This is a genomic window from Streptomyces sp. NPDC058289 (assembly GCF_042880975.1).
Lineage (GTDB): Bacteria > Actinomycetota > Actinomycetes > Streptomycetales > Streptomycetaceae > Streptomyces > Streptomyces stoeckheimensis.
Map to the genome: position 1 here is coordinate 1 of NZ_JBHVYI010000037.1, position 55,616 is coordinate 55,616.

General features: G+C 71.6%; 48 protein-coding genes and 5 pseudogenes (1 of these 53 running past the window's edge). 24 read left to right on the forward strand and 29 right to left on the reverse strand.

The window, feature by feature from the left end:
* Nucleotides 1-56: 56 nt before the first annotated feature.
* On the reverse strand, nt 57-2,969 hold the full coding sequence (locus ACFVX6_RS20280) for a collagenase (RefSeq protein ID WP_389693275.1): 2,913 nt from the start codon (nt 2,967-2,969) through the stop codon (nt 57-59).
* A gap of 362 nt (nt 2,970-3,331) precedes the next feature.
* On the opposite strand from ACFVX6_RS20280, the gene ACFVX6_RS20285 reads away from it, so the two are divergent.
* Both ACFVX6_RS20285 and ACFVX6_RS20290 read left to right on the forward strand, forming a co-directional pair.
* Nucleotides 3,332-4,543: a serine hydrolase domain-containing protein gene (locus ACFVX6_RS20285; RefSeq protein WP_389693277.1), complete on the forward strand. Its 1,212-nt coding sequence runs from the start codon at nt 3,332-3,334 to the stop codon at nt 4,541-4,543.
* Nucleotides 4,544-4,596: 53 nt separating this feature from the next.
* Entirely contained in the window at nt 4,597-5,466 is an 870-nt protein-coding gene (locus ACFVX6_RS20290; RefSeq protein ID WP_389693279.1) for an alpha/beta hydrolase family protein, read from the forward strand.
* Nucleotides 5,467-5,489: 23 nt separating this feature from the next.
* On the opposite strand, the gene ACFVX6_RS20295 is transcribed toward ACFVX6_RS20290, so the two are convergent.
* Nucleotides 5,490-6,143 carry a TOPRIM nucleotidyl transferase/hydrolase domain-containing protein gene (locus tag ACFVX6_RS20295; protein WP_389693281.1) on the reverse strand — a complete coding sequence of 218 codons (654 nt, stop codon included), beginning with the start codon at nt 6,141-6,143 and terminating at the stop codon, nt 5,490-5,492.
* 199 nt (nt 6,144-6,342) lie between these two features.
* Between ACFVX6_RS20295 and ACFVX6_RS20300 the strand changes: the two genes are divergently transcribed.
* The 3 genes from ACFVX6_RS20300 to ACFVX6_RS20310 are packed head-to-tail and all read left to right on the forward strand — an operon-like array spanning nt 6,343 to nt 9,859.
* Complete coding sequence (locus tag ACFVX6_RS20300) at nt 6,343-8,019, forward strand: FAD-dependent oxidoreductase (protein ID WP_389693283.1); 1,677 nt, start codon at nt 6,343-6,345, stop codon at nt 8,017-8,019.
* Entirely contained in the window at nt 8,016-9,509 is a 1,494-nt protein-coding gene (locus ACFVX6_RS20305; RefSeq protein ID WP_389693285.1) for an ATP-binding protein, read from the forward strand. Before ACFVX6_RS20300 ends, ACFVX6_RS20305 begins: the two co-directional genes overlap by 4 nt.
* The gene (locus ACFVX6_RS20310) at nt 9,506-9,859 is read left to right on the forward strand and encodes a UBP-type zinc finger domain-containing protein (protein WP_389693287.1); all 354 of its coding nucleotides are present in this window, start codon (nt 9,506-9,508) and stop codon (nt 9,857-9,859) included. Before ACFVX6_RS20305 ends, ACFVX6_RS20310 begins: the two co-directional genes overlap by 4 nt.
* 50 nt (nt 9,860-9,909) lie before the next feature.
* Here ACFVX6_RS20310 and cynS read toward each other — a convergent pair whose 3' ends face one another.
* Complete coding sequence (cynS, locus tag ACFVX6_RS20315) at nt 9,910-10,380, reverse strand: cyanase (RefSeq protein WP_389693289.1); 471 nt, start codon at nt 10,378-10,380, stop codon at nt 9,910-9,912.
* Nucleotides 10,381-10,483: 103 nt separating this feature from the next.
* Nucleotides 10,484-11,083: a carbonic anhydrase gene (locus ACFVX6_RS20320; RefSeq protein ID WP_389693291.1), complete on the reverse strand. Its 600-nt coding sequence runs from the start codon at nt 11,081-11,083 to the stop codon at nt 10,484-10,486.
* A gap of 123 nt (nt 11,084-11,206) precedes the next feature.
* On the opposite strand from ACFVX6_RS20320, the gene cynR reads away from it, so the two are divergent.
* Nucleotides 11,207-12,118: a transcriptional regulator CynR gene (gene cynR / locus ACFVX6_RS20325; RefSeq protein ID WP_389693293.1), complete on the forward strand. Its 912-nt coding sequence runs from the start codon at nt 11,207-11,209 to the stop codon at nt 12,116-12,118.
* Here the strand turns inward: cynR and ACFVX6_RS20330 are convergent.
* The gene (locus ACFVX6_RS20330) at nt 12,103-13,158 is read right to left on the reverse strand and encodes a helix-turn-helix domain-containing protein (RefSeq protein WP_389693295.1); all 1,056 of its coding nucleotides are present in this window, start codon (nt 13,156-13,158) and stop codon (nt 12,103-12,105) included. The two genes, cynR and ACFVX6_RS20330, sit on opposite strands and share 16 nt — an antisense overlap.
* 88 nt (nt 13,159-13,246) lie before the next feature.
* On the opposite strand from ACFVX6_RS20330, the gene ACFVX6_RS20335 reads away from it, so the two are divergent.
* Nucleotides 13,247-13,522 carry a hypothetical protein gene (locus tag ACFVX6_RS20335; RefSeq protein ID WP_389693297.1) on the forward strand — a complete coding sequence of 92 codons (276 nt, stop codon included), beginning with the start codon at nt 13,247-13,249 and terminating at the stop codon, nt 13,520-13,522.
* Between the two features lie 238 nt (nt 13,523-13,760).
* On the opposite strand, the gene ACFVX6_RS20340 is transcribed toward ACFVX6_RS20335, so the two are convergent.
* From ACFVX6_RS20340 to ACFVX6_RS20360, 5 genes are read right to left on the reverse strand one after another with little or no spacing between them, the layout of a single operon-like run.
* Nucleotides 13,761-14,747, reverse strand: a complete 987-nt coding sequence (locus ACFVX6_RS20340) for an ABC transporter substrate-binding protein (RefSeq protein WP_389693299.1) — start codon at nt 14,745-14,747, stop codon at nt 13,761-13,763.
* 1 nt (nt 14,748) lies between these two features.
* Nucleotides 14,749-16,809 carry an ABC transporter permease subunit gene (locus tag ACFVX6_RS20345; protein ID WP_389693301.1) on the reverse strand — a complete coding sequence of 687 codons (2,061 nt, stop codon included), beginning with the start codon at nt 16,807-16,809 and terminating at the stop codon, nt 14,749-14,751.
* 52 nt (nt 16,810-16,861) lie between these two features.
* Nucleotides 16,862-17,941 carry a glycine betaine/L-proline ABC transporter ATP-binding protein gene (locus ACFVX6_RS20350; RefSeq protein WP_389693303.1) on the reverse strand — a complete coding sequence of 360 codons (1,080 nt, stop codon included), beginning with the start codon at nt 17,939-17,941 and terminating at the stop codon, nt 16,862-16,864.
* Nucleotides 17,938-19,497 (reverse strand): GMC family oxidoreductase, encoded by a 1,560-nt coding sequence (locus ACFVX6_RS20355; protein WP_389693305.1) that lies wholly within the window; start codon nt 19,495-19,497, stop codon nt 17,938-17,940. The genes ACFVX6_RS20350 and ACFVX6_RS20355 overlap by 4 nt, the downstream gene beginning before the upstream one ends.
* Before the next feature lie 14 nt (nt 19,498-19,511).
* Complete coding sequence (locus ACFVX6_RS20360) at nt 19,512-20,996, reverse strand: aldehyde dehydrogenase family protein (RefSeq protein ID WP_389693307.1); 1,485 nt, start codon at nt 20,994-20,996, stop codon at nt 19,512-19,514.
* Nucleotides 20,997-21,220: 224 nt separating this feature from the next.
* Here ACFVX6_RS20360 and ACFVX6_RS20365 point away from each other — a divergent pair.
* Nucleotides 21,221-21,516: pseudogene (locus tag ACFVX6_RS20365) on the forward strand (alpha/beta hydrolase); the annotation flags it as partial.
* On the opposite strand, the gene ACFVX6_RS20370 reads toward ACFVX6_RS20365, so the two are convergent.
* From ACFVX6_RS20370 to rhaI, 3 genes are read right to left on the reverse strand one after another with little or no spacing between them, the layout of a single operon-like run.
* Nucleotides 21,473-22,951, reverse strand: a complete 1,479-nt coding sequence (locus ACFVX6_RS20370; RefSeq protein WP_389693309.1) for a rhamnulokinase family protein — start codon at nt 22,949-22,951, stop codon at nt 21,473-21,475. The pseudogene ACFVX6_RS20365 and the gene ACFVX6_RS20370 sit on opposite strands and share 44 nt — an antisense overlap.
* The gene (locus tag ACFVX6_RS20375; RefSeq protein ID WP_389693311.1) at nt 22,948-24,987 is read right to left on the reverse strand and encodes a bifunctional aldolase/short-chain dehydrogenase; all 2,040 of its coding nucleotides are present in this window, start codon (nt 24,985-24,987) and stop codon (nt 22,948-22,950) included. Before ACFVX6_RS20375 ends, ACFVX6_RS20370 begins: the two co-directional genes overlap by 4 nt.
* Nucleotides 24,988-25,045: 58 nt before the next feature.
* Nucleotides 25,046-26,206 carry an L-rhamnose isomerase gene (rhaI, locus tag ACFVX6_RS20380; RefSeq protein WP_389693313.1) on the reverse strand — a complete coding sequence of 387 codons (1,161 nt, stop codon included), beginning with the start codon at nt 26,204-26,206 and terminating at the stop codon, nt 25,046-25,048.
* A 203-nt stretch (nt 26,207-26,409) separates the two neighbouring features.
* Here rhaI and ACFVX6_RS20385 point away from each other — a divergent pair, with 203 nt between their 5' ends.
* Nucleotides 26,410-27,429 (forward strand): LacI family DNA-binding transcriptional regulator, encoded by a 1,020-nt coding sequence (locus tag ACFVX6_RS20385; protein ID WP_389693315.1) that lies wholly within the window; start codon nt 26,410-26,412, stop codon nt 27,427-27,429.
* Nucleotides 27,430-27,671: 242 nt separating this feature from the next.
* On the forward strand, nt 27,672-27,866 hold the full coding sequence (locus ACFVX6_RS20390) for a hypothetical protein (RefSeq protein WP_389693317.1): 195 nt from the start codon (nt 27,672-27,674) through the stop codon (nt 27,864-27,866).
* Nucleotides 27,867-28,008: 142 nt separating this feature from the next.
* Here the strand turns inward: ACFVX6_RS20390 and ACFVX6_RS20395 are convergent.
* The 5 genes and pseudogenes from ACFVX6_RS20395 to ACFVX6_RS20415 all read right to left on the reverse strand — a co-directional run.
* A pseudogene (locus ACFVX6_RS20395) lies at nt 28,009-28,248 on the reverse strand (TetR/AcrR family transcriptional regulator); the annotation flags it as partial.
* A gap of 102 nt (nt 28,249-28,350) precedes the next feature.
* Entirely contained in the window at nt 28,351-28,863 is a 513-nt protein-coding gene (locus ACFVX6_RS20400; protein ID WP_389693319.1) for a hypothetical protein, read from the reverse strand.
* Between the two features lie 67 nt (nt 28,864-28,930).
* Nucleotides 28,931-29,440, reverse strand: a complete 510-nt coding sequence (locus ACFVX6_RS20405; protein WP_389693321.1) for a hypothetical protein — start codon at nt 29,438-29,440, stop codon at nt 28,931-28,933.
* A 37-nt stretch (nt 29,441-29,477) separates the two neighbouring features.
* Nucleotides 29,478-30,821: a hypothetical protein gene (locus ACFVX6_RS20410; RefSeq protein ID WP_389693323.1), complete on the reverse strand. Its 1,344-nt coding sequence runs from the start codon at nt 30,819-30,821 to the stop codon at nt 29,478-29,480.
* A 30-nt stretch (nt 30,822-30,851) separates the two neighbouring features.
* A complete protein-coding gene (locus tag ACFVX6_RS20415; RefSeq protein WP_389693325.1) occupies nt 30,852-31,283 on the reverse strand; it encodes a hypothetical protein in 432 nt (143 codons plus the stop codon).
* A 347-nt stretch (nt 31,284-31,630) separates the two neighbouring features.
* Here ACFVX6_RS20415 and ACFVX6_RS20420 point away from each other — a divergent pair, with 347 nt between their 5' ends.
* The gene (locus ACFVX6_RS20420; protein WP_389693327.1) at nt 31,631-32,347 is read left to right on the forward strand and encodes a DUF4232 domain-containing protein; all 717 of its coding nucleotides are present in this window, start codon (nt 31,631-31,633) and stop codon (nt 32,345-32,347) included.
* A 98-nt stretch (nt 32,348-32,445) separates the two neighbouring features.
* Nucleotides 32,446-33,999 (forward strand): serine/threonine-protein kinase, encoded by a 1,554-nt coding sequence (locus tag ACFVX6_RS20425; protein WP_389693329.1) that lies wholly within the window; start codon nt 32,446-32,448, stop codon nt 33,997-33,999.
* 65 nt (nt 34,000-34,064) lie between these two features.
* Here the strand turns inward: ACFVX6_RS20425 and ACFVX6_RS20430 are convergent.
* Nucleotides 34,065-34,503 (reverse strand): annotated as a pseudogene (locus ACFVX6_RS20430) (transposase family protein); the annotation flags it as partial.
* An 8-nt stretch (nt 34,504-34,511) separates the two neighbouring features.
* On the opposite strand from ACFVX6_RS20430, the pseudogene ACFVX6_RS20435 reads away from it, so the two are divergent.
* Nucleotides 34,512-34,678: pseudogene (locus ACFVX6_RS20435) on the forward strand (transposase family protein); the annotation flags it as partial.
* Between the two features lie 333 nt (nt 34,679-35,011).
* On the opposite strand, the gene ACFVX6_RS20440 reads toward ACFVX6_RS20435, so the two are convergent.
* Nucleotides 35,012-35,545, reverse strand: a complete 534-nt coding sequence (locus ACFVX6_RS20440; RefSeq protein ID WP_389693331.1) for a DUF2809 domain-containing protein — start codon at nt 35,543-35,545, stop codon at nt 35,012-35,014.
* Between the two features lie 199 nt (nt 35,546-35,744).
* Between ACFVX6_RS20440 and ACFVX6_RS20445 the strand changes: the two genes are divergently transcribed.
* Nucleotides 35,745-36,401 (forward strand): lysophospholipid acyltransferase family protein, encoded by a 657-nt coding sequence (locus ACFVX6_RS20445; RefSeq protein ID WP_389693333.1) that lies wholly within the window; start codon nt 35,745-35,747, stop codon nt 36,399-36,401.
* Between the two features lie 32 nt (nt 36,402-36,433).
* On the opposite strand, the gene ACFVX6_RS20450 is transcribed toward ACFVX6_RS20445, so the two are convergent.
* Nucleotides 36,434-37,249, reverse strand: coding sequence for an NAD(P)-dependent oxidoreductase (locus ACFVX6_RS20450; protein ID WP_389693335.1), 816 nt, complete (start codon nt 37,247-37,249; stop codon nt 36,434-36,436).
* A gap of 58 nt (nt 37,250-37,307) precedes the next feature.
* On the opposite strand from ACFVX6_RS20450, the gene ACFVX6_RS20455 reads away from it, so the two are divergent.
* The 5 genes from ACFVX6_RS20455 (at nt 37,308) to ACFVX6_RS20475 (ending at nt 42,293) form a co-directional block, all read left to right on the forward strand.
* Entirely contained in the window at nt 37,308-38,207 is a 900-nt protein-coding gene (locus ACFVX6_RS20455) for a LysR family transcriptional regulator (protein WP_389693337.1), read from the forward strand.
* A 77-nt stretch (nt 38,208-38,284) separates the two neighbouring features.
* A complete protein-coding gene (locus tag ACFVX6_RS20460; protein ID WP_389693339.1) occupies nt 38,285-39,676 on the forward strand; it encodes a M1 family metallopeptidase in 1,392 nt (463 codons plus the stop codon).
* Nucleotides 39,677-39,735: 59 nt separating this feature from the next.
* Nucleotides 39,736-40,302: a 2'-5' RNA ligase family protein gene (locus tag ACFVX6_RS20465; RefSeq protein WP_389693341.1), complete on the forward strand. Its 567-nt coding sequence runs from the start codon at nt 39,736-39,738 to the stop codon at nt 40,300-40,302.
* An 81-nt stretch (nt 40,303-40,383) separates the two neighbouring features.
* Nucleotides 40,384-42,009 carry a multicopper oxidase family protein gene (locus tag ACFVX6_RS20470; protein WP_389693343.1) on the forward strand — a complete coding sequence of 542 codons (1,626 nt, stop codon included), beginning with the start codon at nt 40,384-40,386 and terminating at the stop codon, nt 42,007-42,009.
* Entirely contained in the window at nt 42,006-42,293 is a 288-nt protein-coding gene (locus tag ACFVX6_RS20475) for a hypothetical protein (protein WP_389693345.1), read from the forward strand. Before ACFVX6_RS20470 ends, ACFVX6_RS20475 begins: the two co-directional genes overlap by 4 nt.
* Nucleotides 42,294-42,376: 83 nt before the next feature.
* On the opposite strand, the gene ACFVX6_RS20480 is transcribed toward ACFVX6_RS20475, so the two are convergent.
* Both ACFVX6_RS20480 and ACFVX6_RS20485 read right to left on the reverse strand, forming a co-directional pair.
* The gene (locus ACFVX6_RS20480) at nt 42,377-43,510 is read right to left on the reverse strand and encodes an FAD-dependent oxidoreductase (RefSeq protein ID WP_389693347.1); all 1,134 of its coding nucleotides are present in this window, start codon (nt 43,508-43,510) and stop codon (nt 42,377-42,379) included.
* Nucleotides 43,511-43,547: 37 nt separating this feature from the next.
* Nucleotides 43,548-45,115, reverse strand: a pseudogene (locus tag ACFVX6_RS20485) (MDR family MFS transporter).
* 439 nt (nt 45,116-45,554) lie between these two features.
* Between ACFVX6_RS20485 and ACFVX6_RS20490 the strand changes: the two are divergent.
* Both ACFVX6_RS20490 and ACFVX6_RS20495 read left to right on the forward strand, forming a co-directional pair.
* The gene (locus ACFVX6_RS20490; protein ID WP_389693349.1) at nt 45,555-46,091 is read left to right on the forward strand and encodes a hypothetical protein; all 537 of its coding nucleotides are present in this window, start codon (nt 45,555-45,557) and stop codon (nt 46,089-46,091) included.
* 154 nt (nt 46,092-46,245) lie between these two features.
* Nucleotides 46,246-46,638 (forward strand): YciI family protein, encoded by a 393-nt coding sequence (locus ACFVX6_RS20495; RefSeq protein ID WP_389693351.1) that lies wholly within the window; start codon nt 46,246-46,248, stop codon nt 46,636-46,638.
* Between the two features lie 43 nt (nt 46,639-46,681).
* On the opposite strand, the gene ACFVX6_RS20500 is transcribed toward ACFVX6_RS20495, so the two are convergent.
* The gene (locus tag ACFVX6_RS20500) at nt 46,682-47,620 is read right to left on the reverse strand and encodes an alpha/beta fold hydrolase (protein ID WP_389693353.1); all 939 of its coding nucleotides are present in this window, start codon (nt 47,618-47,620) and stop codon (nt 46,682-46,684) included.
* Between the two features lie 107 nt (nt 47,621-47,727).
* The gene (locus tag ACFVX6_RS20505; RefSeq protein WP_389693355.1) at nt 47,728-48,768 is read right to left on the reverse strand and encodes a vWA domain-containing protein; all 1,041 of its coding nucleotides are present in this window, start codon (nt 48,766-48,768) and stop codon (nt 47,728-47,730) included.
* Nucleotides 48,769-49,026: 258 nt separating this feature from the next.
* Here ACFVX6_RS20505 and ACFVX6_RS20510 point away from each other — a divergent pair, with 258 nt between their 5' ends.
* The gene (locus ACFVX6_RS20510; RefSeq protein WP_389693357.1) at nt 49,027-49,269 is read left to right on the forward strand and encodes a hypothetical protein; all 243 of its coding nucleotides are present in this window, start codon (nt 49,027-49,029) and stop codon (nt 49,267-49,269) included.
* Nucleotides 49,270-49,337: 68 nt separating this feature from the next.
* On the opposite strand, the gene ACFVX6_RS20515 is transcribed toward ACFVX6_RS20510, so the two are convergent.
* Both ACFVX6_RS20515 and ACFVX6_RS20520 read right to left on the reverse strand, forming a co-directional pair.
* A complete protein-coding gene (locus ACFVX6_RS20515) occupies nt 49,338-50,720 on the reverse strand; it encodes an MFS transporter (RefSeq protein ID WP_389693359.1) in 1,383 nt (460 codons plus the stop codon).
* 63 nt (nt 50,721-50,783) lie between these two features.
* The gene (locus tag ACFVX6_RS20520) at nt 50,784-51,725 is read right to left on the reverse strand and encodes a hypothetical protein (RefSeq protein ID WP_389693361.1); all 942 of its coding nucleotides are present in this window, start codon (nt 51,723-51,725) and stop codon (nt 50,784-50,786) included.
* 445 nt (nt 51,726-52,170) lie between these two features.
* Here ACFVX6_RS20520 and ACFVX6_RS20525 point away from each other — a divergent pair, with 445 nt between their 5' ends.
* The gene (locus ACFVX6_RS20525; protein WP_389693363.1) at nt 52,171-53,154 is read left to right on the forward strand and encodes a hypothetical protein; all 984 of its coding nucleotides are present in this window, start codon (nt 52,171-52,173) and stop codon (nt 53,152-53,154) included.
* 70 nt (nt 53,155-53,224) lie between these two features.
* Here ACFVX6_RS20525 and ACFVX6_RS20530 read toward each other — a convergent pair whose 3' ends face one another.
* Together ACFVX6_RS20530 and ACFVX6_RS20535 are read right to left on the reverse strand one after the other, a co-directional pair.
* Entirely contained in the window at nt 53,225-53,836 is a 612-nt protein-coding gene (locus ACFVX6_RS20530; RefSeq protein ID WP_389693365.1) for a GPP34 family phosphoprotein, read from the reverse strand.
* Between the two features lie 39 nt (nt 53,837-53,875).
* A complete protein-coding gene (locus ACFVX6_RS20535; protein WP_389693367.1) occupies nt 53,876-54,904 on the reverse strand; it encodes a saccharopine dehydrogenase NADP-binding domain-containing protein in 1,029 nt (342 codons plus the stop codon).
* A 143-nt stretch (nt 54,905-55,047) separates the two neighbouring features.
* On the opposite strand from ACFVX6_RS20535, the gene ACFVX6_RS20540 reads away from it, so the two are divergent.
* Nucleotides 55,048-55,616, forward strand: partial view of a helix-turn-helix domain-containing protein gene (locus ACFVX6_RS20540; protein WP_389693369.1) — the 5' portion only. It continues 394 nt past the right edge of the window; the window shows 569 of its 963 coding nt (coding positions 1-569); the start codon lies at nt 55,048-55,050; its stop codon lies beyond the right edge, outside the window.

The window sequence follows — 55,616 nt, forward strand, 5'->3', positions numbered from 1 at the left end:
GCCCTTCGACAAGGGGTGGGGGCCGGCTCCGTGTGCCGTGCCGTTCGGGCTCGGGATCAGAAGCGGCTGGTGACGGTGGCTCCGGCGAAGGCCTTGGCGGCGTGGAGGCTGATGTAGACGTAGCCGGCCGGGGGGTTCTTGATGGTGAGGGTTTCGGTGTTGGCGGCCTTGACGGAGCGGGCCGTGTAGTTGCTGGTGGTGGCCCAGGAGTCGGGGCTGTAGTAGAGGTCGGCGTTGCCGGTGCCGCCCGAGACGGAGATCTTGAGCGAGGTCGTGCCGGCCGGGACGTCCACGTAGAAGTGGCGGTAGTCGCCCGCGGCGGCGGACACGGCGGAGCGCAGGCAGTTCTCGCCCAGCACCCGGGTGTCGGCGGCGACGCACTCGACCGGCGGCGGCAGGAGCCGGGCGGAGACCGTGGCTCCGGCGAAGGCCTTGGCGGCGTGGAGGCTGATGTAGACGTAGCCGGCCGGGGGGTTGTCGATGGTGAGGGTCTCGGCGTTGCCGGTCTTGACGGAGCGGGCGGTGTAGTTGGTCGTGGTGGCCCAGGTGGTCGGGCTGTAGTAGAGGTTGGCGTTGCCGGTCCCGCCCGAGACGGAGATCTTGAGCGAGGTCGTGCCGGCCGGGACGTTCAGGTAGAAGTAGCGGTAGTCGCCCACAGCGGCCGAGACGTTCGAGCGCAGGCAGTTGTCGCCCAGCACCCGGACGTCCGCGTCGGTGCACTCGGCGGGCCCGGCGGCGCCCACGGCGACGGCCTTGCTGGTGGTGGCGGTGGCGCCCTTGTCGTCGGTGACGGTGAGGGTCACGGTGTAGGTGCCGGCCGCGGTGTAGGTCTTGGCGGGGTTGGCGGCGGTGGAACCGGCGCCGCCGTCACCGAAGTTCCAGGCGCGGGAGGCGATGGTGCCGTCCGCGTCGGTCGAGGTGTCGGTGAAGTTGACCGCGAGGGCGTTCACCGCGGCGGTGAACCCGGCCACCGGGGCCTGGTTGACCGGCGGGGTGGTGCCGCCGCCGCAGTCTCCGGCCGCGCACCGGACCAGCCAGGCGGCGAAGTCCGCGTCGTAGCGGGTGCCGATGGTGGAGGTGAGCAGGGTGCGGGCGGCCGCCCAGTTGCCGGCGCGGTAGTGGCCGAGGAGCGTGGCCACGTCCTGCGGGTGCGACTGGATCAGGTAGCGCACCGCCAGGTAGCCCCACTGGTAGACGCGGGTGGAATCGGAGTTGTCGTAGGTGGTGTCGAACAGCGTGCTGAGCTTGTAGGTGTTCTTGCCGGCCTCGGTGACGGCGCGGTCGTAGGTGACGCCCCGGTACGAGTAGGAGATGTACTCGGCGAAGCCCTCGACCCACATCACGGTCGGGGTGGTCATGCCGGCGTCGAAGTCGCCGTACATGTCGAAACGGCCGTCGAGGTAGTGGGTGTACTCGTGGTTGAGGTTCCAGATCTGGAACTCCGGCCGGACCCACTCCGCCTCGTAGGCGATGAAACGCGGCTGGTTCCCGGTGGCCGAGGGGTCACCCTCCAGGTACATGCCGCCGTTGTTGGTGCTGATCCCGAAGATGACACCGGCGTAGGTCTGGTAGTCGGCGCTGGAGTCGAAGGCCACCACCTCGAGCGCGGTGTTCTTGTCGTTGGCGACCGGGCCGCCGTCCTTGGCCACGTTGTGGAAGAAGGCGTCCTGGTTGGCCAGGCTGGTGCAGCTCGCGCCGAGCTCGGCGGCGGTCATCTGCTGCGCGACGATCCGCAGGCTCGGGCTGCAGGTGTGGTTGACCGTCAGGACGGCGGCACGTACCCGGGCCGACAGGTCACAGGTCCCGTAGGAGGAGCAGGTGGCCGCGTCGTACTCGGAGGTCATCTCGGCGAGCGGCACCCAGAGGGAGGCGGTCCGTCCGGTGATCGAGGTGCGGTCCAGCAGCTGCTTGACGAGCGGCCGCACGGTCGACTGGAGCGCCGAGTGCTGGAGGAAACGGCCCAGCTCCCGGCCGGCGTTGGCCGTCAGGTAGCTCTTGTCCGTGCCCAGGAGGGCGTCGTGGGTCACGGCGAAGTCGCGCAGCACCGTGAGGATGCTGGGGTCGGCCTGTACGGCGGGCAGGAACTCGGCGGTCTGGTGGCCGCGGAACAGCACGGTGTAGGCGTTGTTGACCGCCGCGACCATCGAGTAGGAGCTGTTGTACGAGGAGTTGTATCCGGTCAGCAGCCGCTTGGCCACGCCGAGGTAGCGGGCGTTCTCCTGGGCGCTGTCGATCAGGATGACCGACTCGGCCAGGGTCGCGCCGTTGGCTTCGGTCACGTCGGCCGCGCGCGGAGCGGCGAAGAACGTGTCCAGGGCGCCCCGGATCGAGCTCTTCAGGGCCGGCCCGTAGGTGCCGACGGTGGACTCGTTGTACCACTGCACGTAGTAACCGGCGCGCAGGAAGAGCACGAGCTGCCCGGTCTTGGTGCTGTTGTCACCGGGGTAGCTCGCGGAGGCGGTGCGCAGGGCGTCGGCCACCGAGACCATCTGCGCCTCGCGGAAGGCGGCCTTCGCGTCGTTGCCCTTGAGCAGGAACAGCGAGTTCACGCAGTCCATCTCGGAGGCCTTGATCTGCTGGACCAGCGCGGCCCCGGTCTTCGAGGTGAAGTCCGCGACGTTGCAGGCCGCGGCGAGGGCCTCGGCCGCGGCGGCGGCGCCGGGCGCCAACTTCGCCTTGGAGGACTGCTGTTCGGTGCGAGCCGCTTCCTTGGTGGCGCGGAGCGGGGCGCGCTCGGACAGGTTCGCGTCCGGGCGTGCGGCGTGCTCGGCCCTGAGTGAGGCGGCCGCGGCGGCCGGGGTCGAGGGCTGCGGGGCCGCGCCGGACTTCAGGGCCGGAGCGGGCGTGGCGGGCTTCGGTTCGCGCGCGAAGGCCTGGCCGGCGGGGGCGAGCATCGTCAGGCCCAGACAACAGGCCAGAGCGGCTATCAGGGGCCGGGCACGGCCCTTCGTGGTGGGGGAACTGCGCATGAGGGGTGGGCCTCCGAGCCGGTCTGCGGCCGCGCTGGCAACGCGGCGGACGAGGGGTGCGGACCGTGACGTCGACGGGAGTTGGTGGGGATTTCAACTCTGTCGTGTACACGGCTATGCAGTGTGCGATGTAACATGGCACACATCACATGGCTCTGGAAGTCCCCGCGGGGCAGTTCTCGGCATTTGAATGAGCGTCAGATCGGGATTCGGCGGAAGACCTGTCCGGTTCGCCCGGTGTCGTCCCGAATTCCCGCCAGGTCGTCTCGGATTCCCGTCAGAGGGAGCACGCGGGGACACCACAAGAGGGAGCCGCGGGGACACCACATGCGCCCCGTGCCGGGCCCGCCCATACTGGGTGCGTGAGGCGTACTCGTACGGTCTTGCTGTGCATCGCCGGTCTGATGGGCGCGGCCCTACCGGCGGGGACGGCCGCGGGCCTGGAGCCGGCCGTCGTGGCCCCCGGGGCATGCGTGACCTCTCCCGGCCCCGCCCAGGGCGACGCGCTCGAGGTCCTCACCATCGCTCAGCAGGCCCAGAAGGAGTTCGGCCTGAACGCGGTGGTCCTGCGGGTGTCCTCCGCAGACGGCGAGGTGCTCACCACGGCCCTCGGGGAATCGATGACGGGCGTCCCGGCCGAGGCGTCCATGCAATTCCGTACGGGGTCCGTGGCCATCGTCTACATGGGTGCCGTACTGCTCCAACTGGTGGAGGAGGGCAAGGCCTCGCTCGACGACCCCGTGTCCCGCTGGCTGCCGGACGTGCCGCACGGTTCCGAGATCACCCTGCGCATGCTGGGCAGTTCCACGTCCGGCCTGCACGACTACGTCACCGACCCGGCGTTCCTCGCCGAGTTGGAGGCCAAGCCGTTCCGCGCGTGGACGTCGGCCGAGGTCATCGGCATCGCGACGGACAAGCCGCTCCTCTACGAGCCGGGCACCAACTGGAGCTACTCGCACGCCAACTTCAACCTGCTCGGTGAGGCGCTGGAGAAGATCAGCGGCGTCCCGCTGGACCGGCTGCTGAAGGAGCGCGTGTACGGACCGCTCGGGCTGAGCGGGACCACCAACCAGGACACCCCGCAGATCCCGGAACCGGTCCTGCACGCCTTCACCTCCGAGCGCGGCACCTACGAGGAGTCCACCTTCTGGAACCCGTCGTGGACCACCACGCCCGGTGCGGTCCTCGTCCAGAACATCTGCGACCTGGACCGGTCCGCGCGCGGCATCGGGACCGGCGAGCTGCTGTCCGCGAAGTCCTTCAAGACCCAGCTCGACCCGGGCACCATCGGCCTCGGGCACCCGACGGACTCTTGCCCGGACAGCGTCTGCCTCCTGACCAATACGGCGGCCCACCACTTCGGCCTGGGCGTGATCGTCGTCAACGACTGGATCCTCACGAACCCGTCCTTCTCCGGGTACGCGGCCATCCAGGCCTACTTGCCGGCGGAGAAGCTCGCCATCTCCGTCACCGTGACCCAGGGCCCCAAGAGCCCCGCCGGAAACTCGGCCCAGACCATAGCCGAACGCATCTCCGCCGCCCTCGCCCCCGGACACGAGCTCAAGATGCGCTGAGCTGCCGGGACTTGGGCGGCGTCCGCCCGGCACGCGGTCGCTACGATGCCGCCATGATCCTCTCCGCGCCAGAGCCGCTGATACGTGTCCTGTACGACGAGTCCCGCCCGGACCTGAGCGATGCCTCCCGTCACCGGCCGGTCCGCCTGTACGTGTGGGAGCCGAGCCGTACGGATCGGGACGCTCCCACCCCGCTCGTCATCGTCACGCACGGAACGGGAGGCTCGGGCAGCGAGATGGAGTGGCTGGTTCACCCGCTGCACGCCGCGGGCTTCCGTGTGGTGGCCCTCGACCACCACGGCAACAACTTCGTCGACGGCTACGAGCCGGAGGGCTTCCTGCACGTCTGGGAACGCCCCCGGGACATCTCCTTCGCCCTCGACGTGCTCGCCAAGGAACAGCCCCTCGGCCCGGTCGGCGTGGCGGGCTTCTCCATCGGCGGCTACACGGCCGCGGCGCTGGCCGGAGCACGCGTCGATCCGGGGATCCTGCGGGCCGTGTTCACGGGCGCGGCGCCCCTGCCGGAGATTCCCGAGTTCCCGGGCGTACTGGAGGCGCTGCGTGCGAAGTACGCGCATGACGAGGATCCGGAGCGCACGCTGGACCCCGCCGGGGGCGACCTCTCCGATCCCCGGGTGCGGGCGGTCTTCCTGGTGGCGCCGGGAGTCGGCGGGCTCGTGACCCGGGAGAGCCTGGAGGCCGTACGGCTACCGGTCGCCATCCGCTGGGGCGGAGCGGACACGATCGCCCCGTACGACATCGACACGAGGCCCTACCTGGACCACATCCCCACCGCGACCGGCCGCTCGATCGGCCCCGCCGTCCGGCACGACGACTTCTTCGCCCCGGAGCCCGCCGACCCGACCGCCCGGGTCCGGGCCGGCGAGGACGCGGCCGCCTTCTTCCTGGAGCAGCTGGGCTGACCCCGCGTGCGGGCGGTGCCGGGTCACAGGCTCGCGAGCAGGCCTTCGAGGGGCGCCGGTACGCGGTCCTCGTCGAGGGCCTCGACGAGGACGCGGCCGTAGCGGATCTTGCGCCCCTTCTTCGTGCCGAGGAAGCGCCGCACCTGCTGCTGCGCCGGGCGGCCCCGCTGCGCGGGCTGGCGCAGGAAGGTCTGCAGCGCGCGGTGGTCCCCCTCCTCCCGGACGAGCTCCTCCACCCGCGGCACGCCCAGTGCGCGGATGAGCTCGTCCTCCAGATCCGCCGCGCAGACGAAGAACCCCTGCGGCTCGGCACCGGCCCGCTCCCAGCCGCGCTCGTAGAAGCCGCGCTCCGCCTCGTCGCACAGGCCGGTGAGGCGCAGGCCCAGACCCTGCGGTCCGAGGAACCGGGCGAAGCGCGCAACGCTCATTGCGCCGCCCATCGGCAGGACGCAGACCCCTTCGGCGGCCAGGTTCCGGCCTCGTCGCGCGGCCAGCGCGTCGACCGCTTCGGCGTCGCTCGCCCCTTCGAGCAGCACGACGGTCCGTACGGGCAGCCGCGCGGCAAGCTCGCGCGCCGCGTCGGCCGCTTCCCCTGCGTCCCCCACGTCACCGAGACCACCGGCGTCACCGGCCGCCCACGCGGTCACCGCATCCCCGAACGCCACCATGTCAGCCATGGGGCGAGTCTGATCCACTTCCCGCCGCCGCGGTACGGAATTTCCGCCGGTGAGGGCGCCCGCCCGCAGGGCCCGCCCGCCCCGGGCCGCCTCCGCCCGTCCGCGCGGACCCGGACGATCGACCCTAGGATGGACGGGAACCGGGTGCGGGCGGCTCGCCGCGACGCCGCCAGTCCAGGCCGCTCGGGGTGGGAGAGCCATGACAGAGGCCGCCGACACGGCACGGACCGTGATCCTGACCGTGGACGACGATCCGGGAGTGTCCCGGGCCATCGCCCGCGACCTGCGGCGACGCTACGGTTCCGGGTACCGGATCGTGCGCGCCGAGTCCGGCGAGTCCGCGCTGGAGGCGCTGCGCGAGCTGAAGCTCCGCGGCGACCTGGTGGCCGTGATCCTCGCCGACTACCGCATGCCGCAGATGAACGGCATCGCGTTCCTCGAAGAGGCCCTCACCGTGTACCCGGGCGCGCGCCGCGTCCTGCTGACCGCCTACGCCGACACCAACGCGGCGATCGACGCGATCAACATCGTCGACCTCGACCACTACCTCCTCAAACCGTGGGACCCGCCCGAGGAGAAGCTCTACCCGGTCGTCGACGACCTCCTCACCGCCTGGCGCACCGGCGACCACCGGCCCGTGCCCGCCACCAAAGTGGTCGGACACCGCTGGTCGGCCCCCTCCTCGGCCGTGCGGGAGTTCCTGGCCCGCAACCAGGTGCCGTACCGCTGGTACTCCAGCGAGGAGCCGGAGGGACAGCGACTGCTGCGGGCGGCCGGCGCCGACGGACAGCGACTGCCCGTGGTGATCACCCCCGGGGGCACCGTGCTGATCGAACCGGCGGCACCCGACCTGGCCGCCCACGTGGGGCTCGCGACCACGCCGACCGCCGACTTCTACGACCTCGTCGTGATCGGCGGAGGCCCGGCCGGGCTCGGCTCCGCGCTGTACGGGGCCTCAGAGGGGCTGCGCACCGTACTGGTCGAGCGGTCGGCGACCGGCGGACAGGCCGGGCAGAGCTCCCGCATCGAGAACTACCTCGGCTTCCCGGACGGAGTGTCGGGCGCCCAGCTCACGGAACGCGCCCGCCGCCAGGCCGGCCGGTTCGGCGCCGAGATCCTCACCGCACGCGAGGTCACCGGACTGGAGGTCAACGGCGCGGCCCGCGTCGTCCGCTTCTCCGACGGCTCGGCGATCGGTGCGCAGAGCATCATCCTGGCCACCGGAGTCTCCTACCGGCAGCTCGGGGCGCCGGGCTGCGACGGCCTCACCGGCCGCGGCGTGTACTACGGCTCCTCGCTCACCGAGGCCTCCTCCTGCCTGGAGCAGGACGTGTACGTCGTCGGCGGCGCCAACTCCGCCGGACAGGCGGCCATGTACCTCGCCCGCGGTGCGAAGTCGGTGACGCTCCTGGTGCGCGGCGCGTCCCTGGCCGCGTCCATGTCGTACTACCTGATCCAGCAGATCGAGGAGATGCCGAACATCACGGTGCGCACCCGCACCACCGTCGAGTCGGCGCACGGCGAAGGCCACCTCGAGCAGCTCACGCTGCGCGACGTGGACACCAGCGCGACCGAACTCGTCGACGCCCAGTGGATGTTCGTCTTCATCGGTGCGGCCCCGCTCACCGACTGGCTGGACGGTACGGTGCTGCGCGACGACCACGGCTTCATCCTGGCCGGGCCGGACCTCACCCCGGACGGGCGGCCCCCGGCCGAGTGGGAGCTGGACCGGCCGCCCTACCACCTGGAGACCAGCGTGCCCGGTGTGTTCGTGGCGGGCGACGCGCGCGCCCGGTCGGCGAAGCGGGTCGCGTCCGCCGTCGGAGAGGGAGCCATGGCCGTGATGCTCGTCCACCGGTACCTGGAGGAATCGTGAGCGGGCAGACGATGCCGTGCTCCCCGCAGGAGATCGGCGCGCTCTTCCTGTTCGAGAAGCTCACCCCCGAGCAGCTCGGGCGGCTGTGCGCCGAGGGGGTCGTGGAGCGGTTCGAGACCGGCCCCGTGTACACCGAGGGCGACCCCGCGACCTGCTTCTACGTGATGATCGAGGGCACCGTGGTGCTGTCCCGCCGGGTCGGCGGCGACGAGGTGGAGGTCGGCCGGACCTCCCAGCGCGGGGTGTACGCGGGCGCCATGCAGGCCTACTTGGGCGACCGCGTCCCGCAGACGTACAACAACTCGATGCGGGTGACCGAGCCGACGCGGTTCTTCGTCCTGCCCGCGCAGTCCTTCTCGGACGTCATGCGGGAATGGTTCCCGATGGCCGCGCACCTGCTGGAAGGGTTGTTCTTCGGCTCCCGGAGCACCCAGCAGGCCATCGGCCAGCGCGAACGGCTCCTCGCCCTCGGGTCGTTGTCCGCGGGGCTCACCCACGAGCTCAACAACCCGGCCGCGGCAGCCGTCCGGGCCACCGCCACCCTGCGCGAACGCGTCGGCAAGATGCGGCACAAGCTGGCCCACATCTCCCAGGGCAACTACCCCCGAGAGGCCATCGCCGAGCTCATCGAGATCCAGGAACGCACCGTCGAACGGGTGGCGAAAGCACCGGCGCTGAGCCCTCTGGAGGCCTCCGACAGGGAGGACGAACTCGCCGACTGGCTGGAGGACCACGGAGTTCCCGAGGGCTGGCGCATCGCACCGGTCTTCGTCCAGGCCGGCCTGGACACGGACTGGCTGGAGCAGGTCGCGGCGAGCGTCGCCGAAGACCTCCTGCCGGCGGCCATCGGCTGGCTCAACTACACGGTGGAGACCGAGCTGTTGATGGACGAGATCGACGACTCCACCACCCGCATCTCCCACCTCGTGGACGCCGCCAAGCAGTACTCGCAGCTCGACCGCGCCCCACACCGGGTCGTCGACGTCCACGAACTCCTCGACAGCACCCTGCTGATGCTCTCCGGCAAGATCGGCCCCCGGATCCGGGTGGTCAGGGAGTACGACCGCTCCGTGCCGGACGTACCGGCCTACCCCGCGGAACTCAACCAGGTGTGGACCAACCTCATCGACAACGCCGTCTTCGCCATCGGGAGCACGGGTCGCGAGGGCACCCTGACGGTCCGCACGGCACGGGAGGGCGACCGGCTGCTCGTGGAGTTCCGCGACACGGGTCCCGGCATTCCGTCCGAGATCCGCAGCCGCATCTTCGACCCCTTCTTCACCACCAAACCGGTCGGCGAGGGCACCGGTCTCGGCCTGGACATCTCCTGGCGGATCGTGGTCAACAAGCACCACGGAAGCCTCCAGGTCGAGTCCGTCCCGGGCGACACCCGCTTCCAGGTGCTGCTGCCGCTGACCGCACCGGAATCCGAGTCCGATCCCGCATCCGATCCCGCATCCGATCCCGAGCCCTCCGAGGAGCCCGCATGACCGCCATCGACGGAGTCGACCCGAGCGTTCCGCCCAGCGGCAGCGGCTGCGTCGAATGCGACGCCCTGGGCGGCTGGTGGTTCCACCTGCGGCGCTGCGCCCAGTGCGGACACATCGGCTGCTGCGACTCCTCGCCGGCCCAACACGCCACCGCCCACTGGAAGTCCACCGGACATCCCCTGGTGCAGAGCTACGAACCGGGTGAGGACTGGTTCTGGGACTACGCGACGAACGAGCTGTACGAGTCGGGCCCCGAGCTGACCCCGCCGTCCGGCCATCCGTCCGACCAGCCGGCCCCGGGCCCGTCCGACCGGCTCCCCGAGGACTGGAGCCGACGGCTCCACCGCTGACCTTGGCGGACGACGGCGGACGAGGGCGGACGACGGCGGACGAGGGCGGATCAGAAGGGCTTCGTCGGCAGGTACTTGCCGTCCAGGGTGATGACCGCGCGCTCACCGCCGTCGGGGTCGGCGACCTTCTTCACGTCGAGTTTGAAGTTGATCGCGGAGACGATCCCGTCGCCGAGCTGCTCGTGGACCAGGGCCTTCAGCGTGGTGCCGTAGACCTGGAGCATCTCGTAGAAGCGGTAGATCGTCGGGTCGGTGGGGACACCGCCGGGGACCGAGCCGCGGGTCGGGATGGTCTGCAGCAGCACCGCGTCGTCGGCGTCCAGGCCCAGGAGCCCGGCCACGGCCTCGGCCGAGGCCCGGGGCAGCGGGTGCTGGCCGAGCACGGCCGCGGTGACGAAGGCGACCGACAGGCCCGCGGCGTCCGCGATCCGCTGCCAGGTCAGGTCCTCGCGGATCTTGGCGTCCACGGCCTTGACGGCCAGGGCCTGACGGGCGGAGTTGTCGAACTGTGCGTGCACCATGACAGGGCTTCCTTTCGGGTGAGCCGCTCACCCCAAGGGGGTGGGGCGAGCGGCGGATGAGGTGGGGGATGTGCGGGTCGGGGACCCGAGGCGTGGCGGCCGGTCAGGCCACGGGGGAGGCGGGCACGGAGGAGCCGAGTTCCTCGACGCCGCCCGCCCGGATGTCGTAGACCCAGCCGCGCAGGGTCACCGACCCCGCGGCCAGGGCGCGGGCCACCGAGGGGTGGGTGGCCAGGTTCGCCAACTGCGCGAGCACGTTCTCCCGTACCAGGGCATCGACCCACCGCGCGTCCTGCGCGGCGCCGGTACGGGCGAGCGAGGCGTCCGCGTGGCGCAGCCAGCCGGCGACCGCCGGGGCACCGCTGAGGTCGTGCCGCTCGGCCAGGGCCGTCATCGCGCCGCAGGCGGAGTGCCCGCACACCACGATGTCGCTCACACCCAGGACGGCCACGGCGTACTCGATGCTGGCCGCCACCCCGTCCGTGCCGGGGGCGTGGGCGGGCACGAGGTTGCCCGCGGTCCGGATGACGAACAGCTCGCCCGGCTCGCTCTGGGTGATCAGTTCCGGCACCACACGGGCATCGGAGCAGCTGATGAACAGGGTGCGCGGCCGGTGGGTCGTCGCCAGCCGGGCGAAGAGCTCCGCCTTGGCCGGGTAGACCTCCCGCCGGAACTGGGCGACGCCCTCGATGAGGTCGTGCATGGTCACTCCCTTCGATCCCTGCCGACCCGTCGGGCCGACGAGATCCACCATGCACGACCTGCACCTATAGCGTCCAAGACGTATTGGGCATCCCGCTTATAGATGACATCTATACTTCCTCCCATGGCCCTGGAACTCCGTCACCTGCGCTACCTGCTCGCCGTCGCCGAACACGCGAGCTTCACCCGCGCCGCCGAAGAGCTGCGGATCTCCCAGCCGACCCTGTCCCAGCAGGTCAAGCAGCTCGAAAGCACCATCGGCGTCCAGCTCCTGGACCGCACCGGCCGCAGCGGCGTCCGCCTCACCGACGCCGGCGAGACCTACGTCCACCATGCCCGCCGGGCCCTGCGCGACCTCGCCGCCGCGGAACGCGCCGTCCACGACGTCGCCGACCTCTCCCGGGGCCACCTCCGGCTGGCCGTGACGCCGACGTTCACCGCCTACCTCGTCGGGCCCCTGGCGGCGGAGCTCCACGCCCGCCACCCCGGCGTCACCCTGGACGTCAAGGACATGGCCCAGGACCGCATCGAAGCAGGCCTGCTCGCCGACGAGCTCGACCTGGGGATCGCCTTCGACGGCCCGCACCTGCCCGGCATCACCGCGACCCCGCTGTACGCCGAGACCCTCAGCCTCGTCACCGCCGCCCCGGCCACCCCCGCCGCCGGCCCGCACCCACCCCTACCGGTGAACGGTCTGGCGGGCCGCCAACTGGCACTACTCAGCGGCGATTTCGCCACCCGTGGACACATCGACGCCTACCTGGCCGAGCACCGGGTACGGCCGCGCATCGCGGTGGAGGCCAATTCCGTCCAGACCCTCACCGAAATCGTCCGGCGCACCGACCTCGCGACCGTCCTGCCCGACGCGGTCACGGAGGACCACCCCCATCTGGCCCCGGTCGCCCTCGAACCGGCCCTGCCCACCCGCACCGTCGCCCTCCTGCGACGCGAGAACGCCTACCGGAGCGCCGCCGGACGCGCGTTCACCCGGCTCGCCCACGAGCACGTCCGAGCCCGCGGCTACACCCCGGCCTGAGCTCCGCCACCGTGCCCCGCGCGGCGCAGGGCCGCGGGCGTGGTCCCGTACCAGCGTTTGACGGCCCGGCGCAGGGCGCGGGCGTCGGCGTAACCGCTCCGGGCGGCGATCGAGTCGACGCTCAGGTCGGTGTCGTGGAGCAGTCGGGTGATGTGGTCCCGCCGTACGGTCTCGACCTCCTCGCTCCACGTCGTCCCGTGCTCCTCGAGGCGGCGCTGGAGGGTCCGCGCGCTGATGGTCATGCGCTGCGCCACCGAGGACAGGGTCGGCGCGCCCGCGTCGTGCGCGGACGCAAGGGCGGTACGGAACAGGGCCGGCCAGTCGTGCAGCGGGATCGCGGTCACGAGGCTCTGCTCGGCGTGCCGGCGCAGCACGGCCGACAGCCCGGGCTGGGCGTGCGGCGACGGGGAGTTCAGATCGGCGGCGCGGAAGGTGATGGAGCTGGCCGGGGCCTCGAACTCGATGTTCAGGGTGCCGTAGAGCTCGACCAGCGCCTCGTGCCGCAGCGGCGCTTTGGCGGCGAGGGAGACGTGCAGGGGAACGAGGCACCGCCCCGCGGCTTCGCCGAGCCGGCGCCGGTACAGGCCGAGGGCGTAGCCGCGGATGCCGCAGGCCGCCTCGTGGGCTATGTCGGCCTGATTGACGTGGCTGATGGTGACGCGCTCGCCGTCCTCGGTGATCTGCATGCCGTCTGTCAGGGGGTCGGCGACGGTGGCGAAGTAGGCCGCGGCGTCCCGGATCCCTTCGAGCGGAGTGGGCGCGGAGGTGATCAGGTAGTCCCAGACCCCGAGGGTCCCGATGCCCGACTCCCGCGCCAGCAGCACCGACATGTCGGTCCAGGGGGCGCGTACCGTCGTCAGCTCCGCGATCCGAATGGCCGTCGCCGAGGGAGTGCGGAACAGGTCGTCGTTGAGGTGTTGGGGCGCCATGCCCAGCAAGTGGGCGTATCCGTGCGGACCTATGCCGACCAGCCGCGCGACGTTGACGCTCAGACGGGCGAGGGCGGAGGAGGTTGTCCCCTGATGTGCATGCGAGACCACAGCGGCAGAGCATAGTCCAGCGTGAATTACCAGGTCATCGTGGGGGTTGGGGGTCCGATGTCCCCAACATGGCGCGCAGGGTCCCCCCGTGGCGCGGGCGGTCCCCTTGATGGCGCACGCCGCCCTGGGGAAGACGATCTCCCCGGCGATAGCGTGGCCACCGGCCGCAGCGGAGTCCCCCCACGGGGGTGGGGGGCTCACCTCCGGCCGCACGAAGCCGGATCCCGCGTTCCGCACCGAGGACGCGGGGCAACGGAAGCGGATACCGGGGGAAACCCTTTCCGGCCAGAACCACGCCGCGGCCCCGCAGGCCCTGGCACCCGTCCTGAGCGCCTTCTTCACCGGCCGGCCCCTGGACGCGTAGCCGGCCGGGGAAACCCGCTCAGCAGCGTCTCACCGTCCATGGTGTACGTCCGGCCGTCCGCGTGGTCACGGCCCGCCGCGTCACGCTCTCCTCGTCGGTCCACGTCGCGGCGAGCGCGTCGCGGTCCTCGCCCTCGGTCCAGCGGTGGACGGAGCCGAGGTGCACCGTGCGGCCGACGGTGGTCGTGACACGGCCGCCCTCCCCCCGCCCTACGGGAGGGGGGAGGGCGCGGGGTCGGTCACTCCACCCAGGGCTTCCACACGTTCTCGTTGCGCTCCACCCACTTCTTCGCCGCCTGCTGCGGCGACAGCTTCTCCTCGGCGAGCATCAGGGACACCTCGTTCTGCTGCGCCTTGGTCCAGTGGAACTTCTTCAGGAAGTCGGCCGCCTTTCCGCCCGACTCCGCGAAGCGCGTGTTCAGGTACTTCTGCAGCGGTGTGTTCGGGTAGGCGCAGGCCACCTTCTGCGGATCGTCCGCGCAGCCCTCGGTGTACTCGGGGAGCTTCACCTCGGTCATCGGGACACGCTCGAAGAGCCACTGCGGCTCGTACCAGTACGTCAGGAAGGGCTTGTGCTCCTTGGCGAACTGCTTGATCTGGGTGATCTGGGCCGCCTCGGAGCCGGCGAAGACCACTTCGAAGTCCAGGCCCAGGTTCTTCACCAGTGCCTTGTCGTTCGTGACGTAGGACGGGGAGCCGTCCATCAGCTGGCCTTTGCCACGGCTCTCGGGGGTGCGCAGCTGGTCGGCGTACTTGTCGAGGTTCTTCCAGTCGGTGACGTCAGGATGGGCCTCGGCGAAGTACGTGGGGACGAACCAACCGATGTGGCCCGTCACGCCCAGGTCCCCACCGGGGGTGATGGTCTTCTTGCCCTCTACGTACCGCTTCTCCTGCTCGGGGTGGCCCCAGTCCTCCAGGATCGCGTCGACGCGGCCCTGGCTGAGGGCGTCCCAAGCGGGGACTTCGTCGACCTGGACGTTGTCCACGCGGTAGCCCAGCTCGTGTTCGAGGAGGTAGGAGGCGACGGCGGTGTTCGCCTGGGCGCCGACCCACGACTGGACGGAGAGAGTGACGGTCTTCGCGCCCTGTGCGGCGGCGTACGGGGATGACTGGCGGGTCATGTCGGCGGCCCCGCAGCCGGTGAGGACGGCGAGTCCGGTCGCGGCGGCGAGGACGGCCGCGCCGCGTCGGCCGCGCAGGGTGCGCCGGGGGGTTGCGTCGCGCATGTCAGGCCTCCTTCACGGGCTGGGTGACGCGGTCGAGGAGCAGGCCGAGGCAGACGATCGCGGCGCCGGCCACCAGGCCGGTGGCCAGGTCGCCCTGGGCCAGGCCGAGGACGACGTCGTAGCCGAGCGCGCCGGCGCCGACGAGGCCGCCGATGATGACGACGGCGAGGACCAGGACCACGGCCTGGTTGACGGCCAGCAGCAGCGCCGGCCGGGCCAGGGGCAGTTGGACCTGCCGGAGCAGCTGCGAGCGGGTCGCGCCGAGCGAGCGGGCGGATTCGACAACGGTCGGGTCCACCTCGCGCAGGCCCTGGACGGTGATCCGGACGACGGCCGGCAGCGCGTACACGACGGCGGCCGCGGCGGCCGGTGCGCGGCCGACGCCGAACAGCGCGACCACGGGGATGAGGTAGACGAACTGCGGCAGGGTCTGGCACACGTCGAGGACGGGCCGCAGCAGCCGCTCGGCGCGGGCGCTGCGGGCGGTTCCCACGGCGATCGCGAAGCCCAGTACGAGTGTGACCGCCACGGCGGCCAGGACCTGGGAGAGCGTGTCCAGGGAGGCTTCCCACACGCCGAGCACTCCGACGGCGCCCAGAGCAAGGACCGCGGTGAGTGCGGTGCGCCAAGTGCCCGCGAGCAGGGCGAGAGCGGCGGCCACGAGCAGGAGCAGCCACCAGGGGGCGGCCTGCAGTCCGCTGCGCAGCGGGTCGAGGATCCAGCCGGTGAAGCGGGCGGCCCAGTCGGCGGTGCCGCCGACGACGGGGACGCCGGAGTAGAGGTGGTCGGTCATCCAGGCGACGGCCGAGTTCACCGGGGCGGCGAGGGAGACGGTCCAGGACTCGGGCCACAGGGTGCTGCCGGCGATGCGCCCGGCGACGGCGGCGGCGACCGCCGCGAGGAGGGTGAGGAGGCGGCCGTACCAGCCCGAGAACACCCGCCGCAGCAGGCCCTGTTCGCCGACGGGCACGGTGGCGCCGATCCGGCGGCCCGCGGCGTCGGCGGTGCGGTCCAGCACCACGGCGAGCAGCACGATCGGGATGCCCGCAGCCAGGGCGGCTCCGACGTCCACGGAGGCGAGGGCCTGGTAGACGCGGTCGCCGAGGCCGCCCGCGCCGATCACGGAGGCGATGACGGCCATGGACAGGCCCGTCATGATGGCCTGGTTGACGCCGAGCAGGAGCTGTCGGCGCGCGAGCGGAAGGCGGGCGGTCAGCAGTCGCTGGCGTCCGGTGGCGCCGAGCGAGGCGGCGGCTTCCATGACCCCCGCGTCGGCCTCGCGCAGGCCGAGGGCGGTGAGGCGGGCCATGGGCGGGGCGGCGTAGACCACGGTGGCGAGGACGGCGGCGGGCACGCCGATGCCGAAGACCAGCACCATCGGCAGCAGGTACGCGAAGGCGGGCAGGATCTGCATGGTGTCGAGTACGGGGCGCAGGGCGCGGTCGGCGCGCGGGGAGAGCCCCGCGGCGAGGCCCAGCAGGGCGCCGAGTACGACGGAGGCGGCGACGGCGACGACCATCAGCGCGAGGGTCTGCATGGTCGGCACCCACATGCCGAGCAGTCCGCAGGCGGCGAAGGCGGCGGCGCAGGTCAGGGCGAGCCGGATGCCGGCGAGGCGCCAGGCGACCAGGGCGGCCAGGGCGGTGACCCCGGTCCAGCCGGCGGCGAGCAGAAGCACGTACACGGCGCGGACGGACACCACGACGGCGTTGCTGATGTGGCCGAAGAAGTAGAGGAACAGCGGGTGGTTGTCGCGGTGGTCGATGATCCAGTCGCCGGCGCGTCCGAGCGGGCCGGACAGGTCGACGGCCAGGGCCGCGGGCCAGCTGCCGGCGCCCGGGAAGGCCACGGCGAGCGGGATCAGCAGGGCGACGGCGACGCCCATCGGGAGGAGGACTCCGCGACGCCCGGCGCGGCCGGGCAGGGTTCTGCGGGGGCGGTCCTGCTGCGCGGACGCGGTACGCGAGTGACGAGGGCCGGCAGCCCGTTCGGCGGACTGCGGGGCTTCCGAAGGGGCGTCGGCGCGGGCGTCGGTCGGGGTGTGGGTCGGGGTCGCGGTCATGCGCACCACCTCCGGGCATCGGGGACGGTGGGCGCGGGGCGGGCGGGGCGGGTCATGCCGCCACCCCCCGTCCGGTGGCGGCCGGGAGCCCGGCGACGACGGCGAGCAGCCCCGCGTCGTCCACGACGCCCAGGCAGCGGCCGTGGTCGATCACGCGGACCGGGCCGCCGCTGCGGGCGACGGCCTGGATGGCCTCGACCACGGTGGTGGCGGGGCCCAGTGCGGGTCCCTGGTCGGCCTCGCCCGCGGTGGCGGGGCGCATCGCGGTGCGGACGGTGAGCACCTGTTCGCGGGGGACGTCGCGGACGAAGTCCCGTACGTATTCGTCGGCGGGCGAGCCGACGATCTCCTCGGGCGTGCCGAGCTGCACGATGCGGCCGTCGCGCATCAGCGCGATCCGGTCGCCCAGGCGCAGGGCCTCGGCGAGGTCGTGGGTGATGAAGACCATGGTGCGGCCCTCTTCGTGGTGGAGCCGGGCGACCTCCTCCTGCATCTCGCGGCGGATGAGGGGGTCGAGTGCGCTGAACGGCTCGTCGAACAGGAGCACTTCGGGGTCGGCGGCGAGGGCGCGGGCCAGGCCGACGCGCTGCTGCTGGCCGCCGGAGAGCTGGCCGGGGCGGCGCTCCTCGAGTCCTTCGAGGCCGACCTTGGCGACGAGTTCGGCGGCCTTGTCCCGGCGGTCGCCGCGGCCGACGCCCTGGATCTCCAGTCCGTACGCCACGTTGTCGAGGACGGTGCGGTGCGGGAGCAGGCCGAAGTGCTGGAAGACCATGGAGGCGCGGTGGCGGCGCAGGGCGCGCAGTCGGGTGGCGTCCATGGCGAGGACGTCCTCGCCGTCGATGGCGAGGCTTCCGGCGGTGGGTTCGATGAGCCGGGTGAGGCAGCGTACGAGGGTGGACTTGCCGGAGCCTGACAGGCCCATCACGACGAAGACCTCGCCCTTGCGGACGTCGAAGGTGACGTCGCGGACGGCGGCGGTGCAGCCGGTGCGCTCGCGCAGTTCGGCGGCGGACAGGTCGGCGTCGGCGGAGCCGGGGACCTTCGCGGCCGCCTTCTCGGGGCCGAAGACCTTCCACAGGCCGTCCACGGCGAAGACGGGGGGTGCGGCGGGGGTGGCACGGGTCGTGTTCACCGGGTACCGCCTTCGCGGGCCAGCAGTTCGGCTGCCTTTTCGCCGACCATGAGCACTCCGATCATCGGGTTGACCGCGGGCATCGTGGGGAAGACGGAGGCGTCCGCGATGCGGATGCCTTCGAGCCCGCGGATCTTCAGGTCCGGGTCCACGACGGCGCCGGGGTCGTCGGAGGCGCCCATCCGGCAGGTGCCGGCCGGGTGGTAGACGGTGTGCGCGACGGAGCGGGCGTAGGCGCTCAGCTCTTCGTCGCCGGTGATCTCCGGGCCGGGGCACACTTCTCGCTTGAGCCAGCCGGCGAGCGGCTGGGTCGCGGCTATCTCGCGGGCGAGCTTGATGCCGTCCACCAGGGTCCGGCCGTCGTAGTCGTCCTCGTCCGTGAAGTAGCGGAAGTCCAGGGCCGGTTTCACCTCGGGGTCCGCACTGGTCAGGTAGAGGCGGCCGCGGCTGCGGGGCTTGGGGATGTTGGGGGTCATCGACACGCCGTGCGCGGGCCGTTCGTAGCCGATGCGCTCGGGGTTGTCGGTGAAGGGGACCTGGTAGAAGTGGAACATCAGGTCGGGTCCGGCGGATTCGGGGTCGCGCCGGACGAACAGCCCCGCGTCGCTGTCCATCGCGGAGTTCTCCGGTATCGGGCCGTCGGTCTCCCAGACGATCACCGACTCGGGGTGGTCGAGCAGGTTCTCCCCCACGCCGGGCAGGTCGTGCACCGAGGGAATGCCGAGGGCTTCCAGGTCCGCGCGCGGGCCGATGCCCGAGTGCAGCAGCAGCCGGGGGGTGTCCACTGCGCCGGCGCACACCAGTACCTCGCGGCGGGCGGTGACCAGGGACTCCGTACCGTCCGAGGCACGTACGCGGACCCCGCGCGCCCGGGTGCCGTCGAGTTCCAGGCGGTGGGCCCAGGTCTCCAGGAGGATCGTGAGGTTGGGGCGCTCGTCCATGACGGGGTGGAGGTAGGCCACCGACGCGGAGGAGCGCTTGTTGTCCTCGGGGTGGTAGGCCAGGTCGAAGAAGCCGGCGCCCTCGTGGAAGGGCTTGCGGTTGAAGCCCTCGACGCGCGGGACGCCCAGGGCGCTCTGCGCGGCGTCGACGAAGTCGCGCGCGATGGCGTTGCGGTCCTTCTCGTCCACCGGGACGATGTTGTTGAGGAGCCGGTCGAAGTACGGGTCCATGGCGGCCGCGTGCCAGCCCTCGGCTCCCGACTGCGCCCACTCGTCCCAGTCGGACGGGAGCGGCTTGAAGGCGATCAGGGTGTTGTGCGAGGAGCAGCCGCCGAGGACGCGGGCGCGGCTGTGGCGGATGTGCGAGTTGCCGCGGGGCTGCTCGGTGGTGGGGTAGTCGTAGTCGAGCTCGCCGCCGAGCAGGCCCATCCACCGGCGCAGGGTGAGGACTTCGGGGCGGTCGACGTCGCTGGGGCCTCCCTCGATGACGGCGACGGTGACGTCGGGGTCCTCGGTGAGGCGGGAGGCGATCACGGAGCCGGCGGTGCCGCCGCCGACGACGACGTAGTCGTACTCCTGCTCCGTGGGGGTGGGGCTGTGCGTGGGGGTGGTCATGCTCGGTTCCTCCTTCAGCCCGCGAACCAGCGCACGGGGCGCGGGGCGAGGTTCTGGTACACGTGCTTGGTCTCGCGGTACTCGGCCAGGCCCGACGGGCCCAGTTCGCGTCCGATGCCGGACTTGCCGAAGCCGCCCCACTCGGCTTGCGGGAGGTAGGGGTGGAAGTCGTTGATCCAGACGGTGCCGTGGCGCAGCCGGCCGGCCACGCGGCGGCCGCGGCCCGGGTCGGAGGTCCACACCGCGCCGGCGAGCCCGTACTCGGTGTCGTTGGCGAGCGCGACGGCTTCGGCCTCCGTACGGAAGGTCTCGACGGTCAGGACCGGCCCGAAGACCTCTTCCCGTACGACGCGCATCCCGCGGTGGCAGCGGTCCAGGACCGTCGGCCGGTAGAAGTAGCCGGGCCCGTCGGGGCGTTCGCCCCCGGAGCGGAGCACGGCGCCCTCGGCGAGGGCGGAGGCCACGTACTCCTCGGTGCGTTCGCGTTGGGCGGCGGACACCAGCGGCCCGCATTCCACGTCCGGGTCGGTGCCGCGGCCGAGGCGGATCCGGTCGGCCCGGCGGGCGAGTTCGGCGACGAAGCGCTCGGCGACGCTCTCCTCGACGATGAGCCGGGAGCCGGCGGAGCAGACCTGTCCGCTGTGCATGAAGGCGGCGTTGAGGGCCTGGTCGACGGCGGTGTCGAAGCCTTCCTCGGTGGCGCAGGCGTCGGCGAAGACGACGTTGGGGTTCTTGCCGCCGAGTTCGAGTGCGACCTTCTTGACGGAGTCCGCGGCCGCGCGCATCACCTTCGTACCGCTGGTGAGACCGCCGGTGAAGGAGACGAGGTCGACGTCGGGGTGGGCGGCGAGGCGCGCGCCGACCGGGTTGCCGGGGCCGGTGACCAGGTTCGCGACGCCGGCCGGGAGGCCGGCCTCCGCCAGCAGGCCGATGAGGGCGACCGTGGACAGCGGGGTGATCTCGCTGGGCTTGAGCACGAAGGTGTTGCCCGCGGCGAGGGCGGGAGCGATCTTCCAGGAGGCCTGGAGGAGGGGGTAGTTCCACGGGGTGATCAGGGCGCAGACCCCGACGGGCTCGTGGACGACGACGCTGTGGACGTCGGGGGTGCCGGCGTCGATCACGCGGCCCGCGCTCTCTCCGGCGACGAGGTCGGCGAAGTAGCGGAAGGCGTCGGCGACGCAGTCCACGTCCACGCGGCCCTCTTCCAGGGTCTTGCCCGCGTCGCGGCTTTCCAGCAGCCCGAGGCTTTCGCGGTCGCGGTGGAGCAGGTCGGCGGTGCGGCGCAACAGGGCGGCGCGCTCCAGGACGGGGGTCTGGGGCCACTCCCCGCCGTCGAAGGCCGCGCGGGCGGCGCTGACGGCCGCGTCGGTGTCCGCGGTGCCGCCCTCGGCGACGACGGCGAGGACCGTGGCATCCGCCGGGTCGAGGACCTCTCGGGTGGCTCCTGTTACCGCGGAACGCCAGGTCCCGGCGATGTGGATGGTCGTCTGCTCGGACACGACTCGTTGTACCTCCGATTCCACCACCGCGGCTTACCCGCGTTGGTGTTGCTCGTTCCCGCTTTCCCCGGTTCATGGAAGCTATGTCGCATCCGTCACTGGAAGTGACGGGAGTCACTCCCCGTCACTCCGGGGAGGTAGGGGGCATATCGGGATATATCGGATGCCCTGATGGGCGCCGGGACGGCCCGTCGCGGGCAGGCGGCGTACACCACCCCCTTGCTGTGCCCGAGCTCCACCGCGGATCTTTGGCCGCTGACACCGCCGCCGTCCAGGCCGTCATCGATGCCTTGCCCGAGCCCCCGCTCGTCCTCGCCCACTCCTACGGAGGGTCGGTGATCACAGCGACACCCTCTACGGCGGCTCCCCTGGCCCCCTCGCTGCGCGGGCGGTCGGCCTGCTGCGTTCGCAAGCCCCGGGCTGCGGACGAGGAGGCCCCCAGCACCACAGCTGGAAGGAAACTCCCTCTCCCTACGTCATCTGCGCACAGGACCGGGCCATCGACCCCGGCCTCCAGCAGCCCAGGCCGCCCGGTCGCCAGCCGGTTCGTAGCGGGTCAGGGGCTGGGAGCGCGTCAACAGCTCCCGCATGGCCGCGCGATCGCCGACGAGTCCCTGGGTGCGTGCCTGTACGAGCACGTTTCCGAGGGCCGCTGCCTCCGCCGGACCGGCCACCACCGGCAGCCCGCACGCGTCAGCCGTCAACTGGCAGAGCAGGGCGTTGCGTGCTCCTCCACCCACGATGTGAATGACGTCGACCTCCTGGTCGGCGAGGCGCTGTGCGTCCTGCACGGCCGCACGGTGGGCGAGCGCCAGGGAGTCGAGGATGCACCGGGTCGTCTCGGCGGGTGTGCGCGGCACCGGCTGGCCCGACCTTCGGCACGCCTCGGCAATGCGCTGCGGCATCCGGCCGGGGGCAAGGAAGGCGGGGTCGGCGGCGTCCACCACGGAGAGGAGGCCCGGAACTTCAGCGGCGGCCTTCAGCAGCGGAACGAGTGCGGCGCCTCCCCATTCCCGCATGCACTCCTGTAGGAGCCACAGCCCCATCACGTTGCGCAGGTAGCGCACGGTCCCGTCGATACCCAGTTCGTTGGTGAAGTTCGCACGACGGCCGGCCTCGGTCAGGACGGGTGAGTCGAGCTCCAGACCGACCAACGACCAGGTGCCGGTGCAGATGTACGCGAAGCGCTCGTCACGCGCTGCGGGGACGGCGACGACGGCCGAGGCGGTGTCGTGCGAGGCGACCGTGGTGACCGGCACCGGGCCGGCCACCCCCGTGGCGTCGAGGACCTCGGGCAGCAGGAGGCCCGCGGGATCGCCGGGACGCCGCAGGGGCGGGAACAGGCTGAGGTCGATGTCCGCGGCATCGGCGACGGCGTACGACCAGTTCCCGGTGCGCGGGTCGAGCAGCTGGGTGGTGGAGGCATTGGTGAGCTCGGTCCCCTCCTGGCCCGTCAGCCAGTAGGAGATCAGGTCCGGGATCAGCAGGAGCCGCCGTGCGGCGGCCAACTGAGCCGTGCCGCGGGCGGCCGTCAGCTGGTACAGCGTGTTGAAGGGCGCGTGCTGAATGCCCGTCTGTGCGTACAGGTGCTCGGCCGGCGCCGCCGACCACACCTGCTCGGGGACTCCCTCGGTGCGGGCGTCCCGGTAGTGCACGGGATTGCCGAGCAGGGCGCCGTCGTCGTCGAACAGCCCGTAGTCCACGGCCCAGCTGTCGATCCCGACCGAGGCGAGGCGTCCGCCGGTGGTGGCTCCGGCCGCGCGCAGTCCGTCGAGGACGCCCGCGTACAGCCCGAGGATGTCCCAGTGCAGCATGGCGCCGGCACGCACCGGCCGGTTGGGGAAGCGATGGGCCTCGGTCAGTTCCAGGGTGCCGGGGCCGACGCGGCCGACCATGACGCGTCCGCTGGACGCGCCGAGGTCGACCGCGGCGAACGGCTGCGGCTCCGTGCTCATCGCAGGAACGCGGCGGCGACGCCCGCATCGACGGGAATGTGCAGACCGGTGGTGTGGCTCAGGTCGCCGCTGGTGAGCACGAGCACCGCGTTCGCGACGTGCTCGGGCAGGACCTCGCGCTTGAGGAGGGTGCGCTGGGCGTAGAACTCGCCGAGCTTCTCCTCCTCGATGCCGTACGTGGCGGCGCGCTGGGCACCCCATCCGCCGGCGAAGATCCCCGAGCCGCGGACGACACCGTCGGGGTTGACCCCGTTCACGCGGATGCCGTGCTCTCCGAGCTCGGCGGCCAGCAGGCGGACCTGGTGTGCCTGGTCGGCCTTGGTGGCGGAATAGGCGATGTTGTTCGGGCCGGCGAAGACGGCGTTCTTGGACGCGATGTAGACGATGTCACCGCCCAGGCCCTGGTCCCGCATGATCCGCGCGGCCTCGCGGGAAACGAGGAAGGAGCCGCGGGCCATGATGTCGTGCTGGAGGTCCCAGTCCTTGGCGGTGGTCTCCAGGAGCGGCTTGGAGATGGAGATGCCCGCGTTGTTGACGACGAGGTCGACGCCGCCGAAGGCCAGCACCGCCTCCTGGAAGGCGCCGGCGATCTGCTCCTCCGAGGTGACGTCGACGCGGACCGCCACGGCCCGGTCGAGGCCGCCGAGCTCCTCGGCGACGGCCGCGGCGTTGTCCTCGTTCAGATCGGCGACCACCACGCAGGCCCCCTCCGCCGCCAGCCGGTGGGCGATCGCCCTGCCGATGCCGCTGCCCGCGCCCGTGACCAGCGCGATACGGGTGGCCAGCGGCTTGGGCGCGGGCATCCGCCGCAGCTTGGCCTCCTCCAACTCCCAATACTCGATGCGGAACTTCTCGGCCTCGTCGATCGGCAGGTAGCTGGACACGGCCTCCGCGCCGCGCATTACGTTGATCGCGTTGACGTAGAACTCGCCCGCCACGCGAGCGGTCTGCTTGTCCTTGCCGAACGAGAACATGCCGACCCCGGGCACCAGCACGATCGCGGGATCCGCACCGCGCAGGGCGGGGGAGTCGGTGGTCGCGTGGCGCCGGTAGTAGGCGGTGTACTCCTCGCGGTAGGCGAGGTGCAGTTCCCGCAGGCGGGCGACGGCCGCGTCGAGGGGCGCGGTGGGCGGCAGGTCGAGTACCAGGGGCCGCACCTTGGTGCGCAGGAAGTGGTCGGGGCAGGAAGTGCCCAGCGCGGACAGCCTCGGGTGCTCGGTGCGGGAGACGAAGTCGAGTACGGCCTCGCTGTCGTTGAAGTGCCCGACCTGCGCCCGGTCCTGGGAGGCGATGGCCCGGATGTGGGGAGCCAGGGCGGCGGCCCGGGCCCGGCGGTCCTGCTCCGGCAGGGGCTCGTATCCGCTGAGGACCGGCCCGAAGGGCTCCGGCCGCCCACGCTCGCTGAGGAACCGCTCGGCGGTACGGATGATGTGCAGCGAGTTGCGCCGGCACTCCTCGCTGGAGTTGCCCCAGGCGGATATGCCGTGGCCGCCGAGGACACAACCGATGGCCTGCGGGTTCGCCTCCTTGACGGCGGCGATGTCCAGGCCGAGCTGGAAACCGGGCCGCCGCCAGGGCACCCACACCACCGTGTCGCCGAAGCACTCGGCGGTCAGCTTCTCGCCGTCCGCCGCGCAGGCCAGTGCGATGCCCGAATCCGGGTGGAGGTGGTCGACGTGCGCGGCGTCCACCAGGCCGTGCATGGCCGTGTCGATGGAAGGCGCGGCCCCGCCCTTGCCGTGCAGGCAGTAGTCGAAGGCGGCCACCATCTCGTCCTCGCGCTCCACGCCGGGATAGACGTCCACGAGGGCGCGCAGCCGGTCGAGGCGCAGGACGGCGAGCCCGTCCTCCGTGAGGGTGCCGAGGTCGCCCCCGGAGCCCTTGACCCACATCAGTTCGATGTCGCCGCCGGTGACGGGGTCGGTGGTGGTGCCCTTCGCGGAGGTGTTGCCGCCCGCGTAGTTGGTGTTGCGCGCATCCGCGCCGAGCTGGTGAGAGCGCTCCAGCAGGGAGGCGGCTTCGGGATGCAGTGTCATATCGCTACGTGTCCTCAGGTCCGTGACGGGAGTGGGACGGGCGTACGGGCGAGGGGGCTCACGCACCCCAGCCCGCCTGCGCGCCGCCGACTCGCTCGGTGGCCGTCTTCTGCGCCCAGCCGGAGCGGTGGTACGCGCCGACCGGGTCGCCGTCCAGGCCCAGCTCTTCCCGGACCTCGGCGAGGAGGGGGCGTACATCGGTGTTGTAGGCATCCATGAGGGCTGCGTTCGCGGCCAGGACATCGCCGGAGCGCTGGGCCGCGGCCAGTGCGTCCCGGTCGACCAGGAGGGCCTTCGCGGTCGCCTCCTGCACGTTCATCACCGAGCGGATGATCGCGGGGATCTTCGCCTCGATGTTGTGGCACTGGTCGAGCATGAACGCCACGTCCGGCGTGAAGCCGCCGCCGCGGATCACCTCGTACATGATCCGGAAGAGCTGGAAGGGGTCCGCGGCGCCCACCATGAGGTCGTCGTCGGCGTAGAAGCGCGAGTTGAAGTCGAACGCGCCGAGCTTCCCTTCGCGCAGCAGCGTCGCGACGATGAACTCGATGTTGGTGCCCGGCGCGTGGTGCCCGGTGTCCACGACGACCTGCGCCCGCCCGCCCAGCTTGAGGCAGTGCGCGTAGGCGGTGCCCCAGTCCGGTACGTCCGTGGCGTAGAAGGCGGGCTCGAAGAACTTGTACTCCAGGAGCATCCGCTGGTCCTCGCCCAGCCGGCCGTAGACCTCGGCGAGGGCCTCGGCCAGACGGTCCTGGCGTGCGCGGATGTCGTCCTGGCCGGGGTAGTTGGTGCCGTCCGCGAACCACAACTTCAAGTCCCTGGACCCGGTGGCGTCCATGATGTCCACGCACTCCAAGAGGTGACCGACGGCCTTCTTGCGGACCTTCGGATCGGGGTGGCATACGCTGCCCAGCTTGTAGTCGTCGTCCTGGAAGACGTTCGCGTTGATCGCGCCCAGACGCAGTCCGCGCTCGGCCGCGTCCGCGGCGAGAGCCCCGTAGTCGTCCACGCGGTCCCAGGGGATGTGGAGGGCGACGCTCGGCGCGGCCCCGGTCAGCTCGTGGACCTTGGCGGCGTCGTCGAGCTTCTCCTGCGGAGTGCGGGGCACACCGGGCTGGGCGAAGACCTTGAAGCGGGTGCCGGCATTGCCGTAGGCCCACGACGGCGTTTCGATGGCCTGGGTCTTCAGGGCAGCCTTCACAGCGGTGTGGTCGGTCACTGGACGCTCCTGCGGCATGGAGATCAAATGAAACGATTCAATTTCTTGCTCGGAAGCTAAGAGCTTGGCCAGCTGCCTGTCAAGCCTGCTCGTCTCGCGCGGAGGCGGCCTGGCTGTGGCTGATGTGGGCGCTGGGGTTAAAACGATTCATCCAATAACCTGGATGTCCGTAGTCAGCCCGTACTGCCTGGAGGTCTGGGCCCATGGCCCCATTGGTGGGTATCAAGGACGTCGCCCGTGCTGCCGGGGTGTCCGTGGGAACCGTCTCGAACGTGATCAACCGCCCGGACTCGGTCGCCGAAACCACCAGGCTCCGCGTGCAATCCGCCATCGACCGGCTCGGCTACGTACGCAGCGAGTCCGCGCGCCAGCTACGCGCCGGCCACAGCCGCATCCTGGGGCTGCTCGTCCTCGACATGGCGAACCCCTTCTTCGTCGACATCGCAAAAGGCGCCGAACGGGCCGCGCGCCGGGCGGGACTGGGCGTCATGGTGTGCAACAGCGGGCAGAGCCCCGCCGAGGAGGCCGAATACCTCTCGCTCTTCGCGGAGCAGCGGGTGCGGGGCGTGCTCCTCACGCCTGCCGATGCCAGTGGCCGCAACCTAGAGGCGTTCCGGCGGCACGGCATTCCCTTCATCGTCGTCGACCGGGTTGCCGAGGGCGCCGACCAGTGTTCGGTCTCGGTCGACGACGTGGTCGGCGGGACCCTGGCCGTACGCCACCTCATCGATGCCGGGCATCGTTCCATCGGCTACGTGTCCGGGCCCGAGGAGCTCACCCAGGTCAGGGACCGGCGCACCGGGGCATGGAACGCGCTGACCGAAGCGGGCCTGGCACAGTCGGCGCTGTTCGAGCTGCCGGCCGGAAGCCTCGACGTGGCTGCGGGCCGGGACGCGGGTTCCCGCTTCCTGGGCCTGTCCGACCGGCCGACCGCGGTCTTCTGCGCCAACGACCTGCTGGCCCTCGGATTCCTCCAGACCATGTACGCAGCCGGCGTGCGGGTCCCCGAAGACGTGGCCATCGTCGGCTACGACGACATCGAATTCGCCGCGGCGGCCGCGGTCCCGCTGACGTCCGTCCGGCAGCCGGCCGTCACGATGGGCACGATGGCAGCCGAGATGCTCCTCGAGGAGACGGGGGAGGCCGGGGCCGCACATGAGCACCGGCACATCGTGCTGCAGCCGGAACTGGTGGTGCGCGGATCCTCTCTGCCCTCACGGTGATACGGAACCGGGAGGGCAGGAGGGCGGTCAGCCGATGGTGAGGGTGCGCTGCCCGGTGATGTCGCGGGACGCACGCTTGGGCAGGCGCCGCGGCGAAGGTGTAGAGCCCGGGAACGAGTGTCCAGTTGCCCGAGTTCCACACCATCAGGTCTTCGGGTGCGATGGTGAAGACGAGGCGCTGAGCGCCACCTCGGTCCAGGGACTCTCCGGTGACCAGCAGGGGCAAGCTGTCGGCGACACCCATGAGCAGAAAGCCCGCGGCACAGATGCCGAAGAAGGGCGGCAGCGACTGCCGACGCCGGGCGGGAAGACGGGTGAAGACGACGGAGCCGAGAACGGTGGCGGCGCTGGCCGCTGCCGTGACAGCCCCGATGACGCCGGTGGAGTCCACGTCCAAGCCGTCCAGCAGGAAGGCCATTTCGACGGGCACCGTGTAGAAGACCACGGCACCGAAGACGGTCAGCACGCAGATGCGGGCCATACGTCGGACCCGGAAGGGACGCTTCGCCGACGGTACATGCGCCACGTCACCTTCCGATCTGGGCGCCGCCCTGGGCACCAGCGTCGTGTCCCGGGTCGGCCGGTCGCTGTCAGCGCCGCGCGCGCGGAGGTGAGGATCTCCTCGGAGAGTGGGGATCCCTTGGTGGCTCGGGCCAGGACGAGAGCGCCGAGCGTGGTGCACAGCCGGGTGGTGCCGTCCTGGTCTTCGGTGGCGAGCCACTCGGCGAAGTCGCCCACTCCTTCGGTGTAGACGCGGCGGGCCTCTCGATCTCCGGGTTCGCGCGCGATGTCGGTGGCGAGGGCGCCCGCAGTGAAACCCGGACCGGCGCGGGCGCGCCAGAGCCGTGGTCCGGCGCCGGCCGGATCCGGCCGCCGAGGGGTGGTGGGCTCCGGCTCCGGATCCCACCGCCTCCGTCCGCGTCAGAGCTTCCCGAAGACGACCCCGCGCCAGGTCCATCCCGCGCCGAGGACGGCTTCGCGCAGCGGGTCCTTCAGGTCCGAGCTGTCGAAGCGGAACACTTCGGTGGCCCCGAGCGCGCCGTCGGCCTCCCGCTCGACCTTCCGGCGCCGGGACACCGTGGTGACCTGCCCGCGCGCAGCCTCGGCCGACAGGGCCAGCCGGGGCGTGCCTCCCAACCACGTGACATCGAACTGCCGGTCGACGCTGCGGACCTCACGGGCGGCCGCGTCCAGGCGCATCCGGATCTGGAGCACGCGGCTCACCTGGGTCCGGGCGAAGAAGGTGTGCCACGCGGGCTCCTGGATCCGCCACTCCGCCACCAGGTCGGCGCCCTCGGGGGCGCCCCCGCGCACGACGTACGGCGCGTCGGCTGCGAAGAGGCCGAGCAGTGCCGCCTGCACCTCCTCGGCGGAGCGCGGTACGACGCCGCTGTCGGGGTGCTTGGTGCCGGTGAGTTTGTCGAAGAGACCCATCGCACCACCCTAGGGACATCGGACCGTTCGATACAAGATCGAACGATCCGGCCCGATCGGCAAGCCCCTAGGATCCCGCTGCCGTGTCCGGTGCCGTGTCCGGTCCCACCGTACGCAGGAACTCCTGGAAGTCGCCCAGGACGCTGTCGTGCTGCTCCGCGGTGGCGGTCAGCACCATCCGGATCACCGCACGCTTGCGCGGGTCGTGGACGTCCAGCATGGACAAGTAGACCTGGGACTGGACGAGCTCGCGGCGCACGCCGCCCGCGACCGCCGAGAAGGTCACCCGCTGGGTCAGACCCGGCGCGCCCTCGGAGCCGATCTCCCGGCGGGCGGCCACCACCACGGACTCGCCCGCCTCGCGCAGGCGCTCCACCGACGCGTCGGCGAGCTCGTCCAGCGTCGCCTCGTCCGGCCGGTACTCGCCGTCGATGGTGATGTTGGCCGTGAAACCGGAATCCGGCTGCGGATGCAGCGCGACGAAGGCCACGCCCGGAGCGCCGACCTCGTCCGGAGGGGCCGGCCGCCAGCCCTCCGGCAGTCGGAACTCGATCGGCACCGGCAGTGTCGTGGGCATCTTGCGCTTTCCTTCTTTCCTCCCACGGGAACGTGGGTCAGTCGAACCAGCTGCTGACAGTGTCCTTGACCGAGCCCGCCGCATCGCCGACGGCATGAGCGGCGTCCCCGACCGCGTCGGCCGCATCGCCGGCGGCGTCGGTGACCTTCGCAGGGTCGATCGTGAACTCCGCCCCGACGGAACCGCCGAGGCCGAGGGCGACGCCCACCTTGGTGCCGATGTGGAACTTGCCGTCGTCGCCCTTGCCGAAGGTCACCTTCGCCTCGGCGCCCGCTCCGGCCCATCCCTCGGCCGTGGCACCGGCTCCGATTCCGGCGACCTCGGCGCCACCGGCGACGGTGCCCTTCGCCCCGGCGAAGGCCTTCGCCCCGGCGTTCAGACCCTCCAGGCCGACGCCGGCACTGGCCTGTGCCTCGGCTCCGGCGAACCCTTCGGCCCGCCCGTAGCCCTCCACGTACCCGTATCCCGCGCGCCCCTCGGCCAGGGCCCGGCCGCCCGCCGACACCTCGGCCTTGCCCGTGAGGCCCTTGTCCGTGATGCCGACGTTGGCGCTGGCCCGGGCTCCCGCGTAGGCGTCGGCGATGCCGGAGAGCCGCATCGAGCCGTTGCTGAGGGATCCCTGCGCCGTCGCGTGGCCGAGCTCGGCGTACGCCTGGGCCGAGCCCTCCTTGCCGTACTTGGGCCCGGAGGCCTTGGCGCCCGCGTCGGGCCCGGTCGCCGACGCGGAGCCCTCGGCCTGCCAGCCGTCGGTCTTCGTGCCCACCTCGGCGTCCTTGGACCGGGGGAGCGGCACCTTGGCCAGGTCGCCCTCGGGGTGGGCGTTGAACCCGCCGTTGGTCTGGTCGGCCCCCTTGCCGAAGGCGTCGCGGTTGCCGTCGACGACAGCGGCCTCCAGAGCGGCCTTCACGTGCTGATCGGCTTCGGAGGCGGCCTTCACGCGGTCGTCGAGGTACTGCTGCCACGTGGTGACCGCCGTGCGGATGGAGGCTTCGCCGTCGGGGTCGTGGTGGTAGGCGCTGCGCTCGGCGGGAGTCAGTTTGGAGTAGTCGAAGGCGACGCGGCCTTGCTCCGATACGGTCATCCCGGCGGTGACCGCGTCGTCCCGCGCGCTCTGGAGCTTCGACTTGAGATCGGTGAACACGGCGTGGGCGTCCAGCAGCAGGCTCGCGATGGCCTTGGCCTGGGTCTGCGCCGCGGCGTACTCGTAACGGGTCGCCTCGAAACCCGAATGCGCGGCGCCCGCGCTGACACCGGCCCAGGTCTGGCCCAGCGTGATCTTCTGGACGCTGTCGCCGTAGCGGGTCTCGACCTTCTTCAACTCGCCCGCCATGGCCTCCCACTTGGCCGCCGCTGCCGTCAGCAGGCCCAGGTCCGTGGTCATGACCTCGTGATACGTCAACACCGCAGCCCCCTAGAGCCCGTTGAGCTTCGAGCCCGACAGCAGGAACTGGTTGCCCAGGCCCGTGTCGTTGCGCACGAACAGCCCCGAGGCTCCGCGCAGCGCAGCCTTCTCCGAGGACAGGCGGCCCATCAAGGTCCTCACCTGCTGGTCCCAGGTGTCCGACACCTTCTTCAGGCCACTGGCCGTGTCCCAGCCGTCGAAGCCCTTCTGGGCCGTGTGGGTGGCGTCGTCCGCGTGCTCGGAGGCCTTCTTGGTGTCCGGCTCCAGCTCGGTCTCGATGGTGTTCGCCGCCGCCTGCTTCTCGGCCGGCGTCGAGGCGAAGTCACCGGACCCGCCCGGAGCGAACGGCCCCGTGGGCGCGCCGTTCAACCGCACGGCCACGTCGTGGTCCGTGACGCCCGCGCGCTCACGCTCCCACTCCTGCGCGAAATCCCCTGACATGATGCTCCCCCGTACGAAGAGCAAGATCATATACATGTCAATCACGCGGAGGTCAACCACCCTGTACGCAGGGGTGCGAGAGCCTCGCACCGGGAACGTGGGCCCGGCCGGACGCGCTGGTCGGCCGTTCGTCTGACCGAGGCGTGCCGTTCTTGTCCCTGCTTTGTAACAGGCGTCTGAGACCCCCGTGATGTGGGAAATCCGTTACTGCAGGTCGGCGCGGGCGCCGGTCAAGGAGCAGGTGGGGGCCATGGCGGCCCGCCACCGAACTCCTCGGAGCCATTGCGGTCTGCGTTCATCATCGGGAGTCGACAGCGGCCGCCCAGGGTCGCCAACGGGGGAACACCATGAACACTGCTGCCCGTACGAGTCGCAGGGGCTGGAAGTCCTACGTCCTCGGGGCCGCGACCGTCACCGCGCTGCTCGCGTCCGCGGCGTGCTCGCCGGACGGGGGCGAGGGGCCGGACGACCGCAAGCCCACGGCCCAGCCGAGCGGCCCGAGCGCCTCGGGCACGCCGGGCGAGACCGCCTCCCCGGGTGCGACGAAGCCCGGCGACACGCCCTCGGCGAAGCCGACCCCGGGAGCGACCGACACCGGCGGCAGCGGCGACGGGGCCGTCGCCCTCTGCGCGCCGGGCGACGTCTCGATCACCGCAAGCACCGAGGACGAGATCAGCAAGGGCGTCCGGCACATCCTCCTCACCCTCACCAACACCAGCAAGAAGGCGTGCAAGGTCTACCACTATCCCCACGTCCAGCTCGGCGACGCCCAGCGCCTGGTCCCCGAGATCAAGGAGAGCGCCCCGACGCCCGGGACGCCGTTCGAGACCATCGCTCCGGGCAAGCAGACGTACGCCGCACTGCTCCTGAGCGGCCCCATGGACGAGGCCCCGGCGAAGACCATGACCGTCCAGCTCCAGGACACCGAGGTCGGGAGCAAGAAGGGCGAGCCGATCAAGGTCGCCTTCCCGGGCGTCGACACCGTGTACTACAACGACTTCGCCAAGGTCACCCACTGGATGACCGCCTCGGGTCTGGCCCTGCGCTTCATCATGTCGTCCTGACGATCCGGCCCCCCCCGGGCCGTCCTCTAAGGTGACTCCACCGGCCGGTCCGCACGCTCCGCGCGTGCGGACAACGGCCCTGTGGACAGGGGGAGTCGGTGGAGTCACTGCGGCCCGGCGACCCGCCGGAGATCGGCGGGTACCGCCTGCTGGCGCGGCTCGGCGAAGGCGGCATGGGCGAGGTCTTCCTGGCCCGGACGGCGTCCGGCCGGCCGCTGGCCCTGAAGACCGTCCACCGGGAACTGAGCCGGGATCCCCACTTCGCCGACCGGTTCACACGGGAGATACGCGCCAACGACCGCGTACGTTCCGCGTGGACGGTCTCGGTGGTGGACTTCAGCGCTTCCGGGGCGTCCCCGCAATGGCTCGCGACGGAGTACGTCGCTGCGCCCTCCCTGGGCGAGTGGGTGCACCGGCACGGACCGCTGACCGGCCCGGCCCTGTGGATCCTGGCCCGGGAACTGTCGGCCGCGCTCGTGGCCGTACGGGCGGCGGGCGTGGTCCATCGCGACATCAAGCCGGGGAACGTGCTGCTCGGCCGGGAGCGGCCCTTCCTCATCGACTTCGGCATCGCGCGTGCCGTGCAGGACCCGCGCCACACCCGTACGGGAGCGGTCATCGGCACGCCCGGGTTCCTCGCGCCGGAACAGGCGACCGGAGCCGTGGCCGGGGCCCCGGCGGACGTGTTCTCGCTCGCCGCGGTACTCGTCTACGCAGCCACCGGGCGCAGCCCCTTCCTGACCGACGGCGAGGAGCTCGAACTCCCCGGCCTCCTCTACCGGATCGTGCACGACGAGCCCGCCCTCGACGGTGTTCCGGAGGGGCTCCGCCCGCTGCTCGTCGAGTGCCTGGCCAAGGATCCGCAGGAGCGCCCGACCGCCGACGAAGTGCTGGTCCGGATCGGCGCAGCCGGGGCGGAGTGGAGCGGAGCGGTACCAGCGGCGCTTGCGGCGGACGTGGCCAACCGGGAGGCCGGACTCCAGCGCGCCCTGGCGGCGTCCCAGCCGCTCCCCGCCCCCCTTCCCGTGCCGCCGGCGCCCCTGGCACCGCCCTCGGCGTTCCAGGCGACGCCGCCGCTGCCCTCTCCCCTTCCCGCCGGGACGCGACGGGTGCCTTGGGTGGCGGGGGCGGTCGGCGCCGCCCTCCTCGCCGTCGCGGCCACCCTCGTGATCACGATGCCTTGGGGCGGGGACGGCGACGGGGGTGGTGACGGACGTGGGTCGGCGACCCCGTCCCCTCCCGCATCGGCGTCGGCACTACCGCGATCGTGGGTCGGGACGTGGACCGGCACCGGACCCGGAACGCCCGACGCGGACGGGGTCACGCGGGCCAGGACGGGCGAGTTCTCGGTCACGGTCACGCTGAACGCGGGCTCCGTCGGCGACCTCGTGGGCCGGCAGGTCAGCGAGGTGAAGGAGACCGCCACCGGGCGGAACCTGGGGTGCACGGAGGCCCTGGAACTACGGCAGACGAGCGGGGACAGGGCGGTCTTCGCCGCAGTGACCAGCCATCCGACCGACCCCGCGGCCACCTTCGCCTGCCCGAAGGGCAACCTCTACGTGCTGACCCTGGCGGAGCCCGACCGGCTGACCCTGGAGACCGAAGGGGCCCAGTCCGCGGGCGCCCCCGAAAACCTGACCCGCAGCCACTAAGGGTTGTCCCATGATTGATCTTTGGGAGGATCGGGGCAGGGCCGGCTGGCCGTTGGCGGGTGCTGCTACGCGGCCTGGTCGAGGTCGTGGAGGTGGGCGATGCCGAGCATGGCGTGGTGGACGCCATCGCCTTTGAGGCGGCAGTCGTGCAGAATCTTCCAGTTCTTCATGCGGGCGAAGACGTGCTCGACGCGGGCGCGGACCAGCTTGGCTCATGGTTGTGTTCGGCCTGCCAGTCGCTGAGTTTGCGTGGTCGCGGGTGGGGACGAGGGTGCCGTCGACGATCAGAGCGGTGCCCTTGGCGAAGCGTCGCCGGGGCTTGAGCGCGAGCAGCGGGCCGATGTGGTCGATGATGCGGTCGGCCGCCGATTTGGACACCCCGAACAAGGGGGCGATCTGGCGCAGGGTCAGGTTCGTGCGCCAGTAGGCGGCGACGAGCAGCACTCGGTCCTCCAGCGGGAGGCTCCGGGGCCGGCCCGGGCGCAAGTTGTCCACCACGCTGCGGTGGGCATGCAGGTTCGGTCCGCAAGGGTCGGCCCTGAGGTCTGCCGCTGGAGGGCCGGGTCCTGCTGGTCGCCGCATACTGGCGGGCCAACCTCCGCTGCGGCAGTTGGCGCCGCTGTCCGGAGCGTCGAAGTCGGCTGCCGACCGCATCGTCGACCGCAACGCCCCGGCGATGCGCCGCAGCAGCGAATCGGTGGTGGCGACCAGCGCGGCGGCGGCCAGGTTCGCGGGCGGCTCGGTGATCAGTGCCACGAGGGCGTGTTGCTGGCGCAGTTAGGAGAGCAATCGCCGGCTGCCACGGTCAAGATCATCCCGAAGAGGATGAGAGCCAGGACGATCCAAGCTACATGGGCGAAGTCATTGCCAGGTGGGGTTTTCGGAGCGCTGCTCTGCGGGACCTCATTGTGGCTCTCGGGCTCGCCACTGGGTCCGTCGTGTCCCTCTGCCGCCATCGTGTCATCCCCCGTCGCGGTGTGTCCTCTCATGGCACGACGCCAGATCTCGTCCGTCAAGGCCTGCGGCGGATTGCCATAGAGAAGAGCCGCACCTGCTTGACGGATCGTCGCGGACGCGGAGGGAGTGGACGCTGCGCTCTGGCCGTCTCCTTCGGACCCGGCCGGGCCGACAGGCGCCCCACCGCGGTGTGGCCGAGCCAGCCGGCTGCCGCGCCGACCGCGTACCAGAACAGGTCGGGCGGGTTGAAGGTGGAACCGAGGACGAGCCGGGCGAGCCCGCTGCTTCGGGAGAGCTCCGCCGGTACCCCGGTGAGCTGGAGGAACTCCACCACCCAACTCACCGCGAGAGCGCCGGCGGCGGCCCGCAGGGCCGTCACCCGCGGCAGGGCCAGCACGATGAGGGCGAAGATCAGTACGGTGTAGAGCGCGTCTCCGCCGTACTTGGCCAGGCTCCCCGTCGCCACGGCCCGTAGCCCCAGCCCCGCGCCGACGGTCACGGCCACCGCCCCGGCCGCCGCGAGACGGGGCCGGGCCCGGGCCCGGCCGGTTCCGGCACGGGCACGCCTCGCAGGCACGTAGGTGGTCATGGGCCCACACTGCCAGACGGTCGACGCCCGCCATCTCCGGCTCCCGCTCCCATGCCCGATCCCGCTTCCGTCGCGGAGCGGCGGGGTACGTGGGCCGCGTACCCAGGCGGTTTGAGTAGGGCGACTCATGCCGGACCGGGCGGCGGCCGACACGCTGGAGGCACGAAGACCGCACACCCCGTCCCGGAGGTTCGATTCCATGATCAGCCACGTCGCCGCCGCCCTGGCCCCGGTGTTCGGGCGGATGACCGTCTCCGCGGACGCGTCGGGCCCCGTCGTCGGCGGGACCATCCTGGCCGCCAACCACACCAGCCTGGCCGACCCCGTCATCGTGGTCGCCGCCCTGCGCCGGATCGGCGTCGACCCGGTGATCATGGCCACGGCCGGGCTGTGGCGGGTCCCGGTGCTCGGCGGCGCGCTCGCCCGCGAAGGGCACATCCCGGTCCACCGGGGAACGACCCGCGCGGCGAGTTCCCTCGCCGACGCCGCCGAGGCACTGGCCGCGGGGCGGTGCGTGCTGATGTACGGGGAAGGCGGGATCCCCGCGCGCCTCGACTCCGGGGAAGCCGCGCCCCTGCCCTTCCGCAGCGGCCTGGCCCGCCTCGCCCGGGCCACGGGAGCACCCGTCCGCCCCGTCGGTCAGGCCGGCGCCCGCCGTGTCAGCTCCGGGACGACGGCCAAACAGCTCGCCGGAGTCCTCACGGCCCCGGTCCGCCGGCCACGGATGCATGTCCACGTGGGCGCGCCCCTGTTCCTGCCGGACGGCCTCTGCGAAGCGACGGCCGCTGCCCACGGCGCGGTCACCTCGGCCTGGCGGACCGCCGTGTCCGGGCTCGCCGGAGTCGGCGCGCCGTAGGCCGCCCGGGCGCTCCGGTCCGACGGGCTCCGTCAGCGGACCGGGCGCAGGGCCGCCAAGTCGCGGGAGGCGAGTTCGGGACGGGCCGTCAGGGCGGTGTGCACCGCGTCCAGGACCGGCAGCTCGGCGTGGCCGCGGGCCAGGTCCACGTCCTTGACCGCCAGCGCCACCGGGAAGTGGGAGCCCTCGGCGTAGGCCCGGGCCACCGCACCGGCCAGGGGCCCGCGGGCCAGCTCCGAGCGCAGCAGCTCCTCCGGAAGGCCCAGCGCGGAGCCGAGCTCCAGGGCTTCGGTGACCAGCGCGACCCCGCCGATGACCGCATTGATCAGGACCAGCTTGAGCGCGGCGCCGGAGCCCGCCGGACCGCACTCGGTCACCTCGCCGAGGGTGTCCAGGACCCGGCGGACCGGGCCGGGCAGCGGGCCCCCGGCCAGCACCCACAGCTCGCCGGAGGCGGCCCGGTCCACGCTGCCCATGACCGGGGCGTCGGTCAGCACCACCCCGGAAGGCAGCCGTCCTGCCAGGTCCCGTACCGCCTGCGGGCCGACGGTCGAGGTGTCGATCCAGTGGGTACCGGGGCGCAGGACGGGCAGCAGGTCCTCCGCGACGGCGCGCAGGGCCGCCGGGTCGGCGAGCATGGTGATCACGAGGTCCGCCCCGCGGACCGCCTCGGCGGGGCTCGAGGCCGGGACCGCGCCGGCCTCGGCGAGCGGGCGGGTCTTGCCGGGGGTGCGGTTCCAGACGGTCAACGGGTGGCCGGCGGCGAGCAGTCGGCGGGCCATCGGGGCGCCCATGCTGCCCAGGCCGAGGAAGGCGATGTGCGGCGCGTCGTCCGCTGTGGTGTTCATGGCCTCGACGCTAGGTGCGCCCCACCCATGCGACAAGCGAATGAATAGCATGGCTCCCATGCCGATCCCGCATGATCTCTACGAGGTGTTCCGCAGCGTGGCGCGCCACGGCTCCTTCACCGCCGCCGCCCAAGTCCTGGGCTACACCCAGTCCGCGGTGTCCCGCCAGGTGCAGACCCTGGAGGAGGAGTGGGGCACCCCGTTGTTCGACCGGCTGCCGCGCGGGGTGCGGCTCACCGAGGCCGGCCGGGCCCTGCTGCCGCATGCCGAGGCGGTCGACCAGCGGCTGCGCGCCGCCCGCGCCGAACTGGACGCGCTGCGCGCCCTGGACGGGGGCCGCCTGCGGATCGGTGCGTTCTCCACGGCCGACGCCGCCCTGCTGCCCCGCACCCTCGCGGCGTTCCGGGCCCGGCACCCCGCCGTGCGCGTGACCCGTACCGAGGGCGGATCCGCCCGGCAGTTGGCCCTGCTGGCCGCCGGGGAGCTGGATCTCGGCGTGGTCGGGACGGCCTGCGGGCAGCCGCTGGAGGGATGCGAACTGCACCACCTCCTGGACGAGCGGATGTACGTGGCGGTGCCCCGCGGCCACGCACTGGCCGGACGGCGCTCGGCGCGGCTGGCCGAGTTCGCCGGCGAGGAATGGATCGCAGCGAGCAGCCGCCCCGAGGAAACCCTCATGGCCGGCGCCCTGGCCAGGGGATTCCAGCCCCGGATGGGCTTCCTGGCCGCAGACTGGATCGCGAAACAGGGCTTCGTGGCGGCAGGCCTGGGGGTGACCCTCGTGCCCGAGCTGGCGGCCTCCTCGGCCCGGGCGGACATCGCCCTGGTCCCGCTGCGGGCGGAGGACTCCCCGCGCCGCGAGGTGTACGCGGCGACCCCGCGCGGCTCGGCCCCCTCACCCGCGACGACCGCCTTCCTGGCGCTCCTGCGCTCCGTGGCCGCCGAGTTGACGGCCTGACCGGAGAGCACCGATGTGGTCGGCGAGTGCCCTGGAACTCGCCCGTCCGGCCGTACGGACGTTCTAGCGTGCCGGGCATGATCTCGCTCAGGTTCAGGCGGGCCCTGCTGCTCGCCCTCGCATCCGTCATGCTCTGTGCCCCGCAGACCGTCGCGGCCCAGACCCCTCCGGACCCCGCGGCCTCCGCCTCCGCGGCGACGCCCGACCGCCCCTCCTACGAGGTGTCGTTGCGCAGCGACGCCGACGGCTCGCACTGGACCGGCCGCCAGACCGTATCCTTCCGCAACTCCGCGCGCACTCAGCTGCGTTCGATCGACATCCGGCTGTGGGGCAACGGCACCGACGGCTGCGGAACGCCCGAGGCGCTGTCCCCGGTCCGGGTGGGCAGGATCACCGGAGGCACCCCGCGACCGCTCACCGTCGACTGCACCGCCCTGCAGGTCGACCTGTCCGCGCCGCTCCCGTACGGGGCACGGACCAGCATCTCCTTCGACGTGGACATCACCGTCCCGGACCGCGTCCACCGCTTCGGCAAGGACGGCGCGCACCGCTACCTCGGCAACGCACTGCCCCTGCTGTCCGTACGCGACGCCCAGGGCCGCCACCTCGACCCCGACGTCGGCTTCGGCGAGAGCTTCTACACCCTGACCGGTGACTTCCGCGTCGCCCTCGACCACCCCGTCGCACTCGTCGTTCCCGCAACGGGCACCACCACGCGCCGTGCCGGCGCACCCGGCCGCACGGTCACCACCAGCGCCGCGCACGGGGTACGGGACTTCGCTTGGGCGGCGGGCCCCTTCCTGTCGAGGACGGTGACCACGCCGGGCGGAGTACGGCTGAACGCGTACTGGACGGCCGCCACCTCCCCGGAGGGCGTAGCCACCGACCTGAAGGACGCCGTGGGCTCGGTCGACGCGTTCGGGAAGCGCTTCGGGCGCTACCCGTACGGTGAGCTCGACCTCGTCATGAGCGACAACCTCGACGAGTTCGGCAGCATGGAGTTCCCGGGCCTCGTGCTGCTCTGGACCGAACCGGAGGGATCGGCCGTCGTCCACGAGATCGCCCACCAGTGGTTCTACGGCATCGTCGGCAACGACCAGTTCGCGGCACCCTGGCTGGACGAATCCTTCGCCCAGTACGCGAACCAGTCGTACTACGGGGAGAACACCACCACCTGCTGGCAGGACCAGCCGGCGTGGCCCAGCGACACGGCTGAGATCACCCGGCCCATGTCCTACTTCGCGGACGGCCACCGTTCGGAGTTCGGCCGCGTCGTCTACGGCCGCGGTTCCTGCGCACTGCACGACCTGGAACGCACCCTGGGCACCCCGGCGATGACGACCATGCTGCGCGACTACGTCCGCGACCACTGGCTGGGCGTCTCCACGACCACGGACTTCAAGCGCGCGGCCCAGGCGGCAACGTCACAGGACCTCACCCCGTTCTGGACGGAACACAGGATCAACTGACCCCGTCCGGCACAAACCCGAAGGCGCGAGTGGCTCTTTCCGTGGCACCCTGTCGTGTCATGGCAGATGACAGCAGCAGCACGTTCCAGGTGGGTCAGACGGGCCTCGTCGTCCGGGTCCCGGAGGCGGAGCCGGCCGTCCGCGGATGGCGCGAGCGGCTCGACCCTTCGGCCCGGGCCGGGGTTCCCGCACACGTCACCGTCCTCTTCCCGTTCCTCGAGGAGAGCCGGATCGATCCGGCCGTCCACGCTGCCCTCGAGGACGTGCTGCGCTGCCACCAGCCGTTCGACCTGCGGTTCGAGAGGTGCGGACGGCTCCCGGAGGTCCTGTACCTCGTTCCGGAACCCGCCACGCAACTGATCCGCCTCACGGAGGCCATCGCCGGTCGGTGGCCCGAGGCTCCGCCGTACGGCGGCCGGTTCGCCGAGATCGTGCCGCACCTGACCATCGCCCAGGGCCAGGAAGACGTGGTCCTGGAGGAGATCGAGGCCGACCTCGGCGGCAGGCTCCCGTTCACCTCCCACGTCTCCTCGGTGGAGCTGATGGTCCACGACGGCACCACGTGGCAGGCGCGGGCCTCCTTCGCACTCGGCGACCCCGCCCCTCGCCCCCTAGACCGCCCCTGAATCCTCTCGGGGGCGGTCTAGGGGGCGGCCCCGGGTCGGTCCCCGATGTCCGGCGTCAGCATCGTCCGTAGCGTCGTTGTCATGTGGAGAAACGGGAAGAACGGGACCGGCGGCAAGCGCCGGATGTCGCCTTGGAAGCGGGCGCTGCTGATCCTCGGCTCGCTGGTCGCGACCTTCGCCTTGGTGATAGGCGTGCTGTTCACGTGGCTCTACACCGGAGCCAAGGTGTCCACCGTCGGCACGGTGGACTTCCGCAACGCCCTCGCCGTGCCTCCCCTCGCGGCGTCCACGGTGGAAGCCGACGGAACGCGCGTCTTCGACCTGCGGATGCAGGCAGGAGAAACCGAGTTCACCCCGGGGAGCAAGACCCCCACCTGGGGGTTCAACGGGAGCCACCTCGGACCCACCCTCCGCGCGGCGAAGGGGGAGAAGGTCCGGGTGAAGGTGGCCAACGCCCTGCCGGAGGCCTCGTCCGTCCACTGGCACGGCATGCACCTGCCCGCCGCGATGGACGGCGGACCGCACCAGATGGTGCCGGCGGGCGGCAGTTGGGCCCCCGAGTGGACGGTCGAGCAGCCGGCCTCGACCCTCTGGTACCACCCGCACCCGCACGGCGCGACCGAGTCACACGTGCAGCGCGGCCTCGCGGGCCTGTTCCTCCTGGACGACCCGCAGTCGGCGGCCCTGCCCCTGCCCAGGACCTACGGGGTAGACGACATCCCGGTCATGGTCCAGGACGTCTCCTTCGACGGCGCGAAGTTCGACCACGACCACAAGCTGATGCGCAACGTCGGCTTCCTCGGCGACCGGACGATGGTCAACGGCACGCTGGACCCGTACGTCACCGTGCAGGACGAACTGGTCCGGCTGCGCCTGCTGAACGCCTCCACCGCCCGCGTCTACACCTTCGGCTTCGACGACGGCCGCGAGTTCCGGCAGATAGCCTCGGACGGCGGCCTCCTGGAAGCCCCGCACACGACCGACCGCCTGCGCCTGTCGCCCGGGGAGCGCGCGGAGGTCGTCGTACGGATACGGCCCGGCGAGCGGACGGTGCTGCGTTCCTACCCCCTGGACGCCGGCCTGGACTTCTGGAACCAGCGCTTCGGGGGTGGCGACGACTCCTTCGACGTGATGCAGCTGCGCGGGGCCCCCACCCTTCGACCGTCGGCCGAGCTGCCGCAGGCGTTGGCGGCCTCGACCCTCCCCACCGGCGAGGACTCGGTACGCAGCCGCTTCTTCGAGCTCAAGATGTCCGGCATCAACGGCCGGAAGATGGACATGTCCCGCGTGGACGAGACGGTCACCCGCGGCACGACCGAGACCTGGACCCTGCGCAACAACGACGGGATGCCGCACAACTTCCACGTCCACGACGTCCAGTTCCGCATACTCGACATCAACGGCGCAGCCCCGCCGGCGCCGTTGCGCGGACCGAAGGACACCGTCTTCATCCCGTCCGGTGCGACGGTCCGCATAGCCCTGCGCTTCGAGGGCCCCGCAGACCCGGACACCCCGTACATGTACCACTGCCACCTCCTCTACCACGAGGACGAGGGCATGATGGGCCAGTTCACGGTCGTGGAACCGGGCCGGCCGGCCCCGCCCCCCAAGCTCCCGCCCGCCTCCGGCGCACACCAGCACCAGGCCCTGGGAGACCGCCCCGGCACCACCGCCCCTACGGTGCCGAATACAGTGCCGAAGGTATGACGGCCATTGCATCCTTCACCTTCGTGCGCCACATCGATGGGCTCTGCTACCAGTTCGAGCGCGACGGCGACCACCACGGCCGACCTGCCTATCGCCGAACGGACGGGAACGTGTGGTGTGTCTGGTCGCCGACCGACGGCTGGCACTGCGAGATCGCTGACGGCCTCGTGACCGCCCATCCCCTCGCCGGCCACGCTGATGAACCCGAACCCCCGGCCACCGTCTGGCGAAGCTTCAAGAACGACCGCTCCTACCTCTACGACCTTCGACCCCTCGACCCCTAGGGAGGTGCTCCGGGCGACCCGGTAGAAGGTCGGGGGCCTTCCCACTTGAGCGTGCAGACGCCGGCGCCGAGTACTCCTGGTGGTCAGCGGCCTTCGGGCGTGGCGAAGTCCGGGAGTTCCGTGGACAGCAGTTCCTCGGCGCCGTTGTCGAGGAGCTGCTGCATCTGCTGCGAGCGGGGCAGCATGGTCTTCTCGTAGGCGCGGACGGCGTCGCCGACGGTGTCGTTGTCCACGAGGGCGAGGGCGAGCTCGCAGGCGTCCAGCATGGCGAGATTGACGCCGACGCCGAGCGGGGGCATGAGGTGGGCGGCGTCGCCCAGCAGGGTGACCGCGGGGTGGTGGTCCCAGCCGTGAGGGACGGGCAGGGCGTGGATGGGGCGGTCGACGTAGAGCCCGTCGTTGTCGGTGAGCAGCCGGCGCAGGCGGGGTGACCAGTGGCGGTAGCGGTCCAGCAGCAGGGCGCGGATCCCCGCGGTGTCCCGGACGGTGAGGCCGCTCGCGGTGATCCAGTCGGCGGGCACGCGCTGGATGACGTACACGCGGATGTGACCGCCGCTGCTGCGCTGCGCGAACAGGCCCCGGTCGCCGTCGGCTGCGGCGGCGCTTCCCCGGCCGACGATGTCGGCGATGTCGGCGTGCCGGTCGTCGACGTCGTGGAACCAGGCTTCGAGGAAGCTGACTCCGCTGTACCGGGGGGTGGCCGGCGAGAGGGCGCGGCGGACCTTGGACCAGGCGCCGTCGGCGCCGATGACGAGGTCAGCCTCGGTGGTGGTGCCGTCGGCGAAGTGCAGCTGCCGCGGGCCTTCCAGGGGCCCGTCGAGGGACCGGAGCGTGTGCCCCCATCGGACGGTACCGGGCTTCAAGGAGCCCAGGAGGAGGTCCCGCAGGTGGCCGCGGTCGATCTCGGGTTTGAAGTGCTCGCCCTCTTCGGGAGTGTGGTGGAAGAGGAGCGTCGCGGCCGGATCCAGCTGACGCATTTCCTGTCCCTCGGGCCGGGACAGCCGGAAGAACTCCTCCAGCAGTCCGGCTTCGCGCAGGGCGATCTGGCCGTTGTCCTCATGGAGGTCGAGGGTGCCGCCCTGGTCGCGGGCCCCCGGCTCGGTCTCGTGTTCGTAGACGGTGGGGAAGATGCCGTGCCGCTGGAGGATGCGGGCGCAGGTCAGCCCGCCGGGCCCGGCACCGATGATCGCGATGCGGGGCGAGGGGTCGATGGCCATGGGTTGTGCTCCGTTCGTGTCGAGTAGAACTGCGGTGTCAGCCGGCCGTGACGGCGGGCGAGGCCTTGGCGGTCCGGGAGACCTCCGTGGTCCCGGTGGGTGCGGGCGGGCCCGCCTTCTTCAGCGGGACCTCGATGACGAAGACAGCGGCGATGAAGGCGAGGGCGCAGAGGATCGCGGCCGTCAGGAAGATGTGGCTGGTGCCCGTGGCGAAGGCGCCGAGATAGGCGTCCTTGGCTCCGGCGGACAGATCGCGCAACGCGTTCGGGTCCGATTCCGCGCCGGCGGGCAGATGGGGCTGCACGGCACGGGTGAACAGCGAGCCGAAGACGGCGACGCCGAGGGATCCACCGAGGGAGCGGAAGAGGTTGACCGAGCTCATGGCCGCGCCCATGTCGCGCAGGGAGACGCTGTTCTGGGCGATGGTGCCGGCCATGTGCAGGGTGAAGCCGAGGCCGATGCCGACGAGGACCATGTAGAGGCTGGTCAGCAGGGATGAGGTGTGGGTGTCCATGGTGGCCAGCAGGCCCATGCCCGCGGTGAGGAAGAGGGTGCCGACGACGGGGAACACCTTGTACTTCCCGGTGGCGGACATGACCTTCCCGGCGATGGTGGAGACGATCACGACGGGGATCATCATCGGGAGCATCAGCAGGCCCGAGTTGGTGGCCGAGGCTCCCTGGACGGTCTGCTGGAACAGGGGCAGGTAGAGGCCCGCGCCGAACATGACCACACCGGCGGCCAGGATCATGGCCATCGCGAGCGGGTAGTTGCGGTGCCCGGTGAACACGCTCAGCGGCAGCAGCGGCTCACTGACCCGCTTCTCGACCTGGATGAACAGGGCCAGGCCCACGATCGCGGCGGCGCCCAGCAAGAGGATCTGCCAGGATCCCCAGGCGTAGGTGCTGCCGGCCCAGGTGGCGGCCAGGACGATCGCGGTAATGGAGAGGGTCAGCAGGGTGATGCCCGACCAGTCGATCTTCGCCTGGATGCGCTGGGCGGGGATCTGTAGCTTCCGCCACAGCCACACCAGGGCGACGAGCCCGATGGGCAGGTTGATGTAGAAGGCCCAGCGCCAGTCGAAGTGCCCGGTGACGAAGCCGCCCAGGAGCGGTCCGCCGATGGTGCCGATCGCCATCACGGAGGCGGTCATGCCCTGGTACTGCCGCGCTCGCGCGGCGGTACGAGGGCGCCGATCAGGGCGAAGGTGCCCGCGCCGATGCCGCCGGCGCCGATGCCCTGCACGACGCGGTAGGCGATCAGCTCGCCCATCGAGCCGGAGGTCCCGCAGAGGGCGGACCCGACGATGAACACCGCGATCGAGGCCAGGTACAGGGGCTTACGGCCGAAGAGGTCGCCGAGCTTGCCCCACACGGGCGTGGTGACGGCCGTGACCAGGGTGTAGGCGGTGACGACCCAGGAGATGTGCTCCAGGCCGCCCAGGTTGCCGACGATCGTGGGCATCGCGGTGCTGACGACCATGTTGTCCAGCATCGACAGCAGCATCGACAGCAGCATCGCGAGCATGACGCCGAGCAACACCCAGCGCACGTCTTTCGGTACGGCCGCGGGGCCGGCGGAGGGGAGGGACGCGGTCGCGGACATGACTGATCACCCCTTTCGGGCGTAGGGGAACGAGAGGAAGCGAAGCGGGGGAGCAGCGCGGGGGCGGCCACCAGGCTCACTTCCCCAGAAGACCACAACGGTTAATTAAGTGCAACCGATAAACTTATGAACCCATGTACCTTGAGGGTGCGTTCCCCGCATCGGTGTGCGTCGTCCGGAGGATCAGGAGCGGAGCCCCCTCGGGGCCCTCTTCCTGCTGGATGGCGTGCACGCTCTCGTCCCCACCCGCTCGCTGGTATCGCTCGGCCAGTGCCCGAGCGGCATGCCACTCCTCAAGTCGCCGACCATGGACCCATATTGGGTCGAGAAGTGCACCTGGGTGTGACGGATGGCCAAGCGGGAGGCTGCCGTCCTGCGGGCCGTCTACTGTGCGGACGGAAGGCGAGCCGCCCATCGTGGCGACCTGAGGAGGAATCCTGTGGCATCGCAGTACGACCCCGAGCACGCTCCTGCGGGTGATGTGGGCGGAGCGCTGTTGATGATCGATTCCCGGCTCAAGGGCATTCACGACGGCAGGATCGGGGTGGACCCCGAACAGCAGGCGCTGATCGACCAGTACGCCTCGTCGCTCGGCCCCAAGGAAGCCGACGACCTGCTGGACGGGGCGTGCACGCTCATCTACATGTTCATGATGTGGCTGCGCAGGGCCCACGAGGAGCACGGCAAAGACGTCATCGAGTACGTCGTGCCGAACATCGTGGCCACGATGCGCATGATGCCCAGGAGCGTGCGCCCCGAGGCCATCCCCACCATGGCCGGACTCGTCATTGCCGCGGGCACCGGTCTGAGCCCCAACCTGTGGCGCAAGCAGTACGGGGACTGGACCGAGGCGGAGATGAATCCGCTCGAAGCCACGGCCTTCCTGCTCGCGGAGTACATCAACCGCATGACCGGCGACCCCGACTTCGCGACCCGCCTGATCACCGATGCCCTGGCCGGCGCGGAAGAAGACTGACCTGCGTCACCCGTCCCTCGCGCGAGCTGCCCTGGGGGCGATCATCAGGTTTCCGTGATGTGGTGCTGGGAGCGCCGATGAGTTTTGCCGCGACCGGCTGTCTACCTCTGTGGAAGACAGAAACCCCAGCAGCCGCCCCGGAAGGGTGAGGAACATGAAGTACATGATCCAGATGAACGTGCCTGCCGCCGAGTGGGACGCCATCATGTCGTCGTACTCGGAGGACGACATGAAGGCCATGTTCGCCCACATGGGCGCCCTCAACGACGACATCACCGCCGCCGGGGAATGGGTGGACGGGCAGGGCCTCGGTGGCCCCTCGCTCGTCAAGACGGTACGGGCCGGAAGCGACGGGCGGCCGCAGGTGACCGACGGGCCGGCCTACGAGGGACAGATCCTGGCCGGGTACTGGCTGGTCGACGTCAAGAGCGAGGACCGGGCCCTGGAGATCGCCGCACGGGCGTCCGCCTGCCCCGGCCCGGGAGGGAAGCCGGGCAGCGACCCGGTCGAAGTGCACCCGATCCCCGGCGACCCGACCCAGGCCTGAGCCGGCAGATCCGGCCGAGCGCGTCGTTCCGGCGCGCTCGGCGCTACGGCGAAGGCGAGGCCGTCCTCGACGGCGTCGACGCCCTGTCCGCGACGAGGCGGACCGCCGCGATCGTGAGGTCCGGGTCGTGGAGCTGGACGTAATGGTCGCTACCGGTCGCCAGTAGGTGCGGGGTCTGCGGCCGCAGGCCCACCAGAGCCTGTTGCGCCGTGGGCCAGGCCTTCTCCAGCTTCGCCACCAGATCCTTGGACATCGTGGGCGGTACGGCGAAGGGCGCGGTCTTGCTGAGTACCGCGACGGGAACCGGGGGCAGCGGCCCGCCGCGGTCGAGGGCAGTGACCCCGCCCTCGATGTCGACCTGCTCGAACTCCGGATCGGCGTCGAAGGGCGTACCGGGATTGCGCAGCGCTTCCACGTACGCCGCCCAATCCGCCCCCATCGCGGGCTTCAGCGCCGGCCCCAGCGCATCGACCAGGACGAGCCCGCGCGTCCGCTCCGGATGCTCCTGCGCGTAGCGCAGCGCGAGCATCCCGCCGAAGGAGTGCCCCACCAGCAGGTACGGACCGGGCATGTGCCCGGCGGTCAGTACCCGGTCCAGGTCTTGGACCATGGCGGGCAGCGCCCGGGTGCCCCGTACGGGCGTGCTGCGGTCGGTGAGCTTCGGCGGCTGCGTGTAGCGGATGGTCCCCGGCCGGTCGTAGGTGCACACCCGGGTGAACGCGGCGACACCCGGCAGCACCGCCGGGGCCTTCGGCACGGGCGGGGTGGTGTCGGTCAGGGACCACGAGTCGGAGGACTCGTGCAGCCCGGCGAGCAGCACGACGGTCGGGCTGCCCGAGCCCGAGCAGTGGAGGTACAGGCTCCGCCCGCCGCCGATGTCCACCCGCTGCTCGGTGTCATCGCCGCCGGGCGGCGGCGCAGCGGACACCAGGAGAACGGCGGCCACCACGGCCACGGCCGCACCTGGCACACGCCATCGCATACCTCAAGCCTCCCTCGCCCCCCTTCGCCCCGCCATCCGGGCCCCGGCCCCCGGCGCCCGGCCTTCGGGCCGGACTCCGGGGCGACTACCCGGGCGGGGCGGAGGGCTCAGACCATCAGCAGCAGCCGGGTGTTCGTTACGAGCTTGCGGTTGACGCTGGTGCTCTGGACGAAGATCGTGAACTCGTCGTTGTGGTCCGGCTTGACCCGCGCCTCCACGGCCGGCAGTCCGAGCAGGGCCCGGGCCTCCGGCCCCGTGTACACCCGGTCCGTCTTCTTCTCCAGCACCGCGATCTGCTTCTTCGCCTGGATCTTCTCCGGCTTGCTCAACTGGTAGAACGCCCTGCCGGTGCGGTAGGTGTGCCCGGATTCGACGACCCATTCCCGGATCGCCGCATCGCGGGCCACCGGGATCAGCTGGTACGCGGAGGGATCCGCCGGAGTGAGACCGGCCGCCTTGATGGTGTCCTTGTTGACCACCTCCGCGCCCGTGGAGAAGACCGCCCGCGATCCCCGGATGCCCTTCGCCCGGCCCACCATGAACTTCTCGGTGGCGTCCTTGATGACCTGCCCGGCCTCCTCCAGACCCTGCGTGCTCGTGGCGTCCCAGATGGCGATGTTCTCCTTGGGGAACCCGCACTGCATGGCTTCGCGCTTGCCCATCTGGTCCGGCACGAGGACGGCCAGCGTCCAGTTGTCCTCCTGCGTCTCGATCATCTCGGCCACGGCCTTCACCAGTTCACGCGGATTCCGGGCAGGGGAGTCCGGGCAGCGGTGGCTCGCGTTCTCCTGCCCGTCGGTCAGCACGAACGTCAGGAAGCTGTGGTCGCCGTACAGCTGAGCCGTCTGCGCCAGCTCGCGCTGCGATTTCAGCGAGGCCGCGAGCAGCGCCGTCATTCCACCGGTGCGGTACAGCTGCTTCAGCGACGGCATCCGCAGCACGTCCTTGTCGTAGACGACGCACTCCACCTTGTCCGCGAAGACGTACACCGTGACACGGGTCTCCTGGTCCAGTTCACCGGACCGGCGGGCCAGGTACGCGATCTGCTGGTCGGCAACCTCGACGACCTTGCGGCTCAGGTGGGACATGGACGAACTGGCGTCCAACACAAGAGCAACGTGGTTGATGTAGTTCTGGTTTCCGGACATGGAAGCTCCCCCTCGTTTCCGACTGGATGCTCCTACCGTCTCATCCGCCACTGACAATCGATCATGGCTCCAAGCCCGGACGACGGGTCCCCGCCATGGCCCGAACGGGGCCGCGGGACGGGCCGTGTGACGTGTCGAAACGTTTCGCCAGTGGCGTTCGAGTGAACGGTCGTTCCTGTCGGCTCCGCCGGGCGTTGAATCGGCTGACGCATCCGCGCATGGGAGCGTCACCAGATCCTTGAGTCCTTAGGGGAACCAATGCGTATTCGCTCTGCCGTCACCGCCTCCGTCCTCGCCGCCGGCATCCTGCTGGGCGGCGCCGGCGCAGCCCTCGCCAACGACGGTGTCGACATCGACTACTTCTCGGGCGGCCACAAGGCCTTCTCGTCCAACTGCTCGTCCGCGGCCGCCGTCCCGGCGGCCTTCGGCCCCGTCTACACCTCCTCCTGCGCGAAGGAAGGCGAGGCGGAGTGGGTCAAGGGTGCCCACCTCGGCGCCTAGCAAGAACCTCCGGCCCCGGCCGGCGAGCGGGGGCGGTCGGACGGCGACGTCCGCCGCCCCCGCGGGCGTCAGCGGGTCCGGCCCCGCGCATGGACCCGATGGCGTACGGCCATGACGAGCAGCGCCGTGGCGAGGACGGCCACACCGCCCAGCCGCAGGATCACGTCGTAGGCCTCCTCGGGGGAGCGCTGCGGCGTCATCGCCGAGATCCCCGCGGCCGTCCCGGCCAGCGCGATCGCGCCTCCCGTGACCAGGAACGTCAGGAGCACCCCCGATGCCTCCCCGGCCCTGGCCGGAGGGACGAGCTGCTGCGTCGCCACGCTGGCGTAGGTCCAGCCCAGTCCGAGGCCCAGGCCGCACCACGCGAACACCGGTACGTACAGCCACCAGGCGGTGACCTGGGTCAGCGCGTACATCCCCGAGCCCGCGCCGATCCCCGCCAGTGCCATCACCGTGGTCGGCCGCATGTGCCGGCCCAGCCGTGCCCCCAGCGGCCCGCTGAGCGCCACGAGAAGGGCCGGGGCCAGGAAGACGGTGCCGGCCAGGAGCGGCGAGAGCCCCCGTACGCCCTGGAGGTAGAGGGTGGCGAGGAAGACGGTGACTCCGTAGCCCATGTTCGTGAGCGTGCCCATCCCGGTGACCAGGACGTACGGGATGTCGCGGAACAGCCCCAGATCGATCAGCGGGTGCCGGGCCAGCCGCTCCCGCACCAGGAACAGCCCGCCGCTCACCACCGCCACCGCGAAGCCGAGGAAGACGCGGGCGCTGCTCCACCCCCAGGCGTCTCCACGCTCCACGGTCAGGGTGAGGGCGGTCAGCGCACCGACGATCAGGGCGCAGCCGAGCACATCCAGCTCGCGCGGCGCCGCCGTATCGCGCGAGTCCGGGACGTATACGAGAGCGGTGAGCAGCGAGAGCAGGCTCAGCGGCGCCATCAGCCAGAAGATCCAGCGCCAGCCGGGCCCCTCGGTGAACCCGCCGCCCACGAAGGGACCGATCGCGGTCCCGATGTTGGCGACGCCGAACACGCCGCCCAAGGCCTTGGCGCGGGACTCCTCGGGAAAGGTGTTGGTGATCACCGACACGGCCACCGGGAAGACGAACGCCGCGCCCACCCCCTGGGCGATCCGGGCCACGACCAACGGACCGAGGCCGGGAGCCAGCGCGCAGCCCACGGTTCCCGCAGTGAACACGGCGGTGCCGGCCAGCAGCGTGCCCCGCCGGCCGAAGACGTCGCCCACCCGGCCGCCGATGATGAAGAAGCAGCCGATGGCGAGCATGTACGCGGACAAGGTCCACTGCGCCGCCGACACCGTGACGCCGAGCTCCGCCGCGATACCGGGGATGGCGAGGTTGAGCGCGAAGAAGTCGAGCTGGATGCAGAACAGGGCCACGGCGACCGCGATGAAGGCACCTTTCCGCGCCGCGGTGGACGCTTCTGCGCGACGCATGAGGAGCGTTCCTCCCTGCGGTCTGCGGTCTGCGGTCTGCGGTCTCACGTCTGCCGTGTGCCGTCAGCGGGGTGCCACGGCTCCGGAGTCCGGGGACTGTTGGAGTCCTGACGCGTCGACCGCCTCGAAGTCCGAACCCTTGAAGCCCTTGAGCGCGTTGAGCTGGTCATTGTCCCAGCCGGGGTTCTCCTCGCCGGTGAGGTACCAGGCCGACCCGTTGTCGGCGACGATGGCCCCGTACTTCTTGAGCGCCTCGGCGACGGCCAGGGCCTGAGGGCCCAGGGCCGAGGTGTCCACCGAGCTCTTGAGCCGCAGCCGCAGTCCCATGGGCGGCAGCGAGTCGTCCGCCGCGGCACCCGCCTGGTGCCTTGCCGGCCAGACGTAGCTCTGATCCGTGCGGGGCACGGTCATCCGGATCGCGTGGTCGACCAGTCCGCCCGCGGCCTCGTCGTAGCGGACCAGCCCCGGCAGGATGGCGAGGCCGGCGGCATCGGCCGAGGTCCAGTCGGCGGGCCGCAGTTCGTGGCTGCGCAGGTCGAAGACCGCGCCCGAGCCGGCGTGCCAGGCGTTGTCGCCCTGCTGCGTTGCGTTCCAGAGCTCGTAGGACTTGCACAGGGCGCGGTCCCAGACGACGACGTGGCGGTCCCCGGTGCTCGCCGGACCGTTCTCGATCGCGGCGTTCTGCGGGATCCGGTACCCGGACGTGTCGCTCTCCTCGGCGATGTCCAGCGAGACCTTGGATTCCGGCACCGTCGTGTCCGAGACGGTGATGGGAATGCCGAAGGGCTGACCGTCGACGAGCCCCGCCCCGAAGTCCGGGTGCAGGGGCTCAGCAGCGCCGATCGAGGCGACGTACCGGGCCGAGTCGGGGTGCACGGGAAGCGTGTCCACGGGAGCGTGCCAGAAGCTGTCCGGCGGAGCCGTCCGGCAGGACCCGTCCTGCGGGCCGGCGGCAACCAGACACGTGGCGGCAACGGCGGCGACAACGGTGGCGACTACGGGCATCCGACGCCTTGAGCGGAGGGCGGCTCCGTGTTTCGCGGCTCCGTGTTTCGTTGCCATGGCCTCACCTCTCAGTGAACCCTTCCAGCGTAGGCACGTTCCGGCCCCCGTGCTCTGCCGCTCGCTCGTGGGGCCCCGCGTGCGGAGCCTCCGGCGGGGCGGGCGGCAGGCGGGCCCGGCGGCGCGTGTCGCGCTCCTGGCGCCCCACGCGTGCTCCCGGTTGCCCGTTGTGGCCCAGAAAACGTTCTGCGTTCAATGAGATGGGCCGCGACCGAGCGCCCATTCCGCGAGATACCGCCACCCAGGAGCACGACGCATGCCAGGAACGCGGACGCACGAAGCCGACCACACCGAGGGCCGTGGCGGGCACGCCCCGCCGGAACCCCTGACCCTTCGGAAAGCCCCTTGCCCGGGCGGGGCGGATTTCGACGCACGCTCAGCGGAGTTCATGACCCGGTTCGGCCTGGGCGGGGGGCCGGAGCGCAGCGCGCGGATGAGCGCGGGGCTGAACCGGATCGCGGTGAGGATCGCACCGTACGCCGACCCGTTCGCGGCCCAGTTGCTCAGCGACCTCGCCGTGTGGGTGTTCGCCTTCGACGACCACTGCGACGAGGACCTTCCGAGTCTCACCCCGACGCAGATGCTCAGGATGGTCACCCGCCTCCAGCGGACGATCGAGGCCCCCGGGGTTCCCCTCGGCGAAGACCCCTTCGGCCTGGCCCTGCGCGACATCCGGCTGCGCCTGGATGCGATCGCGACCCCGGTTCAGGTCAGGAGGTGGGTCGACGCGATGCGCGGCTACTTCCTTGCCGAGGCAGCCACCGGCGCTGCCCCGACGGCGCCGGGAAGTCCGCAGGAGGTGAGCGACTACCTGCTCACCCGCCTGCACTCCGGAGCGGCCCTGGCCGTACCCGTGATCCTGGACGCGGTCGGTGCCGGGCTGCCCGCCCCGCTGTGGGAGGACCCGCGGATCCGCGCGCTGACCGAGATGGCGGCGGGGATCGTCGTGGTCGACACCGACATCCACTCCTTCGCGAAGGAGAGCCAACGCGGCAGCCGCAGCGGCAACTTGATCGCCGTCCTGGAAGGCCCGCACAGACCTGGACCCGGGCAGGGCCCGCAAGCCGCCTCCGCGCTCCGGGACTCGATCACGCGCCGGTTCCTGCACCTGGGGGAGCAGACCGCGAAGGCCACGGCAGACCCGCGGATCCAGCGGTATCTGGACGCGCTCACCCAGTACGTCTGCGGCGTACGGGACTGGTGCGCGGCGACCTCCCGCTACCACCCCGAGCAACCGGACGGCGATCGCCACCAGCCCCGAGGAGCCGGAGCCGCTTGCGGCCCACCGGACGACACCCCCCTCACACCCCCGCCGATCGCATCGATCGCATGGTGGTGGGCCGTCGACGGCGCCCCGCCGGCGTCTCCCTGAGCCGCGCCCGGCCCCCGGCGAACCGCGCCCCCGGCCCGCCCCGGTACGGTCCGATGCCGGGGCTCCGTCCTCAACCGCCGCTGCCGCGCCAGATGTTGTCGAAGGCCGCATTCTCGATGGCCCGGCGTTGGCGTACGCCCGCCAGCTCCACCAATGCGTCGTTGACGGCGGCCAGGACCGTCGCGACGGTGTCGTCGGCCACGTCCCGAGCGCCTGCGGCCCGGTCGCCGCCGCCCCCGAGCGCCTCCGCCAGGAGCACGAGCACGGGTTCCTTCGACCGCCACCGCTCCTCGGCCTGCCGCCGGGCAGCCGAATCGGCCGGCACCAGCTCACCGGCCCGGAGGGAGAACCCGCGCCGGCGTCGGCGTACGAGCTGTCCTTCCTCCTCGAGCGCGGCCTGATAGCTCGCGGACAGCCCGAGCCCCCTGCGCCACAGCCAGTCGGCGACGGACTCGTAGGGCTCCTCCCGGACGAGCGACGCCACTGCCGCGTCCAGCAGGGGATCACCCAGCGCCGCCCGCTCGCCGGGCACGATGTGCTCGCCGTCCAGCACGATGGCCCGGGCGGCGAGGAGATCGACCACCTCGGCCCCCGCGAGCGCGAGCGACAGGTCACCCTGTTCGACGGCCCGACCGGACTCCGGGTCCATGGCAATGATCAACAAGTCCCGCGGTGTGGTCATCAAGGGCTCCTCTCAACCGTGCAGGCAGGGCGTTGCCCCCTACGGAAGCAGCTCCAAGGTGATGTGAGGGGACAGCGCGCGCAGGAAGTCGGGCGCGTCGAAGATCTCGCCCGCGGAGGCGACGCCGACCGTGCGGGTGCGCCCGGTCAGGACCCGGTCCAGGGCCTCGACGACGAGGGGGGCCGTGACGGCGTAGATGTCCTGCCCGCGGGCCACGGCGCGGCGTTCGGCGCCGCCCGAGCGGACGACCGCGTCGACGAGGAAGGTCTGGTCGGACCGTCCGCTGTCGTCGGTCGCGGCCGGCGCCGGGGTGCCGGGGGCCGCGATGTCGCGGACCGCCTCGACCGTCATGTAGGTGGTCACGTCCGGGATCGACAGGTGGCTGGGCACGGTCACCACGTCGGCCATCGTGAACTCCCCGATCACCTGCCGGGGCCCCATCGGCTCGGGGAACCGCCACTCCAGGGTCGGCGCGGCGTCGGTGCGGTACTCCCACTGCCCGCCCGCGTAGCGCATGCGCCGCTCGCCGCGCCGCTCCCGCGAGACCGCGCCCGAAAGCCGGGTCCCGGCGGTGGGGTGCCAGCTGCTCAGGGCGTACGCGATGTGCGCCTCCTCGGCCTCGGTCCAGTCGCCCATCGCCGCGGTGGCCAGCAGGTCGCCCAGGCCGCCGAAGAAGGCCATCGCCGGCACGATCACCGCCCCGGCCTCCCGCGCCCGGTCGGCGAAGTGCGCGAAGGTGTCGATGTTGGCCTCGAGCTCGGCGGCCACGTCCAGGTACGGGATCCCGGCCCGCAGGGCCGCCTCGATCACGGGGCCGGTCGTCGAGGCGAAGGGCCCCGCGGCGTTGATCACGGCAGCCGCGCCGGCCAGCGCGCGGTCCAGCGCATCGGGGTCGCCCACCGTCGCAGGCCGGGCCTCCAGACCGGTCTCGTAGGCCAGCGCCTTCAGCTTCTCGCCGTCGCGGCCGGAGAGCACCGGCACGAACCCGCGCTCCACCAGCTCCGCCACCACGAACCGCCCGGTGTGCCCGTACGCCCCGAACACCGTCACCATCTGGCCTGATCCCATGGTCCCGCTCCCCGTCAATCGCCCGTACCCGGATGACCCGCCGCAGGCCCTCGAGGCCCGCCGCGCTCTGTCGTGAACATCCTGTCGCGGAACTCCGCCCGCACACCACTGTCCGGAACGACATGACCCGTACACTTCCGGACATGACCACCGTCGCGCTGGCCGTCACCGACGGCATGCTGCACTTCGAGCTGTCCCTGGCCTGCGAGGTCTTCGGCTCCGACCTGACCCACCTCGTGGACCCCTGGTACGACTTCTCGCTCTGCGGACCGGGCGCCGTACGGATCGACCGCTTCAGCCTGGAACCCGACCACGGACTCGACCACCTCGCGCGAGCGGACACCGTGATCGTCCCCGGCTGGGCCGACGTCGACCGGGACCCGCCGGCCGAGTTGGTCGACGCGGTACGCGCAGCCCACCGGGCCGGTGCGCGCGTGGCCTCCCTGTGTACGGGCGCCTTCGTCCTGGCCGCCGCCGGCCTGCTGGACGGCAAACGCGCGACCACGCACTGGGCGCACACCGAAGAACTGGCCAGGCGCCACCCCCTCGTCACCGTGGACCCCGATGTCCTCTACGTGGACAACGGCAGCGTGCTGACCTCCGCCGGCAAGGCCGCCGCCATGGACCTGTGCCTGCACCTGGTGCGCCTCGACCACGGCTCCGCCGTCGCCAACAAGATCGCCCGCCGCCTGGTCGTACCGCCGCACCGCGA

Excerpts from the sequence above, each read along its gene's own strand:
- ACFVX6_RS20280 (WP_389693275.1), bottom strand. The coding sequence starts at position 2,969 with ATGCGCAGTTCCCCCACCACGAAGGGCCGTGCCCGGCCCCTGATAGCC.
- ACFVX6_RS20290 (WP_389693279.1), top strand. The coding sequence starts at position 4,597 with ATGATCCTCTCCGCGCCAGAGCCGCTGATACGTGTCCTGTACGACGAG.
- ACFVX6_RS20295 (WP_389693281.1), bottom strand. The coding sequence starts at position 6,143 with ATGGCTGACATGGTGGCGTTCGGGGATGCGGTGACCGCGTGGGCGGCC.
- ACFVX6_RS20300 (WP_389693283.1), top strand. The coding sequence starts at position 6,343 with ATGACAGAGGCCGCCGACACGGCACGGACCGTGATCCTGACCGTGGAC.
- ACFVX6_RS20310 (WP_389693287.1), top strand. The coding sequence starts at position 9,506 with ATGACCGCCATCGACGGAGTCGACCCGAGCGTTCCGCCCAGCGGCAGC.
- cynS (WP_389693289.1), bottom strand. The coding sequence starts at position 10,380 with ATGGTGCACGCACAGTTCGACAACTCCGCCCGTCAGGCCCTGGCCGTC.
- ACFVX6_RS20320 (WP_389693291.1), bottom strand. The coding sequence starts at position 11,083 with ATGCACGACCTCATCGAGGGCGTCGCCCAGTTCCGGCGGGAGGTCTAC.
- cynR (WP_389693293.1), top strand. The coding sequence starts at position 11,207 with ATGGCCCTGGAACTCCGTCACCTGCGCTACCTGCTCGCCGTCGCCGAA.
- ACFVX6_RS20340 (WP_389693299.1), bottom strand. The coding sequence starts at position 14,747 with ATGCGCGACGCAACCCCCCGGCGCACCCTGCGCGGCCGACGCGGCGCG.
- ACFVX6_RS20345 (WP_389693301.1), bottom strand. The coding sequence starts at position 16,809 with ATGACCGCGACCCCGACCCACACCCCGACCGACGCCCGCGCCGACGCC.
- ACFVX6_RS20355 (WP_389693305.1), bottom strand. The coding sequence starts at position 19,497 with ATGACCACCCCCACGCACAGCCCCACCCCCACGGAGCAGGAGTACGAC.
- ACFVX6_RS20370 (WP_389693309.1), bottom strand. The coding sequence starts at position 22,951 with ATGAGCACGGAGCCGCAGCCGTTCGCCGCGGTCGACCTCGGCGCGTCC.
- ACFVX6_RS20375 (WP_389693311.1), bottom strand. The coding sequence starts at position 24,987 with ATGACACTGCATCCCGAAGCCGCCTCCCTGCTGGAGCGCTCTCACCAG.
- ACFVX6_RS20385 (WP_389693315.1), top strand. The coding sequence starts at position 26,410 with ATGGCCCCATTGGTGGGTATCAAGGACGTCGCCCGTGCTGCCGGGGTG.
- ACFVX6_RS20390 (WP_389693317.1), top strand. The coding sequence starts at position 27,672 with ATGAGCAGAAAGCCCGCGGCACAGATGCCGAAGAAGGGCGGCAGCGAC.
- ACFVX6_RS20400 (WP_389693319.1), bottom strand. The coding sequence starts at position 28,863 with ATGGGTCTCTTCGACAAACTCACCGGCACCAAGCACCCCGACAGCGGC.
- ACFVX6_RS20405 (WP_389693321.1), bottom strand. The coding sequence starts at position 29,440 with ATGCCCACGACACTGCCGGTGCCGATCGAGTTCCGACTGCCGGAGGGC.
- ACFVX6_RS20410 (WP_389693323.1), bottom strand. The coding sequence starts at position 30,821 with ATGACCACGGACCTGGGCCTGCTGACGGCAGCGGCGGCCAAGTGGGAG.
- ACFVX6_RS20415 (WP_389693325.1), bottom strand. The coding sequence starts at position 31,283 with ATGTCAGGGGATTTCGCGCAGGAGTGGGAGCGTGAGCGCGCGGGCGTC.
- ACFVX6_RS20420 (WP_389693327.1), top strand. The coding sequence starts at position 31,631 with ATGAACACTGCTGCCCGTACGAGTCGCAGGGGCTGGAAGTCCTACGTC.
- ACFVX6_RS20440 (WP_389693331.1), bottom strand. The coding sequence starts at position 35,545 with ATGACCACCTACGTGCCTGCGAGGCGTGCCCGTGCCGGAACCGGCCGG.
- ACFVX6_RS20445 (WP_389693333.1), top strand. The coding sequence starts at position 35,745 with ATGATCAGCCACGTCGCCGCCGCCCTGGCCCCGGTGTTCGGGCGGATG.
- ACFVX6_RS20450 (WP_389693335.1), bottom strand. The coding sequence starts at position 37,249 with ATGAACACCACAGCGGACGACGCGCCGCACATCGCCTTCCTCGGCCTG.
- ACFVX6_RS20455 (WP_389693337.1), top strand. The coding sequence starts at position 37,308 with ATGCCGATCCCGCATGATCTCTACGAGGTGTTCCGCAGCGTGGCGCGC.
- ACFVX6_RS20460 (WP_389693339.1), top strand. The coding sequence starts at position 38,285 with ATGATCTCGCTCAGGTTCAGGCGGGCCCTGCTGCTCGCCCTCGCATCC.
- ACFVX6_RS20465 (WP_389693341.1), top strand. The coding sequence starts at position 39,736 with ATGGCAGATGACAGCAGCAGCACGTTCCAGGTGGGTCAGACGGGCCTC.
- ACFVX6_RS20470 (WP_389693343.1), top strand. The coding sequence starts at position 40,384 with ATGTGGAGAAACGGGAAGAACGGGACCGGCGGCAAGCGCCGGATGTCG.
- ACFVX6_RS20475 (WP_389693345.1), top strand. The coding sequence starts at position 42,006 with ATGACGGCCATTGCATCCTTCACCTTCGTGCGCCACATCGATGGGCTC.
- ACFVX6_RS20480 (WP_389693347.1), bottom strand. The coding sequence starts at position 43,510 with ATGGCCATCGACCCCTCGCCCCGCATCGCGATCATCGGTGCCGGGCCC.
- ACFVX6_RS20495 (WP_389693351.1), top strand. The coding sequence starts at position 46,246 with ATGAAGTACATGATCCAGATGAACGTGCCTGCCGCCGAGTGGGACGCC.
- ACFVX6_RS20500 (WP_389693353.1), bottom strand. The coding sequence starts at position 47,620 with ATGCGATGGCGTGTGCCAGGTGCGGCCGTGGCCGTGGTGGCCGCCGTT.
- ACFVX6_RS20505 (WP_389693355.1), bottom strand. The coding sequence starts at position 48,768 with ATGTCCGGAAACCAGAACTACATCAACCACGTTGCTCTTGTGTTGGAC.
- ACFVX6_RS20510 (WP_389693357.1), top strand. The coding sequence starts at position 49,027 with ATGCGTATTCGCTCTGCCGTCACCGCCTCCGTCCTCGCCGCCGGCATC.
- ACFVX6_RS20515 (WP_389693359.1), bottom strand. The coding sequence starts at position 50,720 with ATGCGTCGCGCAGAAGCGTCCACCGCGGCGCGGAAAGGTGCCTTCATC.
- ACFVX6_RS20520 (WP_389693361.1), bottom strand. The coding sequence starts at position 51,725 with ATGCCCGTAGTCGCCACCGTTGTCGCCGCCGTTGCCGCCACGTGTCTG.
- ACFVX6_RS20525 (WP_389693363.1), top strand. The coding sequence starts at position 52,171 with ATGACCCGGTTCGGCCTGGGCGGGGGGCCGGAGCGCAGCGCGCGGATG.
- ACFVX6_RS20530 (WP_389693365.1), bottom strand. The coding sequence starts at position 53,836 with ATGACCACACCGCGGGACTTGTTGATCATTGCCATGGACCCGGAGTCC.
- ACFVX6_RS20535 (WP_389693367.1), bottom strand. The coding sequence starts at position 54,904 with ATGGGATCAGGCCAGATGGTGACGGTGTTCGGGGCGTACGGGCACACC.